Origin of the sequence: Sphingobium sp. DN12 (assembly GCF_051058005.1) — a bacterium.
In the GTDB taxonomy this organism is placed as follows: Bacteria; Pseudomonadota; Alphaproteobacteria; order Sphingomonadales; family Sphingomonadaceae; genus Sphingobium; species Sphingobium yanoikuyae.
In genome coordinates this window covers 279,592-336,402 of sequence record NZ_CP173717.1, presented here as the reverse complement: position 1 = coordinate 336,402, position 56,811 = coordinate 279,592, and the positions used below count along the sequence as shown (strand labels likewise).

The 56,811-nt window shown below is 65.3% G+C and carries 50 protein-coding genes (2 of these 50 cut by a window edge); 17 read left to right on the top strand and 33 right to left on the bottom strand.

Features of this window, described 5'->3' with window-relative positions; all coding sequences use genetic code 11:
- Positions 1–516: the 3' portion of a FadR/GntR family transcriptional regulator gene (locus tag ACI6S0_RS01625; RefSeq protein WP_004210963.1), read on the top strand. 237 nt of this gene lie to the left of the window's left edge; the window shows 516 of its 753 coding nt (coding positions 238–753); the start codon falls outside the window, past its left edge; the stop codon is at positions 514–516.
- Here the strand turns inward: ACI6S0_RS01625 and qhpE are convergent, their stop codons facing one another.
- From qhpE to ACI6S0_RS01580, 9 genes are all read right to left on the bottom strand, one after another.
- Positions 517–1,191 carry a subtilisin-like serine protease QhpE gene (gene qhpE / locus ACI6S0_RS01620; protein WP_434404710.1) on the bottom strand — a complete coding sequence of 225 codons (675 nt, stop codon included), beginning with the start codon at positions 1,189–1,191 and terminating at the stop codon, positions 517–519.
- Complete coding sequence (locus tag ACI6S0_RS01615) at positions 1,184–2,878, bottom strand: ABC transporter ATP-binding protein (RefSeq protein ID WP_434404709.1); 1,695 nt, start codon at positions 2,876–2,878, stop codon at positions 1,184–1,186. Before ACI6S0_RS01615 ends, qhpE begins: the two co-directional genes overlap by 8 nt.
- Entirely contained in the window at positions 2,875–3,867 is a 993-nt protein-coding gene (locus tag ACI6S0_RS01610; protein ID WP_434404707.1) for a hypothetical protein, read from the bottom strand. The genes ACI6S0_RS01615 and ACI6S0_RS01610 overlap by 4 nt, the downstream gene beginning before the upstream one ends.
- Positions 3,868–3,901: 34 nt before the next feature.
- Complete coding sequence (locus ACI6S0_RS01605; protein WP_434404706.1) at positions 3,902–4,993, bottom strand: hypothetical protein; 1,092 nt, start codon at positions 4,991–4,993, stop codon at positions 3,902–3,904.
- An 8-nt stretch (positions 4,994–5,001) separates the two neighbouring features.
- The gene (gene qhpC / locus ACI6S0_RS01600) at positions 5,002–5,382 is read right to left on the bottom strand and encodes a quinohemoprotein amine dehydrogenase subunit gamma (protein WP_010337614.1); all 381 of its coding nucleotides are present in this window, start codon (positions 5,380–5,382) and stop codon (positions 5,002–5,004) included.
- The gene (gene peaB, locus ACI6S0_RS01595; protein WP_434404705.1) at positions 5,379–6,827 is read right to left on the bottom strand and encodes a quinohemoprotein amine dehydrogenase maturation protein; all 1,449 of its coding nucleotides are present in this window, start codon (positions 6,825–6,827) and stop codon (positions 5,379–5,381) included. The genes qhpC and peaB overlap by 4 nt, the downstream gene beginning before the upstream one ends.
- Positions 6,824–8,560, bottom strand: a complete 1,737-nt coding sequence (peaA, locus tag ACI6S0_RS01590) for a quinohemoprotein amine dehydrogenase subunit alpha (protein WP_434404704.1) — start codon at positions 8,558–8,560, stop codon at positions 6,824–6,826. The genes peaB and peaA overlap by 4 nt, the downstream gene beginning before the upstream one ends.
- A 176-nt stretch (positions 8,561–8,736) precedes the next feature.
- Complete coding sequence (locus ACI6S0_RS01585; RefSeq protein ID WP_434404703.1) at positions 8,737–10,920, bottom strand: molybdopterin cofactor-binding domain-containing protein; 2,184 nt, start codon at positions 10,918–10,920, stop codon at positions 8,737–8,739.
- Complete coding sequence (locus tag ACI6S0_RS01580; protein ID WP_434404702.1) at positions 10,917–11,384, bottom strand: (2Fe-2S)-binding protein; 468 nt, start codon at positions 11,382–11,384, stop codon at positions 10,917–10,919. The genes ACI6S0_RS01585 and ACI6S0_RS01580 overlap by 4 nt, the downstream gene beginning before the upstream one ends.
- A gap of 187 nt (positions 11,385–11,571) precedes the next feature.
- Here ACI6S0_RS01580 and ACI6S0_RS01575 point away from each other — a divergent pair, with 187 nt between their 5' ends.
- Entirely contained in the window at positions 11,572–13,398 is a 1,827-nt protein-coding gene (locus ACI6S0_RS01575) for a DUF885 domain-containing protein (protein ID WP_434404701.1), read from the top strand.
- Between the two features lie 68 nt (positions 13,399–13,466).
- On the opposite strand, the gene ACI6S0_RS01570 is transcribed toward ACI6S0_RS01575, so the two are convergent.
- From ACI6S0_RS01570 to ACI6S0_RS01560, 3 genes are all read right to left on the bottom strand, one after another.
- Positions 13,467–15,638 carry a TonB-dependent siderophore receptor gene (locus ACI6S0_RS01570; RefSeq protein ID WP_434404700.1) on the bottom strand — a complete coding sequence of 724 codons (2,172 nt, stop codon included), beginning with the start codon at positions 15,636–15,638 and terminating at the stop codon, positions 13,467–13,469.
- A 323-nt stretch (positions 15,639–15,961) separates the two neighbouring features.
- Positions 15,962–16,729, bottom strand: coding sequence for an energy transducer TonB (locus ACI6S0_RS01565; RefSeq protein WP_434404699.1), 768 nt, complete (start codon positions 16,727–16,729; stop codon positions 15,962–15,964).
- 4 nt (positions 16,730–16,733) lie between these two features.
- Positions 16,734–18,827 carry a TonB-dependent receptor domain-containing protein gene (locus tag ACI6S0_RS01560; RefSeq protein WP_434404698.1) on the bottom strand — a complete coding sequence of 698 codons (2,094 nt, stop codon included), beginning with the start codon at positions 18,825–18,827 and terminating at the stop codon, positions 16,734–16,736.
- Between the two features lie 133 nt (positions 18,828–18,960).
- Between ACI6S0_RS01560 and ACI6S0_RS01555 the strand changes: the two genes are divergently transcribed.
- Positions 18,961–19,767: a DUF4198 domain-containing protein gene (locus tag ACI6S0_RS01555; protein WP_434404697.1), complete on the top strand. Its 807-nt coding sequence runs from the start codon at positions 18,961–18,963 to the stop codon at positions 19,765–19,767.
- 17 nt (positions 19,768–19,784) lie between these two features.
- Positions 19,785–20,276 (top strand): hypothetical protein, encoded by a 492-nt coding sequence (locus ACI6S0_RS01550; protein ID WP_099233059.1) that lies wholly within the window; start codon positions 19,785–19,787, stop codon positions 20,274–20,276.
- 227 nt (positions 20,277–20,503) lie between these two features.
- Here ACI6S0_RS01550 and ACI6S0_RS01545 read toward each other — a convergent pair whose 3' ends face one another.
- Positions 20,504–20,782 (bottom strand): DUF2218 domain-containing protein, encoded by a 279-nt coding sequence (locus ACI6S0_RS01545; RefSeq protein ID WP_048938730.1) that lies wholly within the window; start codon positions 20,780–20,782, stop codon positions 20,504–20,506.
- A 4-nt stretch (positions 20,783–20,786) separates the two neighbouring features.
- A complete protein-coding gene (locus ACI6S0_RS01540) occupies positions 20,787–21,575 on the bottom strand; it encodes a PadR family transcriptional regulator (protein WP_434404696.1) in 789 nt (262 codons plus the stop codon).
- Positions 21,576–21,873: 298 nt separating this feature from the next.
- Between ACI6S0_RS01540 and ACI6S0_RS01535 the strand changes: the two genes are divergently transcribed.
- Complete coding sequence (locus ACI6S0_RS01535) at positions 21,874–24,075, top strand: TonB-dependent receptor (protein WP_434404695.1); 2,202 nt, start codon at positions 21,874–21,876, stop codon at positions 24,073–24,075.
- Between the two features lie 38 nt (positions 24,076–24,113).
- Here ACI6S0_RS01535 and ACI6S0_RS01530 read toward each other — a convergent pair whose 3' ends face one another.
- The 3 genes from ACI6S0_RS01530 to hrcA all read right to left on the bottom strand — a co-directional run bounded on the left by ACI6S0_RS01530 (position 24,114) and on the right by hrcA (position 27,061).
- Positions 24,114–25,355: a threonine synthase gene (locus ACI6S0_RS01530; protein WP_434404694.1), complete on the bottom strand. Its 1,242-nt coding sequence runs from the start codon at positions 25,353–25,355 to the stop codon at positions 24,114–24,116.
- An 87-nt stretch (positions 25,356–25,442) separates the two neighbouring features.
- A complete protein-coding gene (gene grpE / locus ACI6S0_RS01525; protein ID WP_125997692.1) occupies positions 25,443–26,006 on the bottom strand; it encodes a nucleotide exchange factor GrpE in 564 nt (187 codons plus the stop codon).
- A complete protein-coding gene (gene hrcA, locus ACI6S0_RS01520; protein ID WP_004210938.1) occupies positions 26,003–27,061 on the bottom strand; it encodes a heat-inducible transcriptional repressor HrcA in 1,059 nt (352 codons plus the stop codon). Before hrcA ends, grpE begins: the two co-directional genes overlap by 4 nt.
- A 297-nt stretch (positions 27,062–27,358) precedes the next feature.
- Between hrcA and ACI6S0_RS01515 the strand changes: the two genes are divergently transcribed.
- A complete protein-coding gene (locus tag ACI6S0_RS01515) occupies positions 27,359–28,357 on the top strand; it encodes a DUF3883 domain-containing protein (RefSeq protein WP_434404693.1) in 999 nt (332 codons plus the stop codon).
- Positions 28,358–28,780: 423 nt separating this feature from the next.
- Here ACI6S0_RS01515 and ACI6S0_RS01510 read toward each other — a convergent pair whose 3' ends face one another.
- Positions 28,781–29,317: a DUF6438 domain-containing protein gene (locus ACI6S0_RS01510; protein ID WP_434404692.1), complete on the bottom strand. Its 537-nt coding sequence runs from the start codon at positions 29,315–29,317 to the stop codon at positions 28,781–28,783.
- A gap of 96 nt (positions 29,318–29,413) precedes the next feature.
- Between ACI6S0_RS01510 and rph the strand changes: the two genes are divergently transcribed.
- Both rph and rdgB read left to right on the top strand, forming a co-directional pair.
- Positions 29,414–30,130 (top strand): ribonuclease PH, encoded by a 717-nt coding sequence (gene rph / locus ACI6S0_RS01505; RefSeq protein WP_434404690.1) that lies wholly within the window; start codon positions 29,414–29,416, stop codon positions 30,128–30,130.
- 124 nt (positions 30,131–30,254) lie between these two features.
- Complete coding sequence (gene rdgB / locus ACI6S0_RS01500) at positions 30,255–30,884, top strand: RdgB/HAM1 family non-canonical purine NTP pyrophosphatase (RefSeq protein ID WP_037516261.1); 630 nt, start codon at positions 30,255–30,257, stop codon at positions 30,882–30,884.
- A gap of 27 nt (positions 30,885–30,911) precedes the next feature.
- Here rdgB and ACI6S0_RS01495 read toward each other — a convergent pair whose 3' ends face one another.
- The 3 genes from ACI6S0_RS01495 to ACI6S0_RS01485 form a co-directional block, all read right to left on the bottom strand.
- Complete coding sequence (locus ACI6S0_RS01495; RefSeq protein WP_099233072.1) at positions 30,912–31,532, bottom strand: CAP domain-containing protein; 621 nt, start codon at positions 31,530–31,532, stop codon at positions 30,912–30,914.
- Between the two features lie 134 nt (positions 31,533–31,666).
- Positions 31,667–32,392, bottom strand: a complete 726-nt coding sequence (locus tag ACI6S0_RS01490) for a hypothetical protein (RefSeq protein ID WP_434404689.1) — start codon at positions 32,390–32,392, stop codon at positions 31,667–31,669.
- 121 nt (positions 32,393–32,513) lie between these two features.
- Positions 32,514–33,089 (bottom strand): CAP domain-containing protein, encoded by a 576-nt coding sequence (locus tag ACI6S0_RS01485; protein ID WP_010337592.1) that lies wholly within the window; start codon positions 33,087–33,089, stop codon positions 32,514–32,516.
- Positions 33,090–33,141: 52 nt separating this feature from the next.
- Between ACI6S0_RS01485 and hemW the strand changes: the two genes are divergently transcribed.
- Entirely contained in the window at positions 33,142–34,317 is a 1,176-nt protein-coding gene (gene hemW, locus ACI6S0_RS01480; protein WP_434404688.1) for a radical SAM family heme chaperone HemW, read from the top strand.
- Between the two features lie 5 nt (positions 34,318–34,322).
- On the opposite strand, the gene ACI6S0_RS01475 is transcribed toward hemW, so the two are convergent.
- From ACI6S0_RS01475 to ACI6S0_RS01440, 8 genes are all read right to left on the bottom strand, one after another.
- Positions 34,323–35,921, bottom strand: coding sequence for a M56 family metallopeptidase (locus tag ACI6S0_RS01475; RefSeq protein WP_434404687.1), 1,599 nt, complete (start codon positions 35,919–35,921; stop codon positions 34,323–34,325).
- A complete protein-coding gene (locus ACI6S0_RS01470) occupies positions 35,918–36,286 on the bottom strand; it encodes a BlaI/MecI/CopY family transcriptional regulator (protein WP_004210924.1) in 369 nt (122 codons plus the stop codon). The genes ACI6S0_RS01475 and ACI6S0_RS01470 overlap by 4 nt, the downstream gene beginning before the upstream one ends.
- Before the next feature lie 434 nt (positions 36,287–36,720).
- Positions 36,721–37,053: a Grx4 family monothiol glutaredoxin gene (gene grxD / locus ACI6S0_RS01465; RefSeq protein ID WP_004210908.1), complete on the bottom strand. Its 333-nt coding sequence runs from the start codon at positions 37,051–37,053 to the stop codon at positions 36,721–36,723.
- 64 nt (positions 37,054–37,117) lie between these two features.
- Positions 37,118–37,351: a BolA/IbaG family iron-sulfur metabolism protein gene (locus ACI6S0_RS01460; protein ID WP_004210906.1), complete on the bottom strand. Its 234-nt coding sequence runs from the start codon at positions 37,349–37,351 to the stop codon at positions 37,118–37,120.
- A 13-nt stretch (positions 37,352–37,364) separates the two neighbouring features.
- Entirely contained in the window at positions 37,365–37,688 is a 324-nt protein-coding gene (locus tag ACI6S0_RS01455; RefSeq protein WP_004210904.1) for a DUF1476 domain-containing protein, read from the bottom strand.
- 57 nt (positions 37,689–37,745) lie between these two features.
- Positions 37,746–38,339: a 3-isopropylmalate dehydratase small subunit gene (gene leuD, locus ACI6S0_RS01450; RefSeq protein ID WP_004210902.1), complete on the bottom strand. Its 594-nt coding sequence runs from the start codon at positions 38,337–38,339 to the stop codon at positions 37,746–37,748.
- 109 nt (positions 38,340–38,448) lie between these two features.
- Positions 38,449–39,900: a 3-isopropylmalate dehydratase large subunit gene (leuC, locus tag ACI6S0_RS01445; RefSeq protein WP_434404686.1), complete on the bottom strand. Its 1,452-nt coding sequence runs from the start codon at positions 39,898–39,900 to the stop codon at positions 38,449–38,451.
- A 99-nt stretch (positions 39,901–39,999) separates the two neighbouring features.
- Positions 40,000–40,686 carry a glutathione S-transferase family protein gene (locus ACI6S0_RS01440; protein WP_434404685.1) on the bottom strand — a complete coding sequence of 229 codons (687 nt, stop codon included), beginning with the start codon at positions 40,684–40,686 and terminating at the stop codon, positions 40,000–40,002.
- A 708-nt stretch (positions 40,687–41,394) separates the two neighbouring features.
- Between ACI6S0_RS01440 and ACI6S0_RS01435 the strand changes: the two genes are divergently transcribed.
- The 3 genes from ACI6S0_RS01435 to ACI6S0_RS01425 all read left to right on the top strand — a co-directional run bounded on the left by ACI6S0_RS01435 (position 41,395) and on the right by ACI6S0_RS01425 (position 44,508).
- Positions 41,395–41,694, top strand: coding sequence for a hypothetical protein (locus ACI6S0_RS01435; protein WP_434404684.1), 300 nt, complete (start codon positions 41,395–41,397; stop codon positions 41,692–41,694).
- 385 nt (positions 41,695–42,079) lie between these two features.
- Positions 42,080–42,367, top strand: coding sequence for a LysR family transcriptional regulator (locus tag ACI6S0_RS01430; protein ID WP_434404683.1), 288 nt, complete (start codon positions 42,080–42,082; stop codon positions 42,365–42,367).
- Between the two features lie 332 nt (positions 42,368–42,699).
- Positions 42,700–44,508, top strand: coding sequence for a DUF885 domain-containing protein (locus tag ACI6S0_RS01425; protein ID WP_434404682.1), 1,809 nt, complete (start codon positions 42,700–42,702; stop codon positions 44,506–44,508).
- 225 nt (positions 44,509–44,733) lie between these two features.
- Here the strand turns inward: ACI6S0_RS01425 and ACI6S0_RS01420 are convergent, their stop codons facing one another.
- A complete protein-coding gene (locus tag ACI6S0_RS01420; protein ID WP_434404681.1) occupies positions 44,734–46,326 on the bottom strand; it encodes an isocitrate lyase in 1,593 nt (530 codons plus the stop codon).
- Positions 46,327–46,473: 147 nt separating this feature from the next.
- On the opposite strand from ACI6S0_RS01420, the gene ACI6S0_RS01415 reads away from it, so the two are divergent.
- The 5 genes from ACI6S0_RS01415 (at position 46,474) to ACI6S0_RS01395 (ending at position 53,582) form a co-directional block, all read left to right on the top strand.
- Positions 46,474–47,871 carry a helix-turn-helix domain-containing protein gene (locus tag ACI6S0_RS01415; RefSeq protein WP_159365441.1) on the top strand — a complete coding sequence of 466 codons (1,398 nt, stop codon included), beginning with the start codon at positions 46,474–46,476 and terminating at the stop codon, positions 47,869–47,871.
- A 123-nt stretch (positions 47,872–47,994) separates the two neighbouring features.
- Positions 47,995–49,293, top strand: a complete 1,299-nt coding sequence (locus tag ACI6S0_RS01410; RefSeq protein WP_434404680.1) for an MFS transporter — start codon at positions 47,995–47,997, stop codon at positions 49,291–49,293.
- A 66-nt stretch (positions 49,294–49,359) separates the two neighbouring features.
- On the top strand, positions 49,360–50,874 hold the full coding sequence (locus ACI6S0_RS01405; protein ID WP_434404679.1) for a S10 family peptidase: 1,515 nt from the start codon (positions 49,360–49,362) through the stop codon (positions 50,872–50,874).
- 228 nt (positions 50,875–51,102) lie between these two features.
- Positions 51,103–52,110: a DUF2279 domain-containing protein gene (locus tag ACI6S0_RS01400; RefSeq protein WP_434404678.1), complete on the top strand. Its 1,008-nt coding sequence runs from the start codon at positions 51,103–51,105 to the stop codon at positions 52,108–52,110.
- A 95-nt stretch (positions 52,111–52,205) separates the two neighbouring features.
- Positions 52,206–53,582, top strand: a complete 1,377-nt coding sequence (locus tag ACI6S0_RS01395) for an amidohydrolase (protein WP_434404677.1) — start codon at positions 52,206–52,208, stop codon at positions 53,580–53,582.
- Positions 53,583–53,728: 146 nt separating this feature from the next.
- Here the strand turns inward: ACI6S0_RS01395 and ACI6S0_RS01390 are convergent, their stop codons facing one another.
- The 3 genes from ACI6S0_RS01390 to bdcA all read right to left on the bottom strand — a co-directional run.
- Complete coding sequence (locus ACI6S0_RS01390; protein WP_434404676.1) at positions 53,729–54,709, bottom strand: phosphatase PAP2 family protein; 981 nt, start codon at positions 54,707–54,709, stop codon at positions 53,729–53,731.
- A gap of 87 nt (positions 54,710–54,796) precedes the next feature.
- Positions 54,797–55,987 (bottom strand): chromate efflux transporter, encoded by a 1,191-nt coding sequence (gene chrA / locus ACI6S0_RS01385; protein WP_434404674.1) that lies wholly within the window; start codon positions 55,985–55,987, stop codon positions 54,797–54,799.
- 172 nt (positions 55,988–56,159) lie between these two features.
- Positions 56,160–56,811: the 3' portion of an SDR family oxidoreductase gene (gene bdcA / locus ACI6S0_RS01380; RefSeq protein WP_037510644.1), read on the bottom strand. The gene runs 62 nt beyond the window's last position; 652 of the gene's 714 nt are visible here — the last part of the coding sequence; the start codon falls outside the window, past its right edge; the stop codon is at positions 56,160–56,162.

Genomic DNA, 56,811 nt, shown 5'->3' with positions numbered 1-56,811 from the left:
AAGGCCGGCACCCGTGTCCTGCCGCGCGCGCGCTGGAACGTGCTCGATCCCGAAATGCTCGCCTGGATGTTCGCCGGCGAACCCGACCGCGCCTTCATCCGCGACCTGTTCGAGCTGCGCGGCGTGATCGAGCCGGCGGCGGCCGAATTTGCCGCGCGCCGCCGCACCGACGATCAACTGGCGATCATGGACGCGGCGCTCGCCGAGATGGAACGCTATGGCCTGTCCACGCCGGAGGGACGCGCCGCCGACCAGCGTTTCCACAATGCCATCCTGGCCGCGACCCATAATGACGCGCTGGAGGCGTTGGCCAGTTCGGTCGGCGCGGCGGTCAGCTGGACTACCACCTTCAAGCATCGCAAGAAGCTGTTGCCGCGCGATCCCCTGCCCGATCACCAGGCGGTGCATCGCGCCATCGCCGCACGCGACACGGCGGCCGCGCGCAACGCCATGGCCGAACTGCTGCGCCTGGCCTTTGCCGACATGGATATTGCGCTCAGCGAACCGGGCGCCTGATCAACCGACCTCTGCGCGGGCGCCGGCCGGCATCCACCGGACCAGCCCCGCCCGCCCCTGCCGCGCGATCAGGCCCGTCATGTTGGCGACAGCGAAACTGACACCATGAAGGTTGCGAGGCTGAGGCACGCCGGGGATCGGCCGGGGATGCCCCGACGCGAAGGCCAGCCCCGCCCGCAACCGAAAATCGTCGCGCGGACAATCCCAGTCGAGGCCGACACCCAAGACCATATCCAGACTGCCGGGATAGCAGGGCGTGCCGTCATTATCGCGTGCCGCCACGATCAGGATGCCGGCTGCCAGCGCCCGTTCCGCCACCGCTGCAAACGCCTCGCCATGGGCCGGATTGACGGTGCCGAGGCTGAGGTTGATGAGGTCCACCTGCGCCGCCACCGCCCGGTCGATCGCCGCGACCAGCGCCCGCGCCGTGGTGCTGAGCGCGTCATGAAACACCCGGATCGGCAGGCAGAGCGCATCGGGCGCCTGATCCTGGATCGCGGCTGTCACGGCGGTGCCATGGCCAAGCCGGTCGCCTGTGTCAGCTTCGCTGTCACCCCCATCCTTGGCGATCGCATAACCGGGCAGCAGCCGGGCGGCATCGATATGGGGATGATCGGGATGGACGCCGCTATCGATCACGGCGATGCGCAGCGGATCAGGCGGCAGATCAGGCATGGGCCGGCTCAGGCTGTTGCGCCACCTGCGCCTGCCCGTCGGTGATCGTCACGATCCGGTCGGCGATCCGCGCCAGCGCCGGCTTGTGGGTGATGAGGATGATGGTCGCATCGGGCAGCGCGCCGCGCAGCCGCTGCGCCACCAGCGCCTCGGTCTCGCCATCCAGCGCCGACGTCGGCTCGTCGAGGATCAGCACCGATGGCCGGCGCAGCAGCGCGCGGGCGATGACGATACGCTGCCGCTCGCCCGCCGACAGCGCCAGCCCCCGCTCACCCGTGCGGGTGTCCAGCCCCTCGGGCAGGCGCGCCAGGAACGCATCCAGCCCGGCGGCATGGGCGGCGGCCTCGATATCCGCGGTCCGCACATCCGGCAGGGCAAAGCCGATATTGGCGGCGATACTGTCGTTGAACAGCCAGGGCGACTGGTCAACCAGCATCACCTCGCGCCGCAGATCGTCGAGCCGCAGGTCGCGCAGATCATGGCCGTCGAGCAGGATGCGTCCCCCGGTGGGATCGGCATGGCGCACCATCAGGTCGGCCATGGTCGACTTGCCGACGCCGCTCGGCCCGAGGATGGCGCAGATACTGCCGGCGGGGATGGACAGGTCCATGTCGCGCAGCACCGGATCGCGATCATAGCGCATCGCCACCTGTTCGAAGCGGATGTCGCCGCGCACCCGGCCGATCGGCGCGGCATCGGCCCGCTCCTCGACATCGGGCCGGGTGTCGAAAAGCTCGAAGATCCGCCCCAGCGACACCCGCGCTGAAGCAAGGCCCGACGTCAGACCCATCAGTGTCTGGATCGGCGACAGCAGCCGCATATGATAGGTCATGAAGGCGACCAGCGTACCGATGCTCATGTCGCCCTCGATGATCCGCCAGCCGCCATAGAGGATCACGGCAGAGGTCGCCCCGGTCATCAGCGTGCCGGGCAGCGCCCCGGTCATGTAGGAGGCGACCTGCATCCGCAGCATCGCGCCGACAAAGGCGTCATTCTTCGCCTTGAAGCGCCCGACCTCATGCTCGCCGGCGCGCAATGCGGTGACGACGCGCATGCCCATCACCGTATCGACCAGCAGGCTGCCGAGATCCGCGCCCCGCTCGCGCATGTCGCGGGTCAGCGCGGTCAGCCGCCGCTGATAATAAGTGAAGGCCACCAGACTGGCCGGCACCAGCAGCACCCCGACCAGGAACAGCCGCCAGTCGAGCCAGAGCATCATCGCGACGCAGCCGATGAAGAAGAGCAGGTTGCTGACCACGGAGAGCAGAGTGTCGGACGCGATCCGCTGCACGTCGCTCACATCGCTGTTCATGCGCGAGACGAGATCGCCCAGCCGGAAACTGGCATAGAAGCGCGGCGAGAGCGTCTGGAGATGGCGCAGCAGCGCAGCGCGCATGTCATAGAGCATCGCCGCCGACAGCCGGACATAGCGATAGCTCGCAAGGATGTTGACGCCGAAACCCAGTATCGTGACCGTAATCATGATGCCGGCAATCCGCCACAGCGCCCCCATGTCCCGCCGCAGCAGCGCCTGATCGATCATCAGCTTGGACAGATAGGGCTGCGCCAGTCCCAGCGCGGTCGACAGGATGCTGATCGCCAGCACCAGCAACAGCCCGCGCCGATAGGGCCGGATATAGGGCAGCAGCCGGCGATAGCTGCGCCATTCGGCAACAGGCGCGCTCATGCCGCCGCCCGCCGTGGCACCAGCCGCAGGCCATGCAGCGCATATTGCGGCTCGGGCAGCTTCGCCAGCAGCCCGGTACACCAGCGATGCCCCTGCATCAGTGCGTCATGCTGCGCCCGCCACCACTCGCCCCGCCCGCCATCGGCATAAAATTGGGCGCAGAGCAGCAGATGCCGGCGCATCGCCGCGATCAGCATCGCCCGATAATGGCCGAGCAAAGCGGCCCGGTCGCCGCCTTGCGCGATGCCCGTCAGCACCGCGCTGGCCAATATCGCCTCGCGCACCGACTGGGCCGTCCCATCGCCACAGATCGGATCGAAGCCGATCGCCGCCGTGCCGCAGGCCAGCCAGTCATCGCCGACCAGCGGCAAATGCAGGCGCGGCGCGGCCAGAAAGGGGCGCGACGATCCGCCGATCGGATCGACCACCGGCGCGATCAGCCGGCTCTGCGCCAACAGCGCGTCGATTTCGCCACCAACGCCCAGCAGCCAGCCCTCTTCCCCGTCCGCCGGCACCAGGAATAGCCAGCCGCTCTCGACCGCCTCGACCCGCCCTTCTTCGCGGCAGGCCGGATCGCGCAGCCGCACACGGGCGGCGACGGCATGGCGCTCGCCAAAGACATGCAGCTCGCCCATCGGCAGCGGCGGCGCGGCATGGATGGTGAAATCGGGCGCGGCCATCGGCGCTTCGTCGGGCACGGCGAGCGCCGCCTGCACCATTGTTTCCGACGCCAGCACAGCCTCATGCGGCACCATCACCGGCGCTCTGCCCCAGGCGACCAGCCGGCGACGCACGCGCGGCGCGTCGGCGAACAGGTCCGGTCGCGCAAACAGGTCGCGGATCAAGGCCAGCGCCGCCTCGCTCAACAACAGGCTGGGCACCGGCGGGCGATAGGTGGCTTCGATCGCAACCCGAAGCCCCGCCCCTTTCAGCAGATGCGCGCAGGCATTGGCGGCCATCCCGCTGCCCCGGATGGCCACAGACCTCATGCCTCCAGCATCCCGGAGGAAAAACGCATCACCCTCACGGCACCGCCACCATGCCAGCGCCGGTCGCGTCATTGCCCAGATCCCAGGTGGCTTCGAGTTTCAGCGTCTTCGCGTCATAGACTTCGATGTCGAAGCTGGCGCCGTAGATATAGAGCTTGGCCCCATCCATCGACATGCCGAAGCGGAAGCGCGATCGGCAGGGGAATTCCGCCTTGTCCACCACCGCGTTGGTGGAAAGGTCCATGTGCCAGAACTCACACCGCTTCGATCCTAACGTGCCGTTGGTGACGACGGTATAGGCCTGCTTGCCGTCGGGCGTGATTTCCAGCCCCGCCATCGCGGCCGGCGCCGGACCGATCGGGGTGAAGTCGAACTGGCGGCTATTAAGGTCGAACCGGGCCAGGCCGAACATCTTGCTGTGGATATAGGGGTCGGCCGCGTTGAACAGCGACACATATTGGCCGGGCGTGCGCAGCGTTTCGAGCGATCCGCCAAAGCCGACATTCTCCAGCCCCGTGCCTTCGGGCCGGGCGAGATCGATGCGGTCGGTGGCCTTCAATGTCGCGGTGTCGATGACGATCACCTTCTCGCCAAAGGCGTAGAGATATTTGCCGTCGCCCGACACCTTGAAGGCGACGCGATAGCCGCCGATCGCCTTTTCATCATCCTTCTCGATCTCGGCGGTGCGCACCAGCTTGCCGAGCTTCAGGTCAATGACGCCATAGAGCGGCTTGCTGACCTTGTAGCGGTCCATTTCCTTGTCGATCCTGGTGATGATCGTGTAGAAATAGCGGCCTGCCGGGTCCACCACACCGCCATAGAAGCGCACTCGGTTGGGGCCATCGTTCAGGCTGAACTTGCTCACCACCTGCCGGCTGGCGGCGTCGATCACCTCGATCCCGCTCGTCGTGATGGTCGACACATAGATGCGCTTGCCATCGTCCGACAGGCTCATGGCGGTCGGCAGGCCGGTGTCCAGCTTGATCTTCTGCGTCACCGCGCCCTTGCCCTCGTCAAAGACCAGCAGGACGTCGGGATAGGCGCCCATGAACAGGGTCGCGGCATGGGTGGGGATGGTCGCCAGCGCGGCGAGGCCCGCCGCCAGGACGAAGCGGATTTTCTGCATCGCGCGCCTCATGGAAACACCAGGTCGAGATTGCGCCAGTCCTTCGTCGCGGTGGCACAGTTACTGGCCCAGTCGGGCGAATAATTCACATGGTCAGGCACCTGCACCGGCCAGAAGCAGGTGACGTAGCAGTCATAGATGTCGCGCTCGACCGGCTGGCACAGGCCCGCCGTGCCGCCGCCCGCATCCACTTCCCAGCCGGGCGAGAAGGACAGGGTACAGCCCATCGGCACATGGGGACGCGGCGCCTGTTGCAGGGCGACGACATCCTCCTCCATGTCGGACGGCGTGGCGCCAGACGCGGCCGCGACCTCGATCGCCGCCTCCATCTGCGTCACGGCGTCGTCGATCCGCCGCGCCTTTTTGTTGATGGCACGAAGATGCTTCATGACAGCCCCTTTCGTTCAGCGAAATGCTCGAGGAAGCCGGGGTTCTTCACCGCCAGCTCGCCATAGATATGCAGGCAGGTGTCGGTCCATTGCCGGATCCAGTCGCAATAATGGAGATTGGCATGGCCGGTGTCGCCATAACGGACGAACGCCTCATGGTGGCAGCCGCCGGCGCAGAGCGGCCGCGCCCAGCAACTCTGGCAATCATATTTGGCGCCGACATGGCCGCGGCTCAGGAAATCGCCCTGCTTGGCCCGGTCGATGCCGCTCGACACATGGCCCATCACATGGGTGTCGGCGTCGGTGAAACGGTGGCACGGCGACAGGTCGCCCGACGGGTTGACCCCCATCAGCCCCATGCCCGCGCCGCAGGGATGCGATTTGTTGACGCCCGAAATCAGCTCGCTGATCGTCTCGCTGACATTGGTGAAGCCATGGACCTGCCCGCGCAGCGCAAACTCCAACCATTCGCGCGCCAGCAGGTTGAACTGCGCCAGCACGCTGTCCATGCCATCGGCGTCGATCGAATAGGCCCGCGTTTCCCCCGTGGTCACCGGCGCGAAGCCGACTTCGTGGAAACCCAGATCATCCTTCAGATGGCGGAAGATGCGCACGACATCGGTCACGCCTTCGGTCAGGGTGACGCGCGCGGTCACCGCACGGGTGCGATGATGGGCGATCAGCGTGCGCAACCGCGGCTCGATCACCGCATAGCTGCCCTTGCCATTCTTGTAGACGCGATGCTTGTCCTGCAGTTCGGGCGGGCCGTCCATCGACACGGTCACGCCGACCCGGTTATCCGACAGGAAGGTGACGATTTCCAGCGTCAACAGCGTGGCATTGGTGGTGAGGCTATAGGTGATCCCCTTGCCCACAGCCGCCGTCGCGCCATTGGCATAATCCACCACATCGCGCAAAAGCTTGAAATTCATCAAGGTTTCGCCGCCGAAGAAGGTGATGTGGACCGACGGGCGGTTCGCCGCCTCCGCGATCAGCAGGTCGACCGACGCCCTGGCCGTCTCCAGCGTCATATATTTGGGTTTGCCGGCCGGGGTCGCGATCTTGTCCGCGCCGAATTCATAGCAATAGGTGCAGGCCAGATTGCACTGGTTGGTGATGTTGAGCACCAGCGCTTGCAACGGGAAATCGGCCGGCGGTGCTTCGGGCACCGACACAGGCGCCGCGCCCAGATGGATGAGCTGCGCCGCGCGCAATTCACGCACCAGCGCCTCCGCCTCGGCCAGGTCGCCTTCCTCGCCCGCCAGTTCGCGGACCAGCGCGGCATGGCTCAGCTCCTGTCCATCGAGCCGGTCCAGCACGGCCTGCACCTGCGCATCGATCTCGAAGATCGCGCCGGCACTCACCAGATAGACGAAGTCGCTGCCGCCGGCGGCAAAGCCATGATATTCGGCGCGGCGATAGGCGGGGGCCTGCATGACGGTCATCGCGACACCTCCGGCTGGTCGAAGCGCTGATACATGGGCACGGTCACGACCAGATAGGACCGGGCGCTCAGGGGCTTGCCGAACTTGTCCTTTTCCGCCTTCGCCGTGGCGACGACCCAGACCTCGCCATAATTGTTGCGGCTGAACCGGCGTTCGGGGTTGGGGCCTTCCAGCCCTGGCGTGAAGAGGGCGGTGGGGCTCAGCGCCCCCACATATTTCATGTCGTCATCATAATAGACCGACATGAATTCCTGCATCGACCAGGTCGCATCGACCGGGCCGATGGCTACGTCGTCGCTCGTGTTCGGCTTGCCATCCAGGCCGTTGTCATAACCGATCGCCTCATACTGCTGGTATCCCTTGGCGAACTTGGTGCCGCCCAGCCGGGCCAGGCTCGTTTCCGGCGTGACCTTGAGATAATCGACCTTGCGATAGACCGGGAACGCCTTTTCCAGCACCGCGCCGCCAATGCCGACATCGCGCTGGCCGGCGGGCGCGCTCGCCGCGACATCGACGCTCAGCACCGCCTTGCCCGGCGTCGCCGACACGACCCTGGCGACGGTAACGCCCGCACCCAGATCGACATCCGCCGCGGTCAGGGACGCGGGCAGATTATGGCCCCAGATGGTGACATCGACGCCCTTCGCCCCGGCCTTCACCGCCCCCGGCGTCACCGCCAGGATCGCGGGCGCAGCCGTCGCCCGGACCAGCTTCACATCATAGCCGAATTCCTGATATTCGCCCCAGAACCAGCGCCCTTCGGCGCGCTGCTGGTCGGGCGCGAACCACATCGTCTCGCGCGCCGGGCTGCCCAGATCATCGGGCTTCCCCAGCGCCGCGCCGCCCTTGGACGAACCGCGCCAGCTATAGCCGGAATAGACAAGGCCCGTGCCGCTGCGGCTGATGGTGGCGCCGTTGGAGAGCGAGGTGAGCGACGCGCTGGTCTTGAACTCATCCGCCGCCGCGCCCGGCGCCACCGTCATCGTGCCGACGAAGCGCCCCTGTCCCGGCACCGACGCCACCACCAGCCAGTCGCCCGCCAGCCGCGGCGCGCGCAGACGCGAGCTCCAGGCGGCCCATTCGGGCGTATGCAGCCCCGCCACGTTGGGCAGGTAGGTCAGCGCATATTCGCCGCGCGTCATCTTGTCCTTGGGATCGCGGCCGGCTGGCTGCTCGCTATCCTCGGCCGGGCGGCGATATTGGGCGTCGGCCTGCGAATAAAGGGCGACATGCAGATCCTGCAGCGTCTTCCATTCCAGCTTCGACCGGCGCCAGGACAGGGGCTGGGCAAAGGCATGGCAGCTGGCGCAAGCGCCGCGCATCGTCTCGTTGGGCAGCACTTCGTCGATGATCCGCTTTTCGGGCAGATACATGACCGGCCGTGCCTCCTCCGGCGCCAGCCCGTGCGAGGCGGACAGCGACTTGATGACCGCGCGCGATTCCTCGGGGGTGATCCCCAGACCGTTCAGCCGCACCATCCGCTTGATCGCCTGCGCCCAGCCCTCCGGCGTGGTGCGCACCCAACTGATGCGGGACAGGTTGCCCTTGGCATCGGGCGCGTGACAGCTGCCGCATTTTTCCCGGACCAGCGGATCGGTGACGGGGATGCCCTCCTCCGTCTCCTTCATCGTCGCGCCGTCGGGGCCGCCATCGGCCCCGCTCCCCCCTTGGGCCAGCACGACCGATGCGGAGAGCAACGCCAACAGACCGAACTTCACCGGAAGCTGCTTCACCCTGATGTCCCCCTTTGGCGTCCGGTCTTTTGCCCTGGACGCGGCCCAATCTCAGGCGGGGGCTTTTTTGCCCCTCTGACCGGCATGACGGATGACGCCATGTCGATCCGCCATCAGATTCTTGACGATCATCAAGATTTTTCAGGCCAAGTAAAGAGGGGGTCGGAAAACAGGGTTCAGGCGAACATTTCCGGCACGATCGGCAGGGTGCGGATGCGCTTGCCAGTGGCCGCGTGCAGCGCGTTGACCAGCGCCGGGATCACCGGCGGCAGCGCCGGCTCACCCATGCCGGTCGGGGGATAATCGGTCTTCACGAACTCGACGATGATCTGCGGCGTATCGGGGATGCGCTGCAGCGGATGAGTATCGAAATTGGCCTGCTCCACCGCGCCGGCCACCTGCGTGATCTTCTGCCCGGCCAGCGCCTGGCCCAGCCCCTCGATCACCGATCCCTGCGCCTGGTGCAGCGCATTCATCGGGTTGATGATCTGGCTGCCGACATCGCCCGCGACCCACACGGTCGCGACCTTGGGCATGCCGTCGACCAGCGCCACCTCCAGCACCTCGGCGAAATAGCCCATATGGCTATAGTAAAAGGCGAAGCCCTTGCCCCGCCCCTTGGGCAATTTCCCGCGATCGGCCCAGCCGCTCATCGCCACCACCTTCTCGATCACGCCCCTGGCGCGGCCGGTGACGAAGGGCGGCGCATTGGGACCGCGCGGCAATTCCCGCGGTTCGCCCAGCAATTCCAGCATCAGCGTCGGCAGATCCTTGCCCGCCGCCTGCGCCACTTCGTCCAGGAAGGCCTGGGTGACGAAGGCCAGCGCGTTGGAGCCGGGCGCGCGCAGCCATCCGGTCGGCATGTTGGTGGCGAGGAAACTCTGTTCCAGCAGTAGCGTGTCGATCAGGCCTGCGGGGATTTCGCTCGCCGGCATCTCGGCCGACCGCACCGGCTTGCCGTCCTTGCCGAAGGTCACGAAATGATCGTGGAAGGCCGTCAGCTTGCCGCCCTTGTCCAGCGCTGCCCGGAAACCGTGCCAGCCGGCCGGGCGATAAAAGTCGCGCTGGATATCCTGCTGGCGGCTATAGAGCAGCTTCACCGGCACGCCGGGCAATTGCGCCGCGATCGCCGCCGCCTGCACCATATAGTCGTTCATCAGCCGCCGGCCGAAACCGCCGCCGATGCGGGTGAAATTGATGCGGATCTTTTCGGGCGGCAGGTTCAGCGCCTTGGCCACCAGCCCGCGCCCGCTTTCCGGATTCTGCGTCGGCGCCCAGATCTCGATCGCGCCATCCTTGAACAAAGCGGTGCAATTCTGCGGCTCCAGCGTGCCATGCGCCAGGAAGGGATAATCATATTGCGCGCTGACCGTCTTCGCCGCCCCGGCAAAGGCGGCCTCCACATCACCGGCGCGGACGATGTCGCCATCCGCCTTGCCCTTCAGCCGTTCGGCCGCCTGCGCGGCGTAGCCCTCCGTCGAAAAGCCGCTGACCGCGCTCATGTCCCACTCGACCTTCAGCGCCTCGTGCGCCTGGTTGGCGCTCCACCAGCTGGACGACAGGATCGCGACGCCATCGAACAAGGATTCCGGCGTGCCGTCGCCCTTGATCGTCAGCACATGGGCCACGCCCGGCAGCGCCTTCACCTCATCCAGATTGGCCGATTGGAACGTCCCGCCAAAGGCCGGGCAGGTTTCCAGCACGGCATAGAGCATGCCGGGCAGCTTGAAATCGATCCCGAACAGCGGCTTGCCCGCCACGATTGCGGGCGTATCCACCCCGCCGATCGACTGGCCGATGATGCGGAAATCCCTGGGGTCTTTCAGCGTCAATGTCGCCGGATCGGGCGCCGGCTGCTGCGCGGCGGCGGCGGCCAGCGCGGCATAGCTGATGCTCCTGCCCGATGCGGGATCACTCACCTTGCCGCTGCCGGTCTTCAGCGTCGCGGGCGCCACGCCCCATAGCTGCGCCGCCGCTGCCACCAGCATCGCCCGCGCGGCGGCACCGGCCTTGCGCGTCGGCAACCATTCGCGCGGCGTCGTGCGACTGCCGCCTGCCGTCTGCCCGCCGAAAATCTTCTGGTCCGCATGGGTCTGCTCGATCGTCACCTGCGCCCAGTCGACGTCCAGTTCCTCGGCGATCAGCATCGGCAGCATCGTCTTGGCGCCCTGTCCGATCTCGGCATTCTTCGCGCCGATGATGACGCGATTGTCGGGCAGGATGCGCACGAAGGCGGTCAATATCTGCTGCGCGCCCTCCGCCGCGCCCGCCAGCGGGATATTGAGGTCGAACAGCAAGCCGCCGCCCGCGACCAGCGAGGCGCTCAGGAAGCGGCGGCGCGACAGGATCGGCGCGTTCATGCCTTCGCTCCCGCCCTGGCCGCATCCTTGATCGCGGCGCGAATGCGGACATAGGTGGAGCAGCGGCAGAGATTGCCCATCATCGCCGCGTCAATATCCTCGTCACTGGGGTCGGGCGTGGTCGCCAGCAGCGCGGTCGCGCTCATGATCTGCCCGGCCTGGCAATAGCCGCATTGCGGCACGTCCAGCTTGACCCAGGCGTCCGATATCCGCTTGCCCGCATCGCTCTGCGCCACCGCCTCGATTGTGGTGATCGCCATGCCCTGCGCCTCGCCGATCGGCGTCTGGCAGGCCCGCGCCGGATTGCCGTCGATATGGACGGTGCAGGCGCCGCACAGCCCCGCGCCACAACCGAACTTGGTGCCGACCATGTCCAGATCCTCGCGCAGCGCCCACAGCAAAGGCTTGGCCGGATCGGCCTCCACCGATCGTGTCTGTCCATTGACCTTGAGACTGATCGCCATCGCCCTACCCCCGCTCAACCTTTGATTGTCGCGTGCAAAATAGATGGCAGAAAGGCACGGCCTGTCCAGAGGCTTCGAGGAGAGCTACCCAAGCCCCGGAAAAGCGATCGCTTTCGCAAGGCCCGGCTTGACTTGGCGCCCGCGCGCCTGTCTCTCCTCCGCATCCCTATTCGCGACAGGAATTGCCATGACCGTCCGTATCTCGCTCGCGCTGCTCCTTGCCCTCGGTGCCTCCGCCCCGATCCTGGCCCAAGCCCCAACCACGGCGCCCGCATCGGCGACCGCACAGGAAGACAAGGCGCTGCTCGCCTTCCTCGACCAGGCGTTCGACCAGCAACTGGCGCTCAGCCCGGAATCGATGACCAGCCTTGGCCTCAAGACCGACTATGGCAAGCTGGACGATTATAGCGAACGGGCCGACGCCCGCAGCCTGGCGCTGCAGGAACAGCAGCTTGCGCAGCTGCATCGCCGCTTCTCGCCCGAACGGCTCGGCCCCTCGGCGCGGCTCAGCTATCGCCTGTTCGAGGCGCAGGTGGCAACGTCGAAGCAGCAGGCGCCCTTCGCCAAATATGCTTTCCCCGTGTCCACCAATGGCAGCCCCGCAGGCAATATCCCGGTCTTCCTGATCAACGAGCATCGCGTCGACAGCGTCGCGGATGCCCAGGCCTATATCGCCCGCCTGCGCGACAGCGAGCGGGTGATGAACGAGGTCGCGACCAAGATGCGCGACCAGGCGGCGCAGGGCATCGTCCCGCCGAAAATGGTGTTCGCCCCCGCCCTTGCCGACGCGAAGAAGGTGATCAGCGGCGCGCCCTTCGACCAGGGGCCGGACTCCACCCTGTTCGCCGATTTCAAGAAGAAGGTCGGCGCGCTCAAGGCGTCGGATGCCGAGAAGGCCAAGCTGATCGCCGACGCACAGGCCGCGCTGACCGGCCCCTTCGCCAAGGGGTTCCAGACCCTGTTCGCCGCGCTCGATGCGATCGAACCCAAGGCCAAGGGCAATGACGGCGCCTGGAGCCTGCCGGGCGGCGAGGCCTATTATAATGCCCGCCTCGCCTTCTACACCACCACCAGCCTCAACGCTGACCAGATCCACCAGATCGGCCTCGATCAGGTGAAGGCGATCCGGGCGGAGATGGAAGCGGTGAAGGCGCGGATCGGCTTTGCCGGATCGCTGACCGATTTCTTCCAGGCGCTGCGCACTGATCCCAAGTTCAAATATCCCAATGATGCCGCCGGTCGCGAAGCCTATCTGGCCGATGCCCGCGCCGCCATCGCCCAGACCATGGACGCCGCCCCGCGCTTCTTCCGCGTCCTGCCCAAGGCGAAGCTGGAGGTGCGCGCGGTCGAGGCCTGGCGGCAGGAAACCGCTTCGGTCGCCTTCTACAACCAGCCCGCGCCCGACGGATCGCGCCCCGGCATCTTCTACGTCAACCTCGCCGACATGAATCAGGTGCAAAAGCCCCAGGTCGCGGCGATCGCCCATCATGAAGGCGCGCCGGGTCATCATTTCCAGATCGCCCGCGCGCAGGAACTGCCCGACCTGCCCAAATTCCGCCGCTTCGGCTATTATGGCGCCTATACCGAGGGCTGGGGCCTCTATAGCGAGCGCCTGGCCAAGGAGATGGGCGCCTATCGCGATCCCTATTCGGAATTCGGCATGCTCTCGCTGCAAATGTGGCGCGCGATCCGCCTGGTCACCGACACCGGCCTGCATGCCAAGCGCTGGACGCGCGAACAGGCGATCCAGTATTTCCGCGACAATGCGCCCCTGTCGGAACGCGACATCGTCAAGGAAGTCGATCGCTACATCAACAATCCGGGCCAGGCGACCAGCTACATGATCGGCCAGATCCGCATCGCCCAGTTGCGCAAGGACGCCGAACAGGCGCTGGGCGCGAAGTTCGACATTCGCGACTTCCATGAAGTGGTGCTGGCCAATGGCGCCCTGCCGCTCGACGTGCTGGGCGAACAGGTCCAGGCCTATATCGCCGCCACCAAGGCCAAGGGCTGAGTCGCCCTACGCACCCGGCTTGCCCCGCCAGCGGGGGCAAGCCGGGTGAAGGCGGCGCTGCCAGATCCCTACAGCGTGCCGCGCAGGGTGAACTTCACCGCGCGGGGTTCGCCGAAGCGGGCGCTGCCGAGATAGAGGCCGGAATAATAGGTCTTGTCGAAGATATTCTCGACATGGACCGACAGCGAGAGATGGTCGGTGAAGCGATAATTGGCCAGCAGGTCGACCACCGCCAGGCTGCCCTGGCTGTAGGTTTCGCCATTCGGCCCTTCGCCGTCGGCCGTGGTCTTGCCCTGCCATTCGACATTGCCGCCGATCGTCAGCGCGCTGAAATTGCCGGGCAGCGTATAGGCGCTGAACATCTTGAAGCTGTTCTTGGCGATCTGCGGCATCTGGCGCACGCCGTCGCGATCTTCCGCACGGGCGTTGGCAAAGCCGCCGGCGATACGCCAGCCGGGCAGGATTTCGCCCTTCACCTCCAGTTCGAAGCCCGACGACTTCATGCCCGACACCGCATGATAGGCCGTGCTGCCATCGGGCGCGAAGATGCCCGGACCGTCCGCCAGGGCATAATTGTCCTGCTTCATCTTGAACACGGCGGCGGTGGCGCTGAGGCGGCCGTCGAGGAAGTCGGCCTTTAGGCCCGCTTCATAGGTATTGCCTTCGAGCGGGGCGATGACGTCGCCATCGACCGTGCGCGATGTTTGCGGCGTGAACACGCTGGCATAGCTGACATAGGCCGAGAGGGTCTTGGTGAAGTCCAGCACCAGGCCGGCATAGGGGGTGAAGACCGCCTTTTCATCGACCACCGGGCTCCAGACCTTGGGGCCGGTCACGTCCTGCGCATAGCTGTCCTGCTTCCACCAGGTGAGGCGGCCGCCGGCGATGATCGAGAGCGGGCCGATCGGCTTCAGCCGGGCGACACCGGCGAGCGAACTGGTCTCGATCCGGTTGCCGGCGGTGCCGCCCGATGGCGTCAGGTCGGGCTTGGCCACGTCGCCGGTCGGGAAATAGCTATAGGCATTGATCGGATACATATAGTCGCTGCCACCCCACCAGCCGGGATAGGGCGTCTGGTCATCATCATAGCGGGTGTGGCTAAGCGTCAGGGCGACATGCTGTTCCTGGCCCAGTGCCTCGAACGCGCCGCGCAGATTGGCATAGACTGCGTCGAGCGTCAGGTCCGACGCCCAGCGGGTGGCGTAGAAGGTGCCGCCGTCGCCGGTTTCCTTGTCGATCGCGGTGCCGAAATAATAGCCGATCGTCTCGTCATAGGAGCCAGACTTGTGCTCGGCATCGACCTGCAGATGCCAGTTGGCGTCGAAATCATGGGCGATCGAGGCGAAGATGTTGACGCTCTTGCGGCGGAAGTCGGACCAGTCGGCACCGCCATTGGTGGAGCGGGCGAAATCGGTCTTCGTGCCGTCGGTGAAGAAGAGCGGCACGCCGCCGCGCGAGGCGCCTTCGTTGCGGAAATTCTGATATTCGACGCCAGCGGTCAGCAGGGTATTCGGGCCAAGATCGGCCTCGATCACGCCATAGAGCGCCTGGCGCTTGGCATGTTCGCGGTCGATGAAAGTGTCGTTATCCTGCCAGGCCCCGGCGACGCGCGCGCGGATATGGCCGCTGGCGGTCAGCGCGCCGCCGATGTCGCCTTCCAGCCGGTATTTGTCCCAGGAACCGATGGTCGCCGCGACCGTCGCGCTCAGGTCCGCGCCGGGCCGCTTGCGGATCATGTTGATCGCCGCCGACGGCTCGCCGGTGCCGGTCATCATGCCGGCCGAACCGCGGATCACCTCGATCCGGTCATAGGCGATCATGTCCGCGGTATCTTCGGTGAAGCCATAGATATTCGACGGGCGGGCAACGCCGTCGACCAGATAATTCTGCACCGCAAAGCCGCGCGCGGTATAGTTGGTGCCGTCGGTGCCGAGCGCGCTGGAGCGGTTGGTCTGGATGCCGACGATCTGCTGCATCACTTCGGAAATGTCGGTCAGCCCCTGTTCCTGCATGCGTAGACTGTCGAGGCTGGTGACCGACTGGGGCGTTTCGCGGGTGGTGAGGTTGAGGCCGTTGGTCTCATTCTGGCCGGTAACGACGATGGAGTCCGGGGCGGGCGCGTTTGCATCCGGCTCGTCCGCGGGCGCCTGGGCCTGGGCGCTGGTGGTAGCCAGCAGCAAGCAGGCAGCGATCGACGCCGCGCCGTAGCGGACGAAATTCTTCTTCGATGCAAAGGACATAAGGCACTTCCCCCATATTTCGCCATGCCCTGAACATGGCGCCCTGGATGTTGGGGCGGCACTTTAATGCGATTGATTTGCAAATGCAACGATTCGGAAACGAACTGATGCAAAATGTGCGTCGGAGCGCAATATGGCGCTATCGATCAGTCATGATGGCTGCCGGGATGAGTGGACGATTGATGCCGGGACAGCTCCGGCCATTGCTTTCGCCTGCCCCTTCGCATCGCTGCACGGGATCGTTTCGCCCAGAGCCGCAGACCAGAATAGTGAGGGTGGGGAAAGGCAAGCTCCGCTTCTGGCCGTCCCCAGACCATCCCCCGCTACACCGGCAGCACGAACTCCACCGGCGCGGTGAATTCGATGCGGTCGCCGGATATGTCGGACGGGGCCTTGGGATAGGGCGAGGCGCGGTGCAGCATGGCGGCGGCTTCCTCGTCGAGCGAGGCGCGGCCGGAACTGCTGATCACCCGCCCTTCGATCAGCATGCCGGCGCGGTCGATCACGAAGCGGACCTTCACCACCCCTTCCTCATGCCGCATCTTCGCGCGGCGGGGATAAATCTTGTGGGCATAGAGCCAGGAACGCACTCGCGCGGCATAGGCCCGGCTGTTGCCGGCCGGGGCATTGGCGTCCAGCCCGTCGGAGATCCCGCGCCGGGCCGGCGGCGCGCCGGCGCTGGCGGCCATGACCGGCGCCGCCCTGGCCGCGGGCTGCGATGACGGCGCCGCCGCGGCCGCCGGCGTGGGCGGAGCAGCCGGCGCCACCGCGACGGGCAGCGACAATGCGGAAGGGATCGCCACCATCGGCGGCGGCACCGGCTGCGGCGGGCTGACCGGCGTGGGGGGCGGCGCCTGCGTCGGCACCGGGGCTTCGGGCTGCGCCGTCGCCTCCGCCGCCTCGGCCTGTTCCGCCCCCTGCTCCACGCCCTTCAGCGCCGCCAGCGACATGACGGTCAGTGCAGCCCCCTCCTCGCGCTTCGGCGCGCGGCCCATGCCCAGGTTCAGCAGCGCCGCGATCAGCAGCGCGTTGATCCCGAGCGAGGCCGCCGCCGGCCCCGTGACGCGAAAGGGACGCCGCACGCCCGTCATGGCGTCAGAAGGTATTCGCCACGGTGAAGCGGAAGCTCTGTCCCTCGGCGGCGAGCGACGACAGATGGCGGCGATATTGCTTGTCGAAGATATTATCCATGGCGATGCGGAATTCGAAGCCCTTGGCCACGCCACCCTGCGGCTTGAAGGCGAAGAACAGGTTGTGGACGCTGTAGCCCGGCGTCGCCAGGCCCGACCCGGCCGAGGCAAAGCTGCCCGGCGTCACCTTGTCCTGCCGCTCGGCAAATTCGCCGGTCCAGCCGCCCGACAGGCCGCTCGCCACATCATTATAGCCCAGCGTCAGGCGATAGTCGTTCGCCGGGATGGTGTTGAGATAATCGCCGGTCAGCCGGTTCTTGCCATCGATGAAGCTGGCATTGCCGCGCGCATAGAAGCCGCCAATGCCATATTCGGCCTCCAGCTCGATGCCCTTGAAGCGCGACCGGTTGATATTCTGGAAATAGGGCGTGCCCGCCGCGGCCGAGACGTTGACGATCAGATCCTTGACGTCGTTCTGGAACAGGGTGGTCTTCGCGCGGAAGCGGTCATTCTTGCCCAGCATATCGTCGAAGGACAAAGTGAAGCCGGCTTCATAATTGTCCGACTTCTCGGGCTTCAGGTCCGGATTGTTCGGCCGGGTTGCGCTGCGGGTGAAGATTTCGTCGATATTGGGCATGCGCACGGTGCGCGCGACCGACCCGAACAGGCCGAACCAGGGCGTGATATTGTAGAGCGCGGCGAGCTTGGGCGACACGCCGCTATCCTTCACCTTGTCGGTCAGGACGGTGCCGCCGACCACCGTGTCGCCCGGCGTCAGGCGGGTCCAGTCGACGCGCACGCCCGGCATGATGGTCAGCTTGTCGGACCAGACGATCTCCAGCTGACCGAACAGGCCGTAACGGTCCATGTCGCCTTCGGGATGGGTGCCCGCGCCCGGCGTCACCGTGCCGTCGAAATTGACGCGCGGGTTGCGCCGTTCCTGCGTGCTCCACTGGCCGCCCAGGATCAGGAAGGTCGTCCAGTCGCCGCCCATGGCGAACTCGCTGGTATTCTGGACCTTGGCCTGCCAGCTTTCATAGGAGAAATCGGAATATTCCAGGTTCGCGCCCAGGAAGGTCGTCTCGGTCTGGTGGACCTTGGACAGCGAATAGGCGACCTGCGCCTCGACATTGAAGAATTTGCTGCCGTCGAAATCGTTCACATAGCCCAGCACGGCGGTCTTGTCGTGAACCCGGCGGCGCATCAGCGAGCTGCCGGTGGCGGCCGAAATCTGGTCATAGACCTGCGGCGCGTCGCTGATCCAGTCCTGGTAGGACGCCCAGATCGCATGCTTCTTGTTGCCGCCGATCGCGACCCGGCCCTTGACCAGCCAGCTGTCGGATTCGGTGGCGGAGGCAGCAACCGTGTCACCATTGCCGCTCTTGTAATCGTCGGTGCGGCGATAATTATAGCTGCCCAACAGCTCGACGCCATCGACCGGCTCGGTCGCGACGATGCCCGACAGGGTATGGCCCTGCGCATTGGTTTCGGTCGCGCCCTTCAACCGCACGGCCAGCTTGTCGCCGTCGCGCAGGAAGTCCGACGCATCCTTGGTGGTGAAGTTGATCACGCCCGCCAGCGCCCCCGCGCCATAGAGAGTAGAGGATGCCGGGCCGCGCAGCACCTCGACCCGCTTGTAGAGTTCGGGCTCGCTGAAAAAGGCACCCATGCGATATTGTTCGTAGAATTTGGTGACGCCATCGACCGTCATCAGGATGCGGTTGTCGCTGTCGCCGATCGCCGTGCCCATGCCGCGAATGTTGAAGCCCTGGCCCAGCTGGCCGACGCCGCCCTGCACATTGACGCCCGGCATGCCTTCCAGCAGGTCGCCGATCGTCGTCGCCTGCAGCTGGTCGATATCCTCCTGGTCGAGCGCGGTCACCGCCTGCGGCGTGTCCAGCGCGACCTTCTCGACACCGGCGGAGATGATCATCCGGTCGAGCGCGAACTGCGAATCGCTCGCGACCGCAATGTCGTCACTCTGGTCCTGGGCCATTGCCGGCAACGGCAGTGCGATCAGCGCGGTGCCCAGCAGCAGCAGTGTCTTGGACTTGGTCATGAAAAATGCCCCCGTATCATTGTTGCGGCACATCACGCGCCGGGTTGGCCGCTCTCTACCCGCATTAAATGCTATTGCAAGTGATTCTCACTATATATTATAGGAGAGCGTAACGAAACCAAGGGGAACCCCATTGTCCAACCATCGCCGCCCGGTGAACGCCCTGTTCGCCGCCGCCTTGCCTGTGCTGCTATTGGCCAGCGCCACCGCCGCCCAGGCGCATATGCCCTATGTGCTGCCGACCCTGTTCGACGCCGGAAAGGCCGACCATGTCACCGTCACCTCGGCCTTTGCCGAGGATGCCTTCGTCCCCGAAGTCGCGATGCGCGACGCGCCCTTCCACCTGGTCGCGCCGGACGGCAGCCAGGCGACGACCGGCCCGGTCACCTATCTGCGTGACCTGTCGGTGTTCGAGGCTGATCTGAAGGCGGACGGCACCTATCGCATCACCACCGGCCAGCGCGCCGGGCGCAAGGGCAAGATGTTCCGCGTCGGCGATGCCTGGGTGATGCGCGGCGAGGGCGGCGATCCCAAGCCCGGCGCGCAGGAGGTCGAGGTGCAGAGCATGACGCTGGCCGACGCCTATGTCACCCGCGGCCAGACGACGCAGGCCGCGCTCAAGCCGGTCGGCACGGGCCTCGAAATCCAGCCTGTCACCCATCCCAACGCCATCGTGTCGGGCAGCGACGCCAGCTTCGTGCTGCTGTTCGACGGCAAGCCCCTGCCCGCCACGCAAGTCACCCTGTTCCGCAGCGCCGGCGTGCATGACGGCCGCAAGGTCGCGGTCGAGACCAAGAGCGACGCACAGGGCCGCTTCAGCCTGAAGCCGGATGATGCCGGCACCTATCTGATCCTGGTCCGCCATCGCGGCGCCGCGCCAGCCGGGTGGGAAACACCCTATCGCAGCTACACCTACACGCTGGCGTTCGACGCCGCCTGATATTCCGGAGACACGCCATGAACACCCGTTCCATCCTGATCGCCGCCGTCGTTGCCGCCGCCGGCACGCCCGCCTTCGCCGCCCCGCATGAAGGCGGCGCCTTCGTCCATGACTATGACAGCAACCATGACGGCCAGGTCACCCGCGCCGAGTTCGACGCCGTGCGCGTCACCCGTTTCAAGGCGACCGATGCCAATGGCGATGGCTGGGTATCGGAGGATGAATATGTCGGCGAATATGCCGCCCGCCTCGAAAAGCAGCTCGCGGAATCGAGCCTGACCGAAGAGAAGAAGACCGAGGAGCGCCAGCGCCAGATCCGCCAGGCCCATGTCCGCTTCAACGTCCTCGACAAGGACAAGGACGGCAAGATGGCCCAGGCCGAATATGACGCATCGGGCGCGCGTGCCTTTGCCGAGCAGGACGCCGACAAGGACGGTATCGTCACCGCCGCCGACGTGCAGGCGACCAACGCCCGCATGGCCGCCATGCGCGCCAAGACCGATAGCTGATACAAGGAAGGACCGGGGTTGCCGGTCCTCACGGAGCTTACCAGGGAAGGGGCCGGGCCGTGCAGACCCGGCCCCTTTCGCGTATCAGAGACTGTTTGAGAAAGCCGGTTCCAGCCCGCTCCCCCGCCCAACCACCCGATCCAGTGTCATCCTGTCGGGCGGTTGGGCGGGGAGCGGGCTGGAACCGCGCTGAAAAATCGCTCTTTCGCGATTTTTCAAACAGGCTCTCACGCCCAGTTGAAGGGCAAGGGCGCCTCGCGGAAGGCGAAGCGGTCGAGATGGTCGGCTACGACCTTTTTGAACGTCTCGACATCGGCGTCGGCATTGGGTTCCAGCACCACGGTCAGCAGCTCGGCATCGGCACTCAGGTGGATCGGCCCCATCGGAAAGGCGATCTCGCCCTTGTCCGCGTCGAAGCTGGTCTCGAACTTGTGGCTCCAATGCTTGCACAGCTGCTGCAGATAACGGCTGCCATGGGTGGTCGGCACGGTGGCGGTCAGCGTCATGGGGTCAGAGCCTTTCGATCTTGCTGGCGGCCTCGTCGATCAGGGCCGCGACGTCGAACATGGTTTGGGAATCGGCGCCTTCCTTTTCAAGCCGATGCTGGATCGCCACCCGCATATTCTGCAGCGCGCGGCGCACCGGCGCGGCATCATTACGTTCGGCCTTGCGGGCCAGATGCGCCAGCTTCTCCATCACCTCGGCAACGCCGGCCTCATGCTCGGCCAGATGGGCGGTGCCCGCCTCGGTAATGGCGAACAGCTTGCGGCTGCCTTCGCCGGGCTGCTCGGCGATCAGGTCCATGTCGGCCAGCAGCGTCAGGGTCGGATAGACGACGCCCGGACTGGGCGCATAGACAGACCCCGACAGGCTCTCGATCTCGCGGATCAGGTCATAGCCGTGACGCGGCGCATCGGCGATCAGCTTGAGCAGGATGAGCTTGAGCGCGTCATTGCCGAACAGCCGCCGGCGCCCGCCGCCACGCCCGCCCCGGCCACCGCCGAAGGGACCGTCACCAAAACCGTCTTCACCGAACGGACCGCCCCGGCCACCTGCCCGGCCACCGCCGAAACCGCGCCCGAACCCCTCGGGACCAAAGCCGCCCGGTCCGAAGAAGCGGCCATGGCCGCGCCCGCCATGACGGCCAAAGCCGCGCGGATCGGCACTGCGCGGGTCGGCACTGCGCGGGTCGGCACTGCGCGGGTCGGCACTGCGCGGGTCGGCACTGCGCGGGTCGGCACTGCGCGGGTCGGCACTGCGCGGGTCGGCACTGCGCGGGTCGAAACCGCGATCGGCCATGACGTCATCCATGTGCCGGCCCGGCCGGCAACCCCGGCGCCCAGCGCCGCGATCGGAATGGGAAAAATGCATATTCTCTCTTTCAAAATGCTTCATGATGCATTGTGATATATCTTAAAAATCACCGGCGTCAATGCATGCGATATATCTTTATGCATCTTATGATAGAGACACCCTCCCGAAACGCAGGGGAATCGGGGTTATCACCTCATCGCATAAGCATTATGCAGAATGTGATTGTTCTTGCGATCGATTGTCGTTAGCAGCCCTGCCCAACATGGATCAGGGGATCGCGATAATGCGTCATATCGAAATTCGTCACTCTGCAATCGCGCTGGCGGCGCTGACCATCGCCCTCGCATCGCCAGCCATGGCGCAGCAGGCCGAGGCCGACGCTGACACCAAGAGCAGCGAATCGATCGTCGTCACTGCCGCCCGCTCGATCCTGCCGCCCAATGCGCTGCCGCTGACGATCGACCTGATCGACAAGCAGATGCTGGACCAGCAGATCGCGATCTCCGGCTCGGTCACCGATGCCATCTCCACCCTCACCCCCAGCTTCTCGCCGACCCGCGGCAAACTGTCGGGCGCAGGCGAAACGCTGCGCGGCCGCTCGCCGCTCTACGCCATCAACGGCATCCCGCAATCGACCCCGCTGCGCGACGGCAGCCGCGACGGCTTCACCATCGACGGCTTCTTCATCGACCGGGTGGAACTCATCTATGGCTCCAACGCGCTGCAGGGCATTGGCGGCACTGGCGGCATCGTCAACCAGGTGACGGTCGGCGCGCCCAAGGAAGAAGGCATCAGCGGTCGGGTGCTGCTGCAGGGTTCGGCGAGCGACGATTTCGACGGCGACGGCTTCGGCGGCAAGGCGGCCGGGCTGGTCCAGTATAAGGCCGGCGCTTTCGATGCCACGGTCGGCGCCTCCTATGAAAAGCGCGGCGCCTTCTACGACGCGCGCAACCGCCGCATCGGCATCAACATGACCCAGGGCGAGACCCAGGCATCGCAGACCACCGACATCTTCGCGCGGCTGGGCTATGCCGTGGGCGATACCGGCCGGCTGGACCTGATCCTCAATCGCTATGAGCTGAAGGGCGATGGCGATTATGTCCCGCTCCCCGGCAGCCGCGCCAACGGCCTCCCCACCACCGCAGTCAAGGGCGACGCCCCCGGCACGCCGGGATCGAACCGCACCGAAAGCGCGTCCCTCTCCTACACCGACAGCGATGTCGCCGGAGGCAACCTCGTCACCCAGCTTTTCTTCAACCGCAGCCGCGACATTTTCGGCGGCGAATTCGCCGCGATCCCGACCTTCCAGGATCCCGCCATCGCGACGCCCGGCACCCTGTTCGACCAGTCGCAGAACCGGTCGCGCAAGATCGGCGGCAAGATCAGCTATGAACGCGCCCTGCCCGGCTTCGAGGCGCTGACCACCACGGTTGGCCTCGACGTCCTGTTCGACAAGACGGAACAGCGACTGATGGTCACCGGCCGCACCTGGGTGCCGCCCAGCGACTTCCGTTCCATCGCCCCCTTCGCCCAGGCCAATCTCAAGATCGCCGACGGGCTGTTTCGCGTGGCGGGCGGCGTGCGCTGGGAAAATGTGCAGGTGAAGATCGACGATTTCCACACCCTGGCATCGACCACCTATGACGGGAAGAATGTAGCGACCTATGGCGGCGTCGATGTCGCGGGCGGCAAGCCCAAATTCTCCGACGCGCTGCTGAACGGCGGCCTCATCTTCGAGCCGATCGATGGCATTCGTGCCTATGCCAGCTATGCCGAGGGCTTCACCATGCCCGATGTCGGCCGCGTCACCCGGTCGATCCGCGTCGCGGGCGTCGACCTCGACGATTATCTCGACATCAGCCCGATCGTCTCCAACAACCGCGAGATCGGGCTGGAGGTGAAGCGCGGCCCGATCGACGCCAGCGCCACCTATTTCTGGTCGTCCAGCGACAAGGGCCAGATATTGATCGCGCAGGGCGACGGCATCTTCACCGTGCAGCGCCAGCGGGTCGAGATCGAAGGGCTGGAGATCAACCTCGGCGTGCAGACGCCGCTGCCGGGCCTCAAGCTCTCCACCGGCTATGCCCATCTCAAGGGCCGCTATGACAGCGACAGCGTCAATCCCGACGGCATCGTCGATACCGATCTGGACGGCACCAACATCTCGCCCGATCGCCTGAACGTCGCCGCCGACTATCGCCATGGCGCCATCTCGGCGCGGCTGCAGACCCAATATTATCTGTCGCGCAATTTCCATGGCAAGGCGAACCCGGACCGGCGCAACAATTTCGGCGGCTATGCGGTCACCGACGCCTATCTCCGCTATGACACCGCATCACTGGGCGGCGTCTATCTCAGCGTCCAGAATCTGTTCGATAAATTCTATATCGACTATAATAGCGACACGCGCCTGCCCAACGACAATCTGGCCTTCTTCGCCGGTCGCGGGCGGCTCTTCACCCTGGGCTGGGATTATCGTTTCTGATGATAAGCGGGCGGGCCACGGCCCGCCCGTTCAGGCCATCAGAGCGACGCGAAATCGATCGGCGCGTGCCGGTCGAGCGCGCGGCTCTGGTCCTCCAGCGGATATTTGAGGCCGCTGGCGCAATTGAACAGCACCGCCCGCTCGTCGCGGCCGATCAGCCCCTCGTCCAGCGCTCGGCTGTAGGCCGCCAGCGTCGCCCCGCCCTCGGGACATAGCAGCAGCCCGTCGTCGCGCGCCACGTCGCGCACGGCCGCCGCGATCGCCGCATCCGACACCGCCAGCGCCGCGCCGCCGCTTTCCCGCACCGCGCGCAGGATCAGGAAATCGCCCACCGCCTTGGGCACGCGAATGCCCATGGCGATGGTCTGGGCATCCTCCCAGCGCTCGGCAAATTCCACGCCCTGCTCGAACGCACGGACCATCGGCGCGCAGCCTTCGGCCTGCACCGCGAACATCTTGGGTCGCTTGGAGCCGATGAAACCGATCTTCTCCAGTTCGTCGAACGCCTTCCACATGCCGATCAGGCCGGTGCCGCCGCCGGTCGGGTAGAAGATCGCATCCGGCAATTCCCAGCCAAGCTGCTCGGCCAGTTCCAGCCCCATCGTTTTCTTGCCCTCGATCCGATAGGGCTCCTTGAGCGTCGAGAAATCGAACCAGCCGCGTTCCTTGACGCCCTGGCCGACGATGGCGCCGCAATCGTCGATATAGCCGTTGACGCGATAGACCCGCGCGCCCTGCGCCGCGATCTCGCGCACATTCACTTCGGGCGTATCGGCCGGGCAGAAGATCACCGATTCCATGCCGGCGACCGCGGCATAGGCGGCCAGCGCCGCGCCGGCATTGCCATTGGTCGGCATCGCCACCTGGGTCACGCCCAGTTCCTTGGCCATGGACACGGCCATGACTAGGCCCCGCGCCTTGAAAGAGGCCGTCGGCAACCGCCCCTCATCCTTGGCGAGCAGTTGCGCCCCGCCCAGCCGCTTTGCCGTGCGCGGCAGCGGAATGAGCGGCGTCGCATTCTCGCCCAGGCTCACGATGTTGCTGGTCTGCCGCACCGGCAGCAATTCGCGCCAGCGCCACAGGTCCATCGGCCGGCTGCTGAGCGCCTCCTTGGTCAGCGTGGCCCGCACGCCGTCCAGATCATAGCGCACCAGCAGCGGCTTGCCCGCCGCCGACAGCCCATGCAGCCGATCCGCCTCATAACGCTCGCCGGTCAGCGAACATTCGAGATGGGTGACAAAGGTCGGACGGTCGGTGGTGAGGTTGAGGTCGTGCAGCAAAAGGGCCTCCGTTCGGGCAAGGATTCGGTGCGTTCGCGGCCCCACGGGGGACCCTGACCGATCCAGCCCGAACGGGGCGGATATTTGTCAGTCCGGCTTCTTCGCCACGCTGACCATGGCGGGGCGCAGCAAGCGGTCCTTGATGCTGTAGCCGGCCTGCATTTCCACAAGCACGGTGCCCGGCTCGGCGTCCGCCGACGGCAGTTCCATCACCGCCTGATGCTTGTTCGGGTCGAGCGGCTGGCCGACCGATTCGATCTTGGTGATGCCGTTGCGGCCGAACACCGCCTCCAGCTCGCGGCCGGTGGCTTCCAGGCCCGTCACCAGCCCCTTGAACTTGTCGTCCTCGCGCAGATCGGCGGGGATGGCGGCCAGCGCCCGGCCCAGATTGTCGGCCACTGACAGCATGTCGCGGGCGAAGCTGGTCGCGGCATAGGCGCGCGCGTCGGCGAGCTCCTTCTCCAGCCGGCGCCGCACATTCTGCGTATCGGCATGGGCATAGAGAATGTCCTGCTTGGCCGTTTCCAGCTCGGCTTCCAGCGCTGCGATACGCTCGGCATTGGCGTTTTCAGGGGCGTCCACGGGGGTCTCCTGCTCGGGCAGCTGGTCCAGGGTTTCGGTATTTTCGATAGTCTGCTTGTCTTCGCTCATCTCATCAATCTCGACAGCGTCTGTGCGGTGAAATCCACCATGGGGATCACTCGGGCATAGTTCAAGCGCGTGGGGCCGATCACGCCGACCACGCCGACGACCCGGCCGTCCCCGCCGCGATAGGGGGCGGCTATGACCGATGAACCCGAAAGGGAAAAGAGCTTGTTTTCCGAACCGATGAAGATTTTGGTCGCGCTGCCGGCCAGCGCGCTCTCCAGCAGGCGCGAAATCTCCTGCTTGCCCTCCAGTTGCTCCAGCAATTGCCGCACCCGGTCGAGGTCGGCGGCGGTGCCATCGTCGATCAGATGCGCCTGCCCGCGCACGATCAGCACGGGGCGGTCATCGGCGTCATGGCTCCAGATCGCAATGCCGCGCGTCACCAGCTCGCGCGCCGCGCCCTCCAGCGTGGAGCGCTCCTGCTCCATCTCGCGGGCCAGCAGGTCGCCGGCCTGGCGCAGGGTCAGCCCGCCAAAGCGCGCCGACATGAAATTGGCCGCCTCGTTCAGCATCGAGGGCGTCACCCCGCGCGGCAGGTCGAGCACGCGATTCTCGATCGATCCGTCCTGCCCGACCAGCACGGCCAGCGCCTGCCGGTCATTCAAGGGCACGAAGCCGAACTGGCGCAGCACCGGCTCGCGCCGGGGCACCATGACGATGCCGGCACAGGCGGAAAGGCCCGACAGCGTCGCCGTCGCCGCCGACAGCGCCTCCTCGATCGGCCCGCCCTCGGCCAGCCCCACTTCAGCCAGCCCCGCCTCGATCGCGCGGCGCTCCTCGACCGATGGCTCGGCCGCCTGCATCATCCCGTCGACGAACAGCCGCAGCCCGGTCTCGGTCGGCATCCGCCCGGCAGAGGTATGCGGCGCGGCGAGCAGACCCAGTTCCTCCAGATCCTGCATCACATTGCGGATCGAGGCAGCCGAGAGGCTCAGCCCCATCTTGCTGATCGTGCGCGACCCCACCGGCAATCCGGTGCCCAGATAGCTATCCACCACCATGCGAAACACGTCGCGGGCGCGGTCATTCAGTTCGGCGATGGAGGCAGTGGCGGCCATGGCGATGATGTAGGCGGCTTTGGGGTCGGGCTCAACGGGGGAGATTGGATGGAGACGGAATGATCAGGTTCCGCTGGTCAGGCGACAACAGCGGCCGATTTTTCCTCCAGAAATGAAGATGGATCAGACCGAAAATAGCTGACTTTCAGCGCCAGCCAACTACTCGCGAGTAGTTGGAATAGGCGACAGTCGAAATCGATATTTCGCCAAAGCCACGCAGATAGGAAGATCGGTAAATTTTATTGCAGGCTCTGCCGACCAGCACTAACCAAACCATGTACTCAGAGGGCAAATAAAATGACAGAAGCAGATCACGTAGCACCGATGATATTCTTCAATATTGGATGGATGACAAACTATCTAGGTGCAGTATCTGACGACCTTACGCTTGGAGGACATGGCCATTTGAAGACGAGCACCCACGGCGGCGAAGCATACAATTTTGTGCCGTTCGAAGGACGTTTTCTCGGTTATCGCCCAACCGGAGAAAAGGGCATCAATATCCGTCGACTTGGAGCGAGCCCAAAAGACGAAAGCATAAGTGGAGTCACCGTAGTATGGATGGCACGTCGCCCCAATAGCCAAGATACCGTAGTTGTAGGATGGTACCGCAATGCCACCGTCCACCGCAATGTGCAGACCGCTCCTGTCGCCCCCCACACACGTGAATGGCCTGAATACATGGTCGATGCTGCAATCGAAGATTGCAGGCTGCTCCCTGTCACCGCCCGCAATTTCCAAATTCTATCCGCTCATCGAGTGGATGGTGGCTTTGGGCAGTCCCCCACCTACTATGACGCACTGGACCTATATCGCACCAAGGTCGCAGCATACATCGACAACGTGGACGACAATGTCAGCTTAGCAAAACGCAAAGGTAGGCAAGGCGGCCCTCGCAACACGAATCCTGCACTTCGGCGACAAGTCGAAGAAACCGCGATCAAACATGCGACAACCTATTACGAGTCGGAAGAAGGTGGTGCATGGGAGGTAGAATCGGTCGAAGCACATGCGCGCGGCTGGGACCTCGAATGCCGACGCGATGATAAGGTTCTCTACGTTGAGGTTAAAGGGTGCAGCGGGAATGCGGTAAGAGCCGAGCTTACACCGAATGAATGGTCCAAGATGAACGATTTAAATTATCGTTCAACCTACGTTCTATATGTTGTGACCGACTGCCTGAGCGATGCCCCTCTTGCATCCATATTCCAATATGAAACCAAGCATGGTTGGCAGACGATGGATGGCAGAAGCTTGAAAATTGAAGAGCGGATGGCTGCCCGAGTTTCGTGTTGAGAATGACACTCCGGGCAGAGCTGCGATGCACGTGAGGCGGCCGGAGGCATTTGCTGCCTCTTTAGGGACATTGGTTCAACAGCGCCACGAGTATCAATCGAAACGAACTGCAGCTTTCGGGGAGGCCTCAGCGGAGGACGGAGGCAAACTCCCCCCTGTCCTACGCGCCGCACTTCTGATCTACCCTGTGCGATGGAACCGACCGCCTTCATCCGCCTTCCCACGCGCCAAACTGTCGCGCCGCTGTCGCTATCTTGTCGCCTCACTGTCGCGTCAGAGGCGCGCGACTGCCGCGTCGGCGTGACCCAAATGTCGCGCCGGTGTCGCTTCGCTGGCGCATCACAGGCGCAATATACCGGAATCGACGCAAATTGGCCCCTGCGACACTGTGAACTTTCAACTGTCGCGTCGCGGGGCGGCGGTTCAGCTGGCCGGCTTGGGCTTCAGCATCGGTTCGATGCCCAGCGTCCTGGGGATGGTGCCGATCGTCGTGCGGAGTTTCGCATAGCGGCTGTCCATGCAGCCCGACTGGAAATCGAGCCGGGTCGGTTTTGCCCCCTTGCCCCCACCCTTCCCGTCACCGCGCGTCCATTCGATCGTGTAGCTCGGCATGTCGGTGGCGAAGCGGGTGCAATTTTCGCCCTGGGCGATGCGCTTTGCCGTGCCGGTCGCCGGCCTCCACGGGGCAAGGCCGGTGCGCAGCTGGCGATATTGCGCGGCGCTGACGGTGAAGCGGGTCGGACCGGGGACAGAGGTGAAGCGCTCGGGCTCCAGCAGGCCCGAGCCATCGGGCGTCACCGTGAGCGTATAGGCGGGACAGGCGCCAAAGCAGCGGCCGGCGGTAAAGCGGATCGTGTCGCCGGCGGCCGTCGGCGGCTCCAGCTCCACCTTCTCCCGGTCGGTCACGCATCCCGCCAGTGCCAACAGCGCAACCGGCCCCATCATCATCGCTCTCTTCATGGCGCCCCTCTTATCGCAACTTTTGGCGCTTGGCACTGGCATGCAGCGCAGCCGAGCGCTAAGGCCCGCCACCTGACCGCTTCGGAGTAGAATATTATGCGTCCTTCCGGCCGCGCGCCCGACCAGATGCGCGACATCACCATGGAACCCGGCTTCACCATCCATGCCGAGGGCTCGTGCCTCGTCAGTTTCGGTGACACCCGCGTGCTCTGCACCGCCTCGATCGAGGAAAAGGTGCCCCCCTTCCTGCGTGGCAAGGGTTCGGGCTGGGTCACGGCCGAATATGGCATGCTTCCGCGCGCCACCCACACCCGCGGCAGCCGCGAGGCGGCCAAGGGCAAGCAGTCGGGCCGCACCCAGGAAATCCAGCGCCTGATCGGCCGCTCGCTGCGCACCGTCGTCGATTTGAAGAAGCTTGGCGAGCGCCAGATCGTGATCGACTGCGACGTGATCCAGGCCGATGGCGGCACCCGCACCGCCGCTATCTCGGGCAGCTGGGTTGCGCTGCGCATCGCGGTGGACAAGCTGCTGCAGTCGGGCGCGCTCAGCGAAGACCCGATCATCCAGAAGGTCGCGGCGATCAGCTGCGGCATCTATGAAGGCACGCCGGTGCTCGACCTCGACTATGCCGAGGACAGCAATGCCGAGACCGACGCCAACCTGATCCTGACCGGCGACGGCAAGTTCGCCGAAGTGCAGGCCACGGCCGAGGGTGCGGCCTATGACGAGGAAGAGCTGCTCCGCCTGCTCCGCCTCGCCCGCATCGGCTGCGCCAATATCTTCGCCGCGCAGGATGTGGCGACGGGTCGCTAAGCCAATCCCGTCACCCCGGGCTTGACCCGGGGTCCCGCTTTCCCTTGACTGCGCGAAAGCTGACAAGAAAGCGGGATCCCGGCTCGGGGGCCGGGATGACCATATGGAATAAGGGTAGAGCCAGATGAGCGACGATTTTGGACAGGAACAGGCGATCCGCAAGCTGAAGCCCGGCAAGCTGGTGATCGCCAGCCACAATGCCGGCAAGGTGCGGGAAATCGCTGCCCTGCTCGGCCCCTATGGGATCGAGCCGATCTCCGCCGCGTCGCTCGACCTGCCCGAACCGGAGGAGACCGGCACCACCTTCATCGCCAATGCCGAGCTGAAGGCGATGCAGGCCGCCGACCTCTCTGGCCTGCCGGCGCTGGCCGACGACAGTGGCCTCTGCGTCGAGGCGCTGAACGGCGATCCGGGGCTCTTCTCCGCCCGCTGGGCCGGGCCGGACAAGGATTTTGGCATGGCGATGCAGAAGGTGTGGGATGGGGTCCAAGCCAAGGGGCCGGACGCCGGCCATGGCGCCCATTTCATCTGCGCTCTCGCCCTCGCCTGGCCCGACGGCCATGTCGAGGCGTTCGAGGGCCGGGTCGACGGCCTGCTGGTCTGGCCGCCGCGCGGGGCAAATGGCTTTGGCTATGACGCGATGTTCCAGCCCTTGGGCCACGACATCAGCTTCGGCGAGATGGACCCGGACGCCAAGCACGCCATGAGCCACCGCGCCGACGCCTTCGCCCAGTTGGTCAAGGCAGTGATCTGAACCAGATGGGGGCAGTCCCGACCGCCCCTATTCCTCGCCGCCCGCCAGCACCGGCGCCGCATCCAGCGGCCCCATGCCGAACATGTTGCCGGCGGGATAATAGCGGCAGACGAGATAGTCGAAGCTGCGCCCCTCGGCCAGCGCGCAACCGACCGATCGGGTGCCGCGCCAGATGATCTGGGTATAATGGGCGACATCCTGCCAGCGGCCGGTGGTGCTGAAATTGGGCATCTTGCCCGCCCGGCGGAAATAGCGCCGTTCATTGAGGAACGCGCCGACCATCACCTCATAATCATAGAGGCCGCGACTTCCCATCCACAGATTTTCGCCACTCGGCACCGCGCGGGTCGCGCGCGGGCTGTGGGCGAAGATATTGGTCCGCGCCATCTGCCGCGCATAGCGCGCCGCATCCGCCGCCAGCGTCCGGTCCCAGGCAAGCGGGGTCAGGCCCCAGCGGCTGCGCTCGTCATTATGCATGCCCAGGACCACGTCCTGCAGCAGCCCATCGTCGCGATCGGCCTCTTCCATGCCATATTGTTCGGCCGGGCCGGGCGCGCGCCGCTCCGGCGCTGCCTGCCCCTTGCCACCGAAAATCCCCAGCATCATGGCGGCCGTCGCAACGGCCAGCCCCCATTTCCACCCGCGCATCGTCTTCGTTCTTTCGACCCGATAACCCGCGCCTCTCCCCCGGCCATGCCGGTTCGGAACGCGATGCTGCGGCTAAACGCCCGATCGTGTGAAGCAGGGATGAATAGTCCGGCACAGGCGATCACCTGTCCGCGTCACTCCGACGAAACGGGTCGCAGCTTCGCCGAATCGATATGCCAGCGCCGCTGCGCCGCCGATGCCCCGTCGACATCATTGACGCGCCGCACGACATAGGTGCCGGCAAAATGCTGGCGCGTGCCATCCGCCAGTTCCGCGTCGATCGTCACCGGCACCGGCTGATAGACGGAGCCGGCGCCCGCATCGCCCGGCGTCATCCGGCCGATCGTCACATGGGTCGCCCGAGTGGCGGCAAAGCCGGCCTGGAATTTTTCCATCGTCTGCCCTGCCGGCCCATCTTCGCCCCACTGGCTCCAGGCGGTGCCATAGTCGCGCGCGTTGATCGCCGCATAATAACGCTGCACCACGGCCGCCGCGGCTGCCATGGTCATGGGTTCGGGCGTGCATCCCGCCATCGGCTCGCCCTGGCCGTCGAACAGGGCGCAACTGCGCGCAATCTCATCCTCGATCATCGCACAGCTATTGGCGGCATTGCAGGGCGGATGAGTGGCGGGCGACACGCTGATGCACCGCTTCACGCGGCGCTCGGCCGCTGCGGCGCCGATCTCGGCGGTGCAGGACAGGGGCGACAGGTCGGCCTGGCTGGATCGGGGGGCCGGTGCCTTGTCTAGCTGGGCGGCGGTGGTGGAGGTATTTTCGGGCGCGGTAGGCGCAGCACCCTGATTATCGGGCGTCGGGGACGGTGAACCGCACGCGGCCAGAGCCAGCAGCGCGATCGTCATGCTGATACAGGCCCATGGCCTTGCTCTTGAAACGGGCTGCATTTTTCCTCCCCCCTTTTGCCGACTGCGCTTCAAGGCATAATCGACAGAGAGGAAAAATGATCCGCCTGGGATAAGGTCTTCAGCCCTGCCAGCCGCCAAAGTCGCGGTCGAACGGGCTCATGCCATAGACATTGCCGGCCGGATAATAGCGGCAGACCAGATAATCATATTGGGCGCCCTCGCCCAGCGCGCAGCCAACCCGACGGGTGCCGCGCCAGATCATCTGGGTATAGTGGCCGACATCTTCCCAATTGCCGGTCGTGCTGACATCGGGGAAGCGGGCCTTGAACACGAAGGCGCGGCGTTCGTCCATGAAGGCGTCGAGCATGGCGGTATAGCCATAGGCCCGGTGCGTCCCCATCCACAGGTTTTCGCCGATTTCCTCGTCGCGCTCACCGCCGTGCGAATGGCGGAACTGGTTGGTATGCACCATCTGGCGCGCATAGCCGGCCGCATCGGCGGCCAGGCGATCGTCCCAGGCCAGCGCGGGCACGCCCAGCGACTGGCGCTCGCGATTATGCACGTCCATCACCACCTGGCGCAGCATCGCGTCGGAACGCGGCGCCGGCTGGATATTATAATAATTCCACACGTCGCGATTGACCGAAGCCGATGCCGGTGCGACCGCCCCTGCGATCATCCCGCCGAAAAGCATCAGTGCAGCCGCTAGCGGGCCGCGCTGAACGCGTCTAAAGATATGTCCACTCATGTCACCCGAAGTCCTTCTCGCCCCACCGGCTTTCACCGAGGCTCTTGGCCTATATGTTCATTGGCCATTTTGTGTTTCGAAGTGTCCTTACTGCGATTTTAACAGTCATGTGCGCGACCGGATCGACGCCGATGCGTGGCAGGCTGCGCTGCTCGCCGACCTTGCCCATGAGGCGGAAAAAACCGGCCGGCGACCGCTCCGTTCGATCTTCTTTGGCGGTGGCACGCCGTCGCTGATGCCGCCCCGCATCGCCGCTTCGCTGATCGAGGCGGCGGAAAGACATTGGGGCTTTTCCAACGACATAGAGATCACGCTTGAGGCCAACCCGAACTCGGTGGAAGCCGCACGTTTCGGCGATCTGGCGGCCGCCGGGATCAACCGCGTGTCGCTCGGCCTGCAGGCGCTCGACAATGAGGCGCTGGCCTTCCTGGGACGCGCCCATGACGTCGATGAGGGGCTGGGCGCACTCGACACGGCTCGTCGCATTTTTGACCGGGTGAGCTTCGATCTCATCTACGCGCGCCCCGGCCAGAGCGAATCGGACTGGGAAGCGGAGCTGGCACGCGCCCTCTCCTTCGGCACCGGTCATCTGTCGCTCTATCAGTTAACGATCGAGCCGGGCACGCGCTTCGCCACGCTCGCCGCGCAGGGCAAGCTGACACCGGTCGACCCGGATCATGGTGCCACCCTCTATGAGCTGACCCAGGCGATGACGGCGGAGGCCGGCATCCCTTCCTACGAGATCAGCAACCATGCCCGGCCGGGGCAGGAAAGCCGCCACAACCTCATCTACTGGCGCTATGGCGACTATGTCGGCATAGGCCCCGGCGCCCATGGCCGCCGCGGTGGCATGGCGACATTGCGCCACAAGAAGCCGGAAAACTGGATGGGCGCGGTCGATCGCAGCGGCAACGGCCTGCAACAGGAAGTGCCGCTGCAGGCCGAGGACAAGGCGCGCGAGGCGCTGCTGATGGGATTGCGTCTGGGCGAAGGGGTCGATCTGGCGCGGATCGCCGGCCTCTCGGGCCTGCCGATCGACGCGCTGGTGGATGATCGGGCGGTCGACCGGATGAATGATCTGGGGCTGGTCTGGCGAACCGGCAACCGGCTTCAGGTCAGCCCGGCGGGCATGTTGCTGCTCGACGCCATCCTGCCCGAAGTGGTGGCGGTCTAAAAGCCTCAGTCCGGATTGCGATCGAGGTCGGCCAGTTCCTGGTCGATGTCGCGCAATGCCTCGGCCCGATCGCTTTCCGGCATGCGGCTGGCGGCGATCTGGGCACGGGCGGCGGTCAGCCCGGCGCGCGCGGCATTGCGCCCCGCCCGTTCGGCATTGCGGGACATGCGCTCGGCATCGCGGGCGTTCAGCATGGCGATCCGCTCCGCCTTGCGGGCCTGCGCTTCGATCGCCCGCTCGCAGATGCGCACCCGGATGTTGCGGCGGCCATTGGCATCGACAAATTCGCGATGGCTGGTGACCTTGTCGCCCTCGCAGCCTTCGCGCACGTCGACCACCGGCACCATGCGGGCAATCTCCGCCTCGGTCGGGATGCGATGGGTTTCGACCCGGCCATTGGCATGGGTGACGATCACCCGTCCCGGCTCGCTGCGCACCGTCACCGGCGGCACGGGCGGGACCGGCGGAACCGGGGGCACGATGTCGGTGGCCGGAACCGGCGGCACGGGCGCCGCAGGCGGCACGCGATCGGCATGGGCGACCGGCGCAGGCGCTGCCGCCGGCATGGGCGCGGCGGCGGGGACCGGCGCGGCCTGCGGCAGGGCCTCCCGCGCCGATACGGGCTGCGACACCAGGTTGGTCAGCTTGGCGAAATCGGCCTGATCGACCTTGTCGGTGATCGCCGCCATCTGCTGCGCGGCGCGGCTGCCCGATGCGGTGAGGGCCAGGCCCGTGGCAACGACCATGGCGACGGCGGCCATGCCCCAGCTGATGCGCTTCAGCGATGTTTCATGGCTCGAAAGCATTTTCAGCCTCCCCTTGAGCGTGGTGATACGGGTGAGATGGCAGGCGCCGGCAAATTGGCGACCACCGGCGGCCTTCAATATGGCGCGGCCATAGGCATGGGCCTGATCCTGGCCGTAGAGCGAGAGGACGCGCGCGTCGCAGGCGGTTTCCTGATCGGCGCGATAGGCGCGATAGGCGATCCAGGCGACCGGATTGCACCAGTGCAGCGCCAGCAGCAGCAGCGCGACCATGTTGGCGGCCAGATCGCCGCGCTCATGATGGGCGCGTTCATGAGCGATCGCCATATCCTGCTCCTGCGCGTCATAGCGCAGCCCGAAATCGGCCGGCAGGACAATATAGGGCCGGAAAATACCGAAGGCGAGCGGCCCCGATGCCTGCGGACTGGTGATCAGGCGGATCCGCCCTTCCTCGCCCAGCGGCGTCGATCCGGCCAATATGTCGCGGCGAAACCGGGCATAGCCTATCGCCTGCACGACCAGGAACAGGACGACGCCCAGCGCCCACAGGCCGATCGCCATTTCCAGCCAGGGGATGCTTGTCGCGGCGGCCTGGGGCGCGGGCGAAGGCGCAATCTCCAGCAGCGCCGGCAGGCCAGCCTGGTCCACGACATTATGCAGCGGCGAAGGCGCGGCAACCTCGCGCGGCAAGGTCGGCAACAGCATGCGGGCCAGCGGCAGCAGCCACAGCCAATAGGCCGCCCCTGCCCCCAGCCAGCGCGCCACCGGGCGTCGCAACATCATCACCATCGCCATCAGCAGGGTCGTGGCGATCAGCGTTTCGGCCATCCAGACGCTCATGATTTCAACCCCTTCAGGATTTCCTCAAGCTCCGCGATATCATCCGCGCTCAACTGGTCCTGGCTCGCCAGCTGGGCGACCAGGGGAGAGATGCGGCCGCCGAACAGGCGATTGACCAGCCGGCCGGACTCGCTCGCCACATAATCCTCGCGCGCCACCAGCGGGCGATAGAGGAAGCGGCGGCCATCCTGGTCGGCGGCGATCACCTCCTTGGCCATCAGCCGCGACAGCAAGGTCTTGACCGTCTGCAGGCTCCAGTCGCGTTCGGCGGTGACGCGATCGGCGACGTCATTGGCGGTTGCCGGCGCCTGTTCCCACAGCGCTTCCATCACCACCAGTTCCGCTTCGCTGATCTTCTCGCTCACTGCCTGATCCCGACCCTGTTCCGACTCTCCAACTACATATGTAGTCGCATCGATTACGAATGTAGTCAATCAGGAAAGCGGCTCGGCCCAAATGGCTTTTCGACGAAAGTGTCGGCCAACCTTACAAACGACAGCGGACGACTGGCGGCGTTAACCCTTGAACCATGCACGAACGCGTGGCTTTCCACTTCTGGCACGCCGGATGCTTCTCTTCCCACATACCCACCGTTCAACTACCCGGGGGATGCCGGCACGGTCTCCGCAGGCATCCCCCACCCGGTGGCCGTTCCCGAAGCTTTCACAGACCTTATCGCCAGCCAGGCTTGCAGCACATTGAACCGGCCCTGGCCGGCCTCATATGCCCGCACTGCAGACAAGAAAAAGGGCGGCCCGACCAGCGGACCGCCCCATGATCTTTTGCCCTGAGCCGGCGATCAGTTCGCCGCAGCGACGCCGTTGTCGGTCATCAGCTGCTGAAGCTCACCGGCCTCATACATTTCCATCATGATGTCGCTACCGCCGACAAATTCGCCCTTCACATAAAGCTGGGGAATGGTCGGCCAGTCGGAGAAGGTCTTGATGCCCTGGCGGACGGCCTGGTCCTGCAGCACGTCGACCGTCTCGTAATTCACGCCCAGATGCTCCAGGATCGCGATCGCGCGGCTGGAAAAGCCGCACTGGGGGAAGAGCGGCGTGCCCTTCATGAAGAGCACCACGTCATTACCGTTGACGATGTCGGCGATCCGCTGCTGCACGGCGTCGGTCATTTCACTGGGTCCAATTCTCTTGTCTGGCGTCGCCGCGCGGCGGACGCATATGTCGCTATGGCGGTTAGTTGGGAACGGCGGTGGTCAGTTGCAAGGCGTGAAGCACCCCGCCCATGCGTCCGCCCAACGCCGCATAGACGGCGCGCTGCTGCGCCACCCGGCTCATGCCCCGAAAGCTTTCGGACACGACCTTCGCCGCATAATGATCGCCGTCGCCGGCCAGGTCGGTAATCTCGACCTGCGCATCCGGGATCGCGGTCTTGATCATCTCGGCAATATCGTCTGCTGCCATCGGCATGGCGATACCTGCCTTACTGCGCTTCGATGAACATGCGGCGGGCGATCACCGCCTGCTCGTCGAGCGCGGTGCGCACGCCCGCTTCGTCGATGTCGAGGCCGGCCTGGGTCATGTCGCCCAGCAGCTTGCGGATGACATCCTCGTCGCCCGCTTCCTCGAAATCGGCCTGCACGACGGCCTTGGCATAGGCGTCGGTTTCCTCAGGCGTCAGGCCCATCTTCGCGGCCGCCCATTCGCCCAGCAGGCGGTTGCGGCGCGCCTGGATGCGGAACTGCATCTCCTGGTCGTGCGCGAACATATTTTCAAATGCGCGCTCGCGGTCGTCGAAAGTGGTCATGCGTGAAGCCCTGTTGAAATGCGTCTGTCGCGTTCAGAGATAGGCGGAACCGCGCCTTTAGGCAACGGCCGGCACCAGCCAGGGGCGCAAAGCCGCATCCTTCGCCTCGAACGCGTCGATCACATCCGCCTCGTCCAGGGTCAGGCCGATCTCGTCGAGGCCGCCCAGCAGGCAATGCTTGCGGAACGGATCGATCTCGAAGCTGAAGCGATCCTGATATTGGGTGGTGACGCTCTGCTGCTCCAGATCGACATGGATCGGGTCGGTCTTGGCGACCTCCATCAGCCGGTCGATCGCCTCCTGCGGCAGCACCACGGTCAATATGCCGTTCTTGAACGCATTGCCCGAGAAGATGTCGGAAAAGCTCGGCGCGATCACCACCTTAATGCCCAGGTCGCCAAGCGCCCAGGCGGCATGTTCACGGCTGGAGCCGCAACCGAAATTGTCGCCCGCGATCAGGATCGGGCTGCCGGCATATTCGGGATCGTCAAAGACATTGCCCGGTTCCTTGCGCAGCACCTCGAACGCGCCCTTGCCAAGGCCGGCGCGCGAAATCGTCTTGAGCCAATGCGCCGGGATGACGATGTCGGTGTCGACATTCTTCATCCCGAACGGATAGGCCCGGCCGTCAACGGTAGTCAGCTTGTCCATCAGTGCGCCCGCTTCGCCTCCACCGCGGGACCGTCCTCGGCGCGGCCCAGCGTCGCGGCCATCGCCGCACTGGCCAGCGCACCCAGCGCCAGCACCCAGAATACCTTCTTCATGCGACCATCCCCTCTTTTTCACCCATCAATGCACGCACATCGGTCAACCGCCCGGTCAGCGCGGCGGCCGCCGCCATTTCCGGCGAGACCAGATGCGTGCGCGATCCCGGACCCTGGCGGCCCATGAAATTGCGGTTGCTGGTCGATGCGCAGCGTTCACCAGCCGGCACCTTGTCCGGATTCATGCCCAGGCACGCCGAACAGCCCGGCTCGCGCCATTCGAAACCGGCGTCGAGGAAGATGCGGTCCAGCCCCTCGGCCTCGGCCATGCGCTTGACCAGGCCCGATCCCGGCACCACCATCGCATGCTTGATGCCGGCGGCGATATGCCGCCCCTTCAGCAGGCCGGCGGCGGCGCGCAGATCCTCGATCCGGCTGTTGGTGCAGCTGCCGATGAAGACATGCTCGATCGCGACATCTTCCATCTTCTGCCCGGCGATGAGGCCCATATAGTCGAGCGACTTCTGCGCGGCGGCGCGCTTCGACGCATCGGCGAAGCTTTCCGGATCGGGCACCACGCCGGTCACCGGCACGACATCCTCGGGGCTGGTGCCCCAGGTGACGTTGGGGACGATGTCGGCCGCGTCGATCACGACGGTCTTGTCGAACACCGCGCCTTCATCCGTGTGCAGCGTCTTCCACCAGGCCACGGCCGCATCCCAGTCGGCACCCTTGGGCGCCATCGGGCGGCCCTCGATATAGGCGAAGGTCTTTTCGTCCGGCGCGAACAGGCCGGACCGGGCGCCCGCCTCGATCGACATGTTGGCGACGGTCAGGCGGCCCTCGATCGACATGTCGCGGAACACCGACCCGCGATATTCCATGACATAGCCGGTGCCGCCGGCGGTGCCGATCGTGCCACAGATTGCCAGCGCCACATCCTTGGGGGTGACGCCATAGCCCAGCGCGCCCTCGACCACGACCTGCATGGTCTTGGACTGTTTCAGCAACAGCGTCTGGGTCGCCAGCACATGCTCGACCTCGGACGTGCCGATGCCGAAGGCCAGCGCGCCCAGCGCGCCGTGCGAGCTGGTATGGCTGTCGCCGCAGACCAGAGTGGTGCCCGGCAGGGTGAAGCCCTGTTCCGGGCCGACGACATGGACGATGCCCTGTTCCGGGTCGGCGTCGCCGATCAGGCGCACGCCGAATTCCGGCGCGTTGCGTTCCAGCGCGGCAAGCTGCTGCGCGCTTTCCGGGTCGGCGATCGGGATGCGATGGCCGTCGGCGTCGCGGCGCGGCGTGGTCGGCAGATTATGGTCGGGCACCGCCAGGGTGAGGTCGGGCCGGCGCACCTTGCGCCCGGCAAGGCGTAGGCCTTCAAACGCCTGCGGGCTCGTCACTTCATGCACGAGGTGACGATCGATGTAGATCAGGCAGGTTCCATCGGGACGCCGTTCAACGACATGCGCGTCCCAGATCTTCTCATAGAGGGTGCGTGGCTTAACCATGGTCCCCTCCCCCTAGACCCGTAAGGCGCCAGGGGAAAGGGGGAGAAACAGGCCTTGCGATGGAAAATGTGCGCTTTTCGCAAGGCTGAAGCAATAATGTTACGCCGCGCGATAATCCTCGACCACGCGGCCGACCGCCGTCAGTTCCGCCTCATGGCCCTCCTCGCGCCAGGTCTCGGCCAGCGCCGCCTGTTCCCATTCGCGCATCGCGGGATGGGCCAGCATGGTCTCGACCCAGCCGCGCGCGATCGGCCCGACATCCAGGCCATAGCTGCGCACCCGGAACGCGACCGGCGCATAGAAGGCGTCGAGCGCGCTGAAATCGGCGCCGGCCAGATAGGGCCCGCCAAAGCGCGCCAGCCCCTGCTCCCACAATTCGCGCAACCGGGCGATATCCTTGTTCAGCGCCGGCTCGATCAGGTTCAGCTCCACCCGCACCCCGACATTCATCGTGCAGGTCGACCGCAGCGCGGAAAAGCCGCTGTGCATTTCCGCCACCGCGCATTGGGCAAAGGTGCGCGCATCGGCATCGGCGGGCCAGACGCCCGCATGCCGGTCGGCCAGATAGAGGAGGATGCCGAGCGAATCCCACACGGTCCGGTCGCCATCGATCAGCGCGGGCACCTGCCCCGTCGGCGAAAAGCTGCGAAAGGCGCTGTAATTGACCGGCGCGGCAAAGGGCTCGATCCGATCGACGAAATCGATCGCCAGCCCCTTCATCAGCAGCCAGGGCCGCAGCGACCAGCTCGAATAATTCCGGTTGGCGGTGATGAGCGTATAGGCCATCGATCAATCTCCCCTATGCGTGGTGCGCGTCCCCTTAGCGCAACGGGGAACCGCCCGACAGGCGGAACGATCCACGGGTCTGACAAGCTCAGCTTATCAGGCAGGATTAAGAAGCTCGGCATGCCCCTGACGAGCGAGTGGGAAGCGGACTGGTTGCTTACCCTCTCCCGTTCGCGGGAGAGGGAGGGCCCCGCGCCATAGGCGTGGAAGGGTGAGGCTCTTCTGGAACAAGCGCCCCTCATCCAACTTCGCCTGGCCGGCTTTGCCGGCAAGGCTTCCTATCCTTCTCCCGCCAGCGGGAGAAGGAATGAGCGCTTCTGATCGGTTGCGGCTGGGTGGCTTTCGCACCCTGATTTCGATCTGCTGGGCAATACGAACGGGTAGATCAGGGGACGGCCATTTTTATGCCGTCATCCCCGCGGAGGCGGGGACCCATCTCACCAGCGTGGGACCAGATGCAAGGTCAGGAGATGGATTCCCGCCTACGCGGGAATGACGAATAAGGGTGGGAAGCGGATGGTCAGCTAACGGAAAAGTTGGTCCGAAATCAGCCATCTTGATATGCTGGAAAACCTCGGGAACGAGGTTGTCGGACACATTCTCGATCCGCCAGTGGTGCTCGGACACTCGATGCCTTCACGTCACGCTTCCACGTTAATCTGAGGGCAATATTTCGGATCGATATCCTCCTTCGAATGCGGAGGTATTATGAAGTTATTTTTGTATTTAAGCGCTGCGCTGGCGATACTTTCTGCATGTAGCTCGACGAGCGCGGCAAATCCCGACCCTAAAAACCCGGCGCATTGCGTAGCGGCGTTTCACTATGGGCGAGAATTGATGCTCACTGGCGATAATCCTGACTACAAGGTCGCCATCGGAATGACCGGGCGTGCGCTATTTGAAATGAAGCGCCTACCGTCGTCAGGATTGACGACATCAAAAGAAATTGGTGCTGACCTTCTGAAGAAATACGAAATAATACTGATGTCATGCAAAAGCTGCTGTTAGATTGTCGCGCAAACCAAAATGCTGACCCTTCCTTTCAGGCCGCAGACAAAAGCGGGGCGATTATGGCAGCCGCACGGAAGATAGACCCTATCTGCAAAGACGATCGGGCTTGCTTGGCCGGAAAGAAATATTGAGCGCCGATCACTTTTCACCATATTGCTAAAAAATCATCCGCTTTGTCACAGGGGGAGCCGCTCGTCAGGTCGCGGACAATCCACGCAATTCATTGACGGTCGGAGAACAGGTATTTTCAGCGGCGTCGGCTTTGGAGTGCGGCAAAGAGCAAGTTCGATGACCGGTTTTGGTCGCTTCCAGACCGACAGCTATCCCTCCCTCCCGCCGCAGCTCTTTCCTACACAGGGCTTTTTCTGTTCTATCCTGTTGGATGAACCAGCCTCTTCCTCCTCCGCTCGCCGCGCCGGCCCGGCGCCCTCGCCGCCAATGGACGCCCGATCGTCAGCGCCGCTTCCTCGCCGCGCTGCTCGAAACCGGCAATATCAGCCATGCCGCGCAGATGGTCGGCATGTCCCGCTCCAGCGCGCACCGGCTGCGCGATCGGCTCGCGGGCACCGGCTTCGACCGCTGCTGGGCCAATGCGCTGGCGCTCCACGCCGCCCGCCTGACCGATCCGCTCGCGCCGATCCGCCGACATAAGGGGCCGATCGGTCGGTAAATGTCGCCCGGCTGTCGCCTGACTGTCGCGTCGCTGTCGCTTCGGCGTGACCCCAGTGTCGCTTCAGTGTCGCTCCACTGTCGCTTCACGGGCGCGCGACAGGCGCGTTGTCGCCAAAATCGCCCCGAAATCACGACGCATGACGGTGTGAACTTTCAACTGTCGCGTCATTTCCCCCTCGCCCCTAGAGCGATTTCCAAGCAATCGGCATCGATTGCTGATTAAGAAATCGCGGTAAAACAAATAATAGCCAAGCCCTTGCAGGCGCGGCACTAAGGCGACCCCGGCGGGCGGGCGACCGTTCGCGCCAGGGCCATAACAGGGAGCATTTCGTGAACCGACGCCAATTCCTCACCACCAGCGGCGCCACGGCGCTGGCCGCATCCGCCCCGCGCGCCTTTGCGCAGCCGGGATCGCAGGATGCCCGCCTGCGCGCCATGCTGGACGGCTTCTTCTATGAGCGGCTGGACGACAGCCCGGAACAGGCGACCCGCCTTGGCCTCGACACCGGTGCCCGCGCGGCGCTGCGCGGCAAGCTCAGCGACACGAGCGCCGCCGGCGCGGCGCGCGACCTCGCCCGGACCAAGACGCAAGCCAAGCAACTGGCGGGCCTGGACCGTGCGGCGCTCAGCCCGGCCAGCCAGCTCGACTATGATGTCGTCGCCTATCAGCTCGACCGCGCCGTGGGTGGCGAGCGTTTCGCCTATGGCGAGACGGCGGGCCGCTATGCGCCCTATATCCTGAGCCAGCTGACCGGCTCCTATCGCGAGACGCCCGATTTCCTCGACAGCCAGCACCGGGTGAAGGACGCAGCCGATGCCGACGCCTATCTGGCGCGTCTGGAAGCCTTCCCCGTCAGCATGGACGGCGAACTGGAGCGGCAGAAGGCGGATGCGGCCAAGGGCGTGTTCGCGCCCGACTATATCCTCGACACGACGATGAAGATGCAGGCGGCGCTGCGCGACCAGCCTGCAGCGCAGACCGTGCTGGTGGCGAGCTTTGCCAAGAAGCTGGCCGCCGCCGGCCTGTCGCCGGAGCGCGTCGCGCAAGCCGAGAAGATCGTCGCGGAGAAGGTCTTCCCCGCCGTCGATCGCCAGCGCGCGCTGGTGCAGCAGCTGCGCACCAAGGCGGTGCATGATGCCGGCTGCTGGCGCCTGCCCGATGGCGAGGCCTTCTACGCCGCCGCCGCCGAGGCTGCGACCACGACCCGGCTGACCGGCGACGAGATCCACCAGATGGGCCTCGACCAGGTCGCCAGCATCTCGTCGCGGATCGACGCGATCCTGAAGGGCGAAGGGATGAGCCAGGGCACAGTCGGCGACCGTCTGGTCGCGCTCAACCAGCGCCCCGACCAGCTCTACCCCAATACCGATCCGGGCCGCGAGGCGCTGCTGGCGCAACTCAACAGCCAGATCAAGGCGATGCAGGCGCGGCTGGGCGAGGCGTTCAACACCGTGCCCAAGGCGCCGGTCGAGGTGCGCCGCGTGCCAGTGACAATCCAGGCGGGCGCGCCGGGCGGCTATTATCAGAATGCCTCGCTCGACGGGTCGCGGCCGGCCATCTATTTCATCAATCTGCGCGACACGTTCGACCGGCCGAAATTCGGCCTCGCCACGCTGACCCATCATGAAGCGGTACCGGGTCACCATCTACAGGTGACGGTGGCGCTGGAATCGGATTCGATCCCGATGATCCGCCGTCGCGGCTTCTACAGCGGCTATTCCGAAGGCTGGGCGCTCTATTCCGAACAGCTGGCCGACGAGATGGGCATGTACAAGGGCGATCCGCTGGGCCAGGTCGGCTACCTCCAGTCGCTGCTGTTCCGCGCCACCCGGCTGGTGGTCGACAGCGGCATGCATGCCAAGCGCTGGAGCCGAGAAAAGGCGACCGATTACCTCATCGCCACCACCGGCATCGCGCGCGGCCGCAGCCAGGGCGAGATCGACCGCTACACCGTCTGGCCGGGCCAGGCGTGCAGCTACAAGATCGGCCACACCGTGTGGAACGACCTGCGCGAGCAAGTGAAGACGGCGCAGGGGAAAAAGTTCGACCTCAAGCAGTTCCATGAAGTGCTGACGCTGGGCGCGATGCCGCTCGACATATTGAAGCAGGCGGTGCGCCAGCGGGCGGGGATCGCTTAAACGCCTCCCCTTTGGGGCAGACAAAAAAACGGCCCGGTGGTGCGCCACCGGGCCGTCGAGGGTCCTTCCACCCAAATCGCGAAGGGAGTGTCGATGTCCCCGCGAACTGGCTGTCTTCACGGCCCCGGCCGCGAAACTCCAATCTTCCATGCTTGTTACGCTTGCGGAACCCATCTTCCCGACAAGCATCGGGATATCGCCGGGAAGATGGGGCGCGTGCGGTATTTAAGCCGCGAATTGATTCATTGTGTTATGGGCGCCGCCGGCCTTGAGCGCGGCTTCGCCGGCGAAATATTCCTTATGGTCGTCGCCAATGTCGGAGCCGGCCATATTCTGGTGCTTCACGCAGGCGATGCCCTGGCGGATTTCCTGCCGCTGCACGCCCTTGACGTAGCCCAGCATGCCGGCCTCGCCGAAATATTCCCTGGCGAGATTGTCGGTGCTGAGCGCCGCCGTGTGATAGGTCGGCAGGGTGATGAGGTGGTGGAAGATGCCCGCCTCGCGCGCCGCATCCTTCTGGAAGGTGCGGATGCGTTCGTCCGCCTCGATGCCGAGGTCGGTGGCATCATAATCCGCGCTCATGAGCCTCGCCCGGTCATAGGCGCTGACATCCTTGCCCGCCGCTTCCCAGGCGTCGAACACCTGCTGACGGAAGTTCAGCGTCCAGTTGAAGCTGGGCGAGTTGTTATAAACCAGCTTGGCATTGGGGATCACCTCGCGGATGCGGCTGACCATGCCGCCGATCTGGCCGATATGCGGCTTTTCGGTTTCGATCCACAGCAGGTCGGCGCCGTTCTGGAGCGCGGTGATGCAGTCGAGGACACAGCGATCCTCGCCGGTACCGGCGCGGAACTGGTACAGGTTCGACGGCAGGCGCTTGGGCTTCAGCAATTGCCCGTCGCGGCTGATGAGAACATCGCCATGGCCGATCGCGGTTGCATCGACGGCGTCGCAGTCGAGGAAGCCATTATAGAGGTCGCCAATGTCGCCCGCTTCGCGGGTGAAGGCGATCTGCTTGGTGAGGCCCGCGCCCAGCGAGTCCGTGCGCGCGACGATCACGCCATCGTCGATCCCGAGTTCCAGGAAGGCATAGCGGACCGCCCGGATCTTCGCGAGGAAATCCTCATGCGGGACCGTGACCTTGCCGTCCTGATGGCCGCACTGTTTTTCGTCCGAGACCTGATTCTCGATCTGGATGCAGCAGGCGCCAGCCTCGATGAACTTCTTGGCGAGCAGATAGGTCGCCTCGGCATTGCCGAAGCCGGCGTCGATGTCGGCGACGATCGGGACGATATGGGTTTCGTAATTGTCGATCTGCTGCTGCAACTTCGCGGCGCGGACCTCGTCGCCTTCCGCGCGAGCCTTGTCGAGATCGCGGAACAGGCCGCCCAGCTCGCGGGCGTCGGCCTGGCGCAGGAAGGTGTAGAGCTCCTCGATCAGCGCGGGGACGCTGGTCTTTTCATGCATCGACTGGTCGGGCAGCGGGCCGAACTCGCTGCGCAGCGCCGCGACCATCCAGCCCGAAAGATAGAGGTAGCGGCCCTTGGTGGTGCCGAAATGCTTCTTGATGGAGATCATCTTCTGCTGGCCGATGAAGCCGTGCCAGCAGCCCAGCGACTGGGTGTAGTTGGCCGGATCGGCATCATAGACGGCCATGTCGGCGCGCATGATCTTGGCGGTGTAACGGGCGATGTCGAGGCCGCTCTGGAACCGGTTCTGCAGGCGCATCCGGGCGACGGATTCGGGCGCGATGCCGTCCCAATGGCCTTGGCCACCGATCAGCGTGTCGGCCTTCGCGATTTCACTTTGATAGGTCATGTCGTCATTCCCTCGGGGTGAGCTGCAAGAAAGAATGACAGCGAAGTAGACACAGGAAACGGGGTGCGGCACCCCTGCCAAAGTCCAGTTGTCGATCTTTACAAAAATCTGCTGTAAAGTTGTAAAGAGCGCACAGGAGTCGGTGTCATGGCCAAGGATCGTCCCGTCTATATGGGGCCGCGATTGCGGCGGCTGCGGCGCGAGCTGGGCCTGACCCAGGCGGACATGGCCAATGATCTGGAGATCAGCGCCTCCTATGTCGCGCTGCTGGAGCGCAACCAGCGGCCACTGACGGCCGACATGCTGCTGCGCCTCGCCCGCACCTACAAGCTGGACATGGCCGAAGTGGCGGGCGACGGCGGCGCGGAACAGACGGCGCGGCTGCAGGCGGTGCTGAAGGATCCGATGTTCGCCGATATCGACCTGCCGCAACTGGCGACCGGCGATGTCGCGGTCAATTATCCGGGCATTACAGAGGCTTTGCTGCGGCTCTATACCAGCTATCGCGAGGAGCATCTGGCGCTGGCGGACCGGGGGGCGGAGGCGGAGCCGCAGGAGGATGGCGCCGATCCGGTGGCGGAGGCGCGGCGCTTCATCGCCGCGCGGCGCAACAGCTTCCCGCTGCTCGACGATGCGGCCGAGAAGCTGGCGGCGGAAGCGGAGGCCGAGGGTGGCTTGTCGGGCTGGCTCAAAGCGCGGCACAATTTACGGGTGCGGCGATTGCCGTCGGACGTAATGGCGGGATCGATGCGGCGGCTCGACCGGCATCGCGACGCAGTGCTGCTGGACGATGCGCTGGACGGCGCCAGCTCGGCCTTTCAACTGGCGTTGCAGATCGCCTATCTGGAGATGCGCAAGGGCTTCGATACGCTACTGAAGGACGGACAGTTCGCCAGCGAGAGCGGGCGGCGGCTCGCCCGGCGGGCGCTGGCCGGCTATGGCGCGGCGGCGATCCTGATGCCCTATACCGCCTTCGCCAAGGCGGTGGAGGCCAGGCGCTATGATGTCGAGGCGCTGGCTCGGCAGTTCGGCGTCAGCTTCGAGCAGGCGGCGCATCGGTTGACGACGTTGCAAAAGCCGGGGCAGGAGCGCGTGCCCTTCTTCTTCCTGCGGGTCGATCCGGCCGGCAATGTCTCCAAGCGGCTGGATGGCGCCGGCTTCCCCTTTGCCCGCCATGGCGGTTCCTGCCCGCTCTGGTCGGTGCATCGCGTGTTCGAAACGCCGCGCGAGGTGGTGACGCAATGGCTGGAACTGCCCGACGGCCAGCGTTTCTTCTCGATCGCGCGCACCGTCACCGCCGGCGGCGGCAGTTGGGGCGCGGCCAAGGTGGAGCGGGCGATCGCGCTGTGCTGCGCGGCCGACCATGCCCATCGGCTGGTCTATAGCCAGGATGCGCCGCCCCCCACGCCGACGCCGATCGGCGTTACCTGTCGCCTGTGCCACCGCAGCCAGTGCATGGCCCGGTCCGCCCCGCCGATCGGCCGCGACATGCTGCCCGACGATTATCGGCGGACGCGGGCGCCGTTCGGCTTTGCCGATGGTTAGGCAGATGAGGCGCTTACCTGTCTCCGTTCGTTTCGAGCTTGTCGAGAAACAAAGCGGAACGGCTAGGTCGGCGCTTGCCGCTTCTCGACAGGCTCGAAGCGAACGGATTGGGGGGAGGCTCTGATGGATGAGGAAACGCCGCCGATAGGGCTGCCGCAGAGTCTTTCGAAGCGATCGCTGGCGATTGCCGGGCTATCGACCATCGTCGAATGGTATGACTTCACCCTCTATCTCTATCTTGCCACCTTGTTGTCGCGCATCTTCTATGGCGGGGGCGCGGCGGGCGTGGGCCATGTGCTGGCGGGCTTTGCGATCGCCTATCTGATGCGGCCATTAGGAGCGATATTCTTTGGCCATATCGGCGATCGCCATGGCCGGCGGCCGACCATGTTGCTGTCGATGGCGCTGATGAGCGCGGCAATGCTGGCGACCGCGCTGTTGCCGACGCAAGCGCAGGCCGGGGCGATGGCGGGCTGGCTGCTGCTGGCGCTGCGCTGTGTCATGGCCTTCTCGGTCGGGGGCGAATATACCGGCGTCGTTGCCTATCTGCTGGAAGGCGCGCCGCCCGGCCGGCGGGGGCTCATCACATCCCTGGCGTCAGCGGCGAGCGAGGTCGGCGGGCTGCTGGCAGTGGCGCTGTCGGCTCTGACCGTGGCGCTGCTAGACGAGGCGGCGCTGGCCGACTGGGGCTGGCGCATGCCCTTCCTGGTCGGCGCAGGGCTGGCGGCGCTCATCCTGCTGGCGCGGTCGCGGATCGAGGAATCGCCTGACTTCCTGGCGCAGCAGGCGCGGGGCAGCATCCCGGCCCAGCCGCTGCGCCTCAGCCTGCGCGCCTATCGACCGGCGATCGGCCGCGGCTTTGCCATTTCGGCGCTGGGGTCGATCACCTATTATGTCGGCATCGTCTATGTGCCGAGCTTCCTGATCGGGACCGGCCGCATGGGCGAGGCCGATGCGCTGACGCTCTCGACGCTGGCGGCGCTGGTGGTGATCCTGGTGACGCCGCTGGTCGGCGCCTTGTCCGACCGGATCGGGCGGCGGCCGGTGCTGGTCGCGCTGGCGCTCGCCGGTGTGGCGCTGCCGGCCTTGCTCTTTGCCCTGATGGCCCAGGGAAGCGCACTGGGCGGCGCGCTGCTGGGCGCGACCCTGCTGGCGGCACTGGGCGGAGCAGTGAGCGCGGTCGGCGCCGTGACCACGGCCGAGCAATTTCCCGGCGAGGGGCGGCTGAGTGGCCTCGCCTTTGGCGCCACCAGTGCGACGGCCCTGTTCGGCGGCCTCACCCCCTATCTGTCGCATCAACTGACGCAGGCCAGCGGATGGGCGTCCGCACCCGGATGGCTGATCGCGATCGTCGCGCTCGGCGTATTGCCGGTGCTCTGGCGCCTGCCCGAAAGCGCGCCAAAGCGACAACAGCCCTGCTGAGCCCCCTTCCCGCATGGCTCTCTCTCCGCTAGCGCATGCGCCACAAAAGAAAGGGGAGCATCCTTAATGCGTTTGACGATTTCGCTGGCCGCGCTCGCGCTGGCCATCATGCCCATGGCCGTCCAGGCCCAGGACGGGGACAAGAAGAAGGACGAGGCACCGGCCGCCGAAGCTGGCGTGCCCGCCCCCAATGTCTCGGTCACCCATCATAAGGGCGTGTTCGGCGGCAAGGCGATCAGCTACACCGCGACCACCGGCGAAACCTATCTGAAGGACAAGGATGGCAAGCCGCTCGCGGCGATCTATGCCACCGCCTATGTCAAGGATGGCGGCGACAAGACCCGGCCGATCACCTTCCTCTATAATGGCGGCCCCGGCTCGGGCTCGCTCTGGCTGCACATGGGCGCCTTCGGCCCCAAGCGCGTCGTGCTCCCCGATGCGCAGGATGACGGCGCGCCGCCCTATCCGCTGGTCGACAATGCGGAATCGCTGCTCGACGTCACCGATCTTGTCTTCATCGATCCGGTCGGCACCGGCTTTTCCCACGCCATCGGCAAGAAGGATCCCAAGGATTATTGGGGGGTATCGACCGACGCCAAGTCGATCGCCGACTATATTCGCCTGTGGCTCAATGAGAATGGCCGCTGGTCCTCGCCCAAATATATCGGCGGCGAAAGCTATGGCACCACCCGTTCGGTCGCCCTCATCAACGAGCTGGAGGGCAGCTATAATGACGTCGCGGTCAACGGCATCATCCTGATCTCGTCGATCCTCGACTTCGGCGCCTCGGCCGAGGTGCAGGGCAATGAAATGCCCTATATCCTCAACCTCCCGTCGATGGCGACGACCGCCTGGTATCACAAGAAGATGGGCAATCCGCCCGCCACCGTGGCCGAAGCCGCGCAGCAGGCCCGCGCCTTCGCGATCGGCCCCTATGCCGCCGCGCTGCTGAAGGGCAATCAGTTGTCGGACCAGGAACGCGCCAGCGTCCGTGCCGAACTTGCCCGCCTCACCGGCCTGTCGGAGCAATTTGTCGACCATGCCGAACTGCGCATCTCGCCCGGCCGTTTCTACAAGGAATTGCTGCGCGATCGCGGCGTCTCCATCGGCCGCCTCGACACCCGCTATACCGGCAAGGATTATGATGCGGCCGGCGAAGAGCCGGACAATGACCCCAGCTTCTACGCGATCGACGGCGCCTATACCGCGGCGATGAACAGCTATGCCCGCGACGAGCTGAAGTACAAGACCGACCGCAGCTATGTGACGATCGGCGGGGTCAGCGGCTGGGACTGGAAGCTGCAGGGCCAGCGCGGCCGCGACAGCGAAGTTTACGCCAGCGTCGCCCCCTATCTCAGCAAGGCTTTGCGAGAGAATAGCGGGCTCAAGGTGTTCGTCGGCCAGGGCTGGTATGATTTCGCCACGCCCTTCTTCGGCGCGGAATATGCGATGAGCCGCACCGGCTTCGATCCCGCGCGGATCCAGTATCATTATTATGATGCCGGCCACATGATGTATGTCCGCCCCGACGACCTGCGCAAGCTGAGCGCGGATATCCGGGCGTTCATCTCGCAGCGATGATGATGCCGCCCGCCCGGAAATCAACCGGGCGGGCGCTGTCTTCGCCTTCGAGGCCATCCAGCACGCTTCCTGCCCGCCTATAGGCATTTCACACGAATATATCCGCTGCCGCCCGTCCGATAATATGCCTTCCAGAACAGGGGTCGCTTTGTCTTTTCACGGGGGCAAGGGGCGTTGGCGCAACAATCGGACCATGCAGGCCCAAGCGGGCGATCGTTACGCGCTTCGATGCTGGCGGTGCTCCTCGCAGCCGTCGCACCGTCGCAAGTCCGCGCCCAGGAAAGCGCCGACCTCTCCCCGCTTGCACATGGTGCAGGCAAAACGGCTTCGCCTGCCGCCCTGACCGTGAACGAGGCCATCTCCTTCGATCTCGCCAGCCTCACGCCGGAAAAGCAGCGGGAAACCGAACTGCCGGACGGTGTCGGTCCATCCATTACCGTCGATACAGATAGCCCGGCTGCAATCGATCCCGACCGTTACCGGTCGCTCGGCAGCCGGATGGCGGCGGCCAAATGGGAAACATTGGGGCTCTTCGCCTATATCACCGCCACCCAGGCCTATTGGACCGACGACACGACATCCTTTCATTTCAAGGATGAAGGATGGTTCGGCAAGAACACCAACAATCTTGGCATCGACAAGCTGACACACGCCTTCAATGCCTATCTCTTCGCCGAATTTCTCGGCGCGCGCATCGCCCGCAAGACTGATGACCGGGCTGCCGCCGCCTTGCCGGCCGCTCTGCTGTCGACCGCGCTGCAATTCTACGGCGAATTATGGGACGGCCATAAGACCGACAGCGGCTTCTCCTACCAGGACATTGTCTTCAACACGGCCGGCGCCGCCTTTTCCGTGCTGCGGCACACCGTGCCGGGGCTGGAGGAGAAGCTGGATTTCCGGCTGATGATGGTGCCCAATTCCAACGTCTACAGCTTCAAGGGGAAGCGCCATTATGAACAGCAGCATTTCCTGCTGTCGCTTGAACTGGCCGGGTTCAGGAAATTGGAGGCCACCCCTTTGCGGCTCGTCGAATTGCAGGTCGGCTATCGCGGCAAGGATTTCACCCTTGCCGACCGCGCCGCCGGCATCCCCCCTAAACGCGACATCTTCTTCGGCGTCGCGCTCAACATCAAGCAACTCTTCTTCCGCAACAGCCGTTCGCGCGTCAGCCGCATGATCGGCAGCGGCCTCAACTATTTCCAGCTCCCCTATACGGGCATCTATGATTATTACTGAGCCTTGCCGCGCGCGCCGGCCAGCACCGTAACAATCCCCCTTTAACGCCCGTAAAATCCCCTTATGCTCCTGCCCAGCAAGGGAGATTCAATCATATGCGCCACGCGCTCACGGCCTTTCTGGCCGCTGTCAGCTTTTCGTCCATCGCCGTCGCCCAAACCCCGACTGCACCGCCGCCGGCTCAGCCGGCCATGGTCCAGCCCACCCCCACGCCGCAGAGCGAACTGCCCGGCCTGATCGCCAAGGACATGGAGGGGCTGATGACCCTCTATCGCGATCTGCACGCCAATCCCGAACTCTCGCTGCAGGAGGTGAACACCGCCGCCAAGCTGGCTAAGCGCCTGAAAGCGATGAAGTTCGACGTGACCGAGAAGGTCGGCGGCACCGGCGTCGTCGCGGTGATGAAGAATGGCTCGGGCCCGGTGCTGATGATCCGCGCCGACATGGACGGCCTGCCAGTGGTCGAGCAGACCGGCCTCGACTTCGCGTCCAAGGTTCGCACCAAAACGCCCGAGGGGGTCGAGACCGGCGTCATGCATGCCTGCGGCCATGACACCCATATGACCGCCTTCATCGAGACCGCCAAGCTGCTGTCGAGCCAGAAGGACAAGTGGAAGGGCACGCTGGTGATGATCCTCCAGCCGGCCGAGGAAGTGGGCAAGGGCGCCCGCGACATGTTGGAGGACGGGCTCTACACCCGCTTCCCGCGCCCGACCCATGCCATCGCCTTCCACGATGCCGCCAATCTTCAGGCCGGCGTCGTCGGCTATACGCCGGGCTATGCCCTCGCCAATGTCGACAGCGTCGATATCGTGGTGAAGGGGCTGGGCGGCCATGGCGCCTATCCGCAGACGACCCGCGACCCGATCGTGCTGGGTTCGCGCATCGTCACTTCGCTGCAGACCCTGGTCAGCCGCGAACAGGATCCGCAGGATCCCGCCGTCGTCACCGTCGGTAGCTTCCAGGCCGGCGCCAAGCACAACATCATCCCCGACCAGGCGCTGCTGCTGCTGACCGTGCGCAGCTATTCGGACGAGACCCGCGCCAAGCTGATCAAGGGGATCGAGCGGATCGCCCGTGGCGAGGCGATTGCGGCGGGCGTGCCAGACGACAAGATGCCGGTGGTCAGCGTCAAGGATGAGTTCACCCCGTCCACCTACAATCCGCCCGAATTTGCCGAACAGATGGGCGCGCTGCTCAAGGGGCATTTTGCCGAGGGGCGCGTGGTCAAGACCCCGGCGGTGATGGGCGGCGAGGATTTCGGCCGCTTCTACCGCGCCGACAAGTCGATCAACAGCTTCATCTTCTGGGTCGGCGGCGTGCCGGCGGACAAGATGGCGGCGGCCGAGGCTGGCCAAATCACCCTGCCCTCGCTGCACAGCCCGTTCTGGGCGCCGGAGGCCGACAAGGTCATCGCCACCGCCAGCGAGGCGATGACCGTCCTCGCCATGGATATCCTGAAGAAGGATTGAGAGACTGTTGGAGAAAGCCGGTACCAGCCCGCTCCCCCGCTCAACCACTCGATCCAGTGTCATCCTGTCGGGTGGTTGGGCGGGGGAGCGGGCTGGTACTGCGCTGAAAAATCGCTCTTTCGCGATTTTTCAAACAAACTCTAAGCTTATACGCTGACCGCGCAGCGGCGCCGATGGACCTCCATCAGCGCCAGCGCGGTCAGCGCCACGCCCAGCCCCAGGATCATGTCGACCAGATAATGGGTGCCCTCGACCGGGGTCGATAGCAGCATCGCCGCGTTGAGCGCGACGATCGGCCAGCGCAGCGCCGCGATCCGCCAGCCCGCCGCAATATACAGAACCGCCGCCGCGGTATGGAAGCTGGGCGCCGACACGATGCCGCGCAACTGCCCCAGATCGATGGCATGGACCGCATGCGTCCGCAGCGCCGGGATCAGCCCCTGCTGCCACAGTTCGCTTTCGGGCATGTAGCGGATCGGTTCGTGCCACAGATAGGAGAATGGCCCCACCGCCGGCATCAAGCTGAACAGGATCAGGGTGATGACCGCCGCCAGCCAGAAGGTGGCGATGAAGCGCCAGGCCCGTTCCTGCTCGCCCGCCCGCGCCATGCACCATAGCAGCAGCGCCGGCGTCACATAGATGCTGCGATAGGCGGCCGTTTCCAGAAATTGGAGGCCCCGGTGCGATGCCGTCAGCCGATACCAATAGAGCCAGTCAAACCCCAGCGCCGCGTCGATCCGCTGCAAGGTCGCATCGGCATAGCCATGGGTCAGCGCCGCGACGGGATAGCTGGCTGCCGCGCCCATGACCGAGATCAGCGTGAACAGGCCGACATAGGTGGCAAATGGCGCCACCGTCCCGGCATGGCGCCAGCCGCGGCGCGGCAGGCCGAAGCGCAACGCCAGCAACAGCGCCGCCGCCGCGCCATAGGCGATGCTGCTCGGCCGCCAGAGGTCGATGCGCAGGTCCGCCATGTCCAACAGCAGGGCGAGCAGCAGCATGCTCACACCCAGCGCCGCCAGAAAATGCCGCCGGATCGCCAATGGTCGCGTGACAATCGGCACCGGACGCGCCGTCTGCGCGGCAACAGGCTCAGCCAGGGGCCAGGAGGTTTCGATCGACGGCATCACGCATATGTCCGGGAAGAAAGGCGGAAAGGCCGCCCTTCCGCCTCCCGTGCTTAAGCTGCGATGAACCGTTGCATGGCGCCCCGGTCAGGGCTGCAACAGCCAGCCCGCGCCACCGCCCAGCGCGATGATCGCCGGCATGCTCCACCGCCCCTTGATCCGCCAGGCGCAGATCGCGCCGACCAGCAGGATCAGGCCGGCGGCCCAGAGCCGGTCCGCCCGCATCGCCGCCGCCCAACCCAGCTGCACCAGCGTCGCCGCGATCACCCCGACCACGGCCGCTGCGACCCCGGCCAGCAGGTGGTGGAGCGCCGGATTTTCGACCAGCGCCTCCAGCCGCTCATAGAAGATCAGGGAAAAGGCGAAGGCGGGCAGGAACATGCCCGCCGTGATCGCCAGCGCGCCGCCCAGCCCCCCGGCCATATAGCCGGCAAAGGTCGCGAAGATCACCAGCGGCGCCGGCAATATCCCGGCGAGCGCCACCCCGTCGAGGAACAGCCCGTCCGACAGCCAGCCGCGCCCGACCGTATCGCCGCGCACATAGGGAATGGCGGTATAGGCGCCACCAAAGGTGAGCAGCCCGCCCTTCAGCCCGGCAATGAACAGCAGCAGCATGTCGGGCCGCGCGGCACCAGACACAATCGGGATCGGCGCGACCGCCACTGTCCCCTTGTGCAGCAACAACGCCAGCATGACCGCCCCGACCAGCACTGCGCCGATGACCATCGGCCGCGCGCGAACGCCATAGACCAGCCCCGCCGCCAGCAACGGAATCCAGAAAGGGGTGCCGAGCAAAGTCGCGGCAAAGGCGCCGATCGCCAGCGCCCAGAGCAGCCGATCCTCCAGCACATGGCCGCCGATCCGCTGCACCGCGCGCGCGATGATCGCCAGCACCACCAGCTGGATACCGAACAGCACCGGCAGCGCCCAGCCCGCGCCGGCAATCCAGTCGCGATAGAGCCAGGCAGCGACCAGCATCAGCAGCAGACCGGGCAGCATGAAGCCCAGCCCCGCCAGCAGCCCGCCGATCCGGCCCCGCGCCATCATCCCCATATGGACGCATAGCTCATGGGCTTCAGGCCCCGGCAATATCTGCATCACTGCCAGCAAGCGGTTGAAGCGCGGCCCGGACAGCCAGCGTTCCTCCTCCACCAAGGTCTGACGCAGCATCGCGATCTGCGCGACCGGCCCGCCAAAGGCCAGGCAGCCAAAGCGCAGGAATTTGAGAAACAGCGGGAACAGGCGGATCGGCGGCGGACCATCATCCAGTGTCGTCATCGTCATCGGCTCCTGCCGCAGGCGCGGCGCATGGAGCGGAACTTGGACGATCATCGCCTGAACGGGCGCCCGCACGGCCCGTTGGCGCTCATCATAGCATCGCGCGCCGCGAAGAAAAGAGGCGGCGCAACAGGATGGAGCGGCCTTTCAGCCGCCCCTCCCGAACGGACGATCAGGCGCCGAAACCGCCGTCGATCGTGTGCATGGCACCGGTGATGATGCCGGCTTCCGGTCCTGCCAGATAGGCGGCCAGCCCGGCAATTTCCTCGCCCGTGGCATGGCGCTTGATCGCCATGAAGCCGTGCATGGTAGCGCTCATCGGGCCATCGGCCGGGTTCATGTCGGTATTGGTCGGGCCGGGCTGGATGATGTTGACGGTGATGCCGCGCGCACCAAAGTCGCGGGCCAGGCCACGCGCCATGCCCTGCAGCGCCGACTTGGTCAGCGCATAGGCCGCGCCGCCCTCGAACGGCATGCGATCGCCATTGACCGAACCGATGACGATGATGCGGCCGCCATCATTCATCTGCCGCGCCGCCTCGACCGCCGCATGATAGGGCGCGCGGACATTGATATCGATCATCCGGTCGACCGCATCGGCGTCCAGCGTCAGCGGATCGCCCAGCACCAGCGTGCCGGCATTGACGACCAGCACGTCGAGCGCGCCCTCGCCCGCCACCACGTCGATCACCGCCTGGCGATCGGCCGCGTCGGAGCGGATGGCACGGGCGCCGACATCGGCAGCAAGCGCGGTAGCAGCGTCCTGCGACCCGGCATAGGTGAAGGCGACATCGGCGCCGTCACCGGCGAAGCGCCGCACGATC

What these genes read in the sequence shown, in the direction of transcription:
- qhpE (WP_434404710.1), bottom strand. Translation starts at nt 1,191, where the DNA reads ATGCCTGATCTGCCGCCTGATCCGCTGCGCATCGCCGTGATCGATAGC.
- ACI6S0_RS01615 (WP_434404709.1), bottom strand. Translation starts at nt 2,878, where the DNA reads ATGAGCGCGCCTGTTGCCGAATGGCGCAGCTATCGCCGGCTGCTGCCC.
- ACI6S0_RS01610 (WP_434404707.1), bottom strand. Translation starts at nt 3,867, where the DNA reads ATGAGGTCTGTGGCCATCCGGGGCAGCGGGATGGCCGCCAATGCCTGC.
- ACI6S0_RS01605 (WP_434404706.1), bottom strand. Translation starts at nt 4,993, where the DNA reads ATGCAGAAAATCCGCTTCGTCCTGGCGGCGGGCCTCGCCGCGCTGGCG.
- qhpC (WP_010337614.1), bottom strand. Translation starts at nt 5,382, where the DNA reads ATGAAGCATCTTCGTGCCATCAACAAAAAGGCGCGGCGGATCGACGAC.
- peaB (WP_434404705.1), bottom strand. Translation starts at nt 6,827, where the DNA reads ATGACCGTCATGCAGGCCCCCGCCTATCGCCGCGCCGAATATCATGGC.
- ACI6S0_RS01585 (WP_434404703.1), bottom strand. Translation starts at nt 10,920, where the DNA reads ATGAACGCGCCGATCCTGTCGCGCCGCCGCTTCCTGAGCGCCTCGCTG.
- ACI6S0_RS01580 (WP_434404702.1), bottom strand. Translation starts at nt 11,384, where the DNA reads ATGGCGATCAGTCTCAAGGTCAATGGACAGACACGATCGGTGGAGGCC.
- ACI6S0_RS01575 (WP_434404701.1), top strand. Translation starts at nt 11,572, where the DNA reads ATGACCGTCCGTATCTCGCTCGCGCTGCTCCTTGCCCTCGGTGCCTCC.
- ACI6S0_RS01570 (WP_434404700.1), bottom strand. Translation starts at nt 15,638, where the DNA reads ATGTCCTTTGCATCGAAGAAGAATTTCGTCCGCTACGGCGCGGCGTCG.
- ACI6S0_RS01565 (WP_434404699.1), bottom strand. Translation starts at nt 16,729, where the DNA reads ATGACGGGCGTGCGGCGTCCCTTTCGCGTCACGGGGCCGGCGGCGGCC.
- ACI6S0_RS01560 (WP_434404698.1), bottom strand. Translation starts at nt 18,827, where the DNA reads ATGACCAAGTCCAAGACACTGCTGCTGCTGGGCACCGCGCTGATCGCA.
- ACI6S0_RS01550 (WP_099233059.1), top strand. Translation starts at nt 19,785, where the DNA reads ATGAACACCCGTTCCATCCTGATCGCCGCCGTCGTTGCCGCCGCCGGC.
- ACI6S0_RS01545 (WP_048938730.1), bottom strand. Translation starts at nt 20,782, where the DNA reads ATGACGCTGACCGCCACCGTGCCGACCACCCATGGCAGCCGTTATCTG.
- ACI6S0_RS01540 (WP_434404696.1), bottom strand. Translation starts at nt 21,575, where the DNA reads ATGGCCGATCGCGGTTTCGACCCGCGCAGTGCCGACCCGCGCAGTGCC.
- ACI6S0_RS01535 (WP_434404695.1), top strand. Translation starts at nt 21,874, where the DNA reads ATGCGTCATATCGAAATTCGTCACTCTGCAATCGCGCTGGCGGCGCTG.
- grpE (WP_125997692.1), bottom strand. Translation starts at nt 26,006, where the DNA reads ATGAGCGAAGACAAGCAGACTATCGAAAATACCGAAACCCTGGACCAG.
- hrcA (WP_004210938.1), bottom strand. Translation starts at nt 27,061, where the DNA reads ATGGCCGCCACTGCCTCCATCGCCGAACTGAATGACCGCGCCCGCGAC.
- ACI6S0_RS01515 (WP_434404693.1), top strand. Translation starts at nt 27,359, where the DNA reads ATGACAGAAGCAGATCACGTAGCACCGATGATATTCTTCAATATTGGA.
- ACI6S0_RS01510 (WP_434404692.1), bottom strand. Translation starts at nt 29,317, where the DNA reads ATGAAGAGAGCGATGATGATGGGGCCGGTTGCGCTGTTGGCACTGGCG.
- rph (WP_434404690.1), top strand. Translation starts at nt 29,414, where the DNA reads ATGCGTCCTTCCGGCCGCGCGCCCGACCAGATGCGCGACATCACCATG.
- rdgB (WP_037516261.1), top strand. Translation starts at nt 30,255, where the DNA reads ATGAGCGACGATTTTGGACAGGAACAGGCGATCCGCAAGCTGAAGCCC.
- ACI6S0_RS01495 (WP_099233072.1), bottom strand. Translation starts at nt 31,532, where the DNA reads ATGCGCGGGTGGAAATGGGGGCTGGCCGTTGCGACGGCCGCCATGATG.
- ACI6S0_RS01490 (WP_434404689.1), bottom strand. Translation starts at nt 32,392, where the DNA reads ATGACGATCGCGCTGCTGGCTCTGGCCGCGTGCGGTTCACCGTCCCCG.
- ACI6S0_RS01485 (WP_010337592.1), bottom strand. Translation starts at nt 33,089, where the DNA reads ATGCTTTTCGGCGGGATGATCGCAGGGGCGGTCGCACCGGCATCGGCT.
- hemW (WP_434404688.1), top strand. Translation starts at nt 33,142, where the DNA reads ATGTCACCCGAAGTCCTTCTCGCCCCACCGGCTTTCACCGAGGCTCTT.
- ACI6S0_RS01475 (WP_434404687.1), bottom strand. Translation starts at nt 35,921, where the DNA reads ATGAGCGTCTGGATGGCCGAAACGCTGATCGCCACGACCCTGCTGATG.
- grxD (WP_004210908.1), bottom strand. Translation starts at nt 37,053, where the DNA reads ATGACCGACGCCGTGCAGCAGCGGATCGCCGACATCGTCAACGGTAAT.
- ACI6S0_RS01460 (WP_004210906.1), bottom strand. Translation starts at nt 37,351, where the DNA reads ATGCCGATGGCAGCAGACGATATTGCCGAGATGATCAAGACCGCGATC.
- ACI6S0_RS01455 (WP_004210904.1), bottom strand. Translation starts at nt 37,688, where the DNA reads ATGACCACTTTCGACGACCGCGAGCGCGCATTTGAAAATATGTTCGCG.
- leuD (WP_004210902.1), bottom strand. Translation starts at nt 38,339, where the DNA reads ATGGACAAGCTGACTACCGTTGACGGCCGGGCCTATCCGTTCGGGATG.
- leuC (WP_434404686.1), bottom strand. Translation starts at nt 39,900, where the DNA reads ATGGTTAAGCCACGCACCCTCTATGAGAAGATCTGGGACGCGCATGTC.
- ACI6S0_RS01440 (WP_434404685.1), bottom strand. Translation starts at nt 40,686, where the DNA reads ATGGCCTATACGCTCATCACCGCCAACCGGAATTATTCGAGCTGGTCG.
- ACI6S0_RS01435 (WP_434404684.1), top strand. Translation starts at nt 41,395, where the DNA reads ATGAAGTTATTTTTGTATTTAAGCGCTGCGCTGGCGATACTTTCTGCA.
- ACI6S0_RS01430 (WP_434404683.1), top strand. Translation starts at nt 42,080, where the DNA reads ATGAACCAGCCTCTTCCTCCTCCGCTCGCCGCGCCGGCCCGGCGCCCT.
- ACI6S0_RS01420 (WP_434404681.1), bottom strand. Translation starts at nt 46,326, where the DNA reads ATGACCTATCAAAGTGAAATCGCGAAGGCCGACACGCTGATCGGTGGC.
- ACI6S0_RS01415 (WP_159365441.1), top strand. Translation starts at nt 46,474, where the DNA reads ATGGCCAAGGATCGTCCCGTCTATATGGGGCCGCGATTGCGGCGGCTG.
- ACI6S0_RS01410 (WP_434404680.1), top strand. Translation starts at nt 47,995, where the DNA reads ATGGATGAGGAAACGCCGCCGATAGGGCTGCCGCAGAGTCTTTCGAAG.
- ACI6S0_RS01405 (WP_434404679.1), top strand. Translation starts at nt 49,360, where the DNA reads ATGCGTTTGACGATTTCGCTGGCCGCGCTCGCGCTGGCCATCATGCCC.
- ACI6S0_RS01400 (WP_434404678.1), top strand. Translation starts at nt 51,103, where the DNA reads ATGCTGGCGGTGCTCCTCGCAGCCGTCGCACCGTCGCAAGTCCGCGCC.
- ACI6S0_RS01395 (WP_434404677.1), top strand. Translation starts at nt 52,206, where the DNA reads ATGCGCCACGCGCTCACGGCCTTTCTGGCCGCTGTCAGCTTTTCGTCC.
- ACI6S0_RS01390 (WP_434404676.1), bottom strand. Translation starts at nt 54,709, where the DNA reads ATGCCGTCGATCGAAACCTCCTGGCCCCTGGCTGAGCCTGTTGCCGCG.
- chrA (WP_434404674.1), bottom strand. Translation starts at nt 55,987, where the DNA reads ATGACGACACTGGATGATGGTCCGCCGCCGATCCGCCTGTTCCCGCTG.